This window comes from Amycolatopsis sp. NPDC031561 (assembly GCF_055580625.1).
The window spans coordinates 1-57,671 of sequence record NZ_JBVILA010000037.1 but is presented as its reverse complement, the minus strand read 5'-3'; the positions used below and the strand labels follow the sequence as shown (position 1 = coordinate 57,671).

The following is a 57,671-nucleotide window of genomic DNA, read 5'->3' as shown; positions in this document are numbered from 1 at the left end:
GCATCCCCGTGACGGTCTACGACCGCGACCCCCATCCCCACGCCCGTAACCAGGGCGGCACCGTCGACCTGCACGCGGACGACGGTCAGCTCGCCCTGCGCGAGGCGGGCCTGCTCGACGAGTTCTTCGCGCTAGCCCGGCCGGAAGGGCAGGAAATGCGCAAACTGGATCCCGCTGGGACGCTTTTGGAGCACCACGTCCCGGACGAAGGCGAACTCTTCCGCCCGGAGATCGACCGAGGACGGCTACGCGACCTCCTGCTCGACTCGCTCGAGCCGGGCACCGTGCGGTGGGGGCAGGCCCTGGACAAGGTCGACGGCTCGCGATTGTCCTTTGTGGACGGGACGACCGTCGAAACGGATCTGATCATCGGCGCCGACGGCGCATGGTCACGGGTCCGCCCGGCGGTGTCCTCGGCCGTCCCGGAGTACGCCGGGATCACCTTCCTGGAAGCCTGGTTCGACGACGTCGAGAACGCGCACCCCGAACTCTCCGCCCTCGTCGGTCAGGGCAGCGCCATGGCGGCCGACGGCGACCGCTGCCTGTTCGCCCAACGCAACGGCGGTGACCACATCCGGGTCTACATCGTCCAACGCCTGCCCGCGGACTGGGTCGGCGCCAGCGACACCCCGGAGCTCCGCACCCGGCTGCTCGACGCGTTTTCCGGCTGGGCGCCGAAGATGCTGCGGATGATCACCGACAACGACGGGCCGTACATCGATCGCCCGCTGTTCGTCCTCCCGGTCCCGCACACGTGGGAGCACTCGCCGATGGTGACTTTGCTGGGCGACGCCGCCCACCTGATGCCGCCGCTCGGCGTCGGCGCCAACCTGGCCATGCTCGACGCCTGCGAACTCGCCCTCGCGCTGGCCGGCTCCGCCACGATCGGCGATGCGGTCGCCGCTTACGAGAAGATCATGCTGCCCCGGTCGGTGAAAATCGCCCGGGATCTCGAGAACGGCGCCGAGGGTTTGCTCGATTTGGACTAGCGCTGAGGTTTCACGCCGCATTTCCGGAAATCGGCAAGGGCTTGGTGCTCCCGGTTTCCGGAAAGTGTCGGTGGCTGGTTGTAGGTTCGTCGGGTGGCTACTACTGAAGCCTTTATGGCTCCCTTGAAGGAAATTCCCGATCCTCTCACCTTGGGCGATGAGGAGTGTGTGGCGTTGGCGCGGGCTGTGTCGGCTGATATCGCGCGGTTGGAGGCGGTGCGGTTTCGGGCGGTCGCGCAGTTGTCTCGGCATCGGGATGGTGCGCGGAGTGTGGTGCAGGAGGTCGCTTTCGCGTTGTCTGTTGTGGACGGTCATGCGGGTTCGATGGTCGCCGCGGCGGAGGCGTTGACGTCTCGTCTGCCTCGGACGTTGGGGTTGATGGATCAAGGGAAGGTGAGTGGGTTCGGGGCGATGAAGGTCGCGGCGGCGACGGCGTGGCTGTCCGACGAGGATGCTCTCGCTGCCGATGCTCTGCTGGAGGATCGGTTGCCGGGGAAGAATTCTGGGCAGATTCGGAAGGCGGCGGGTCATGCGGCGATCACGGTGGATCGTGAGGGTGCGGGCAGGCGTGCTGAGCGGCATCGTGGCGGGCGTCGGTTGACGATGCGCCACGGTGAGACGGGGGTGGCGTCGATCGAGGTCGAGGACGGCCCGGTGGAGAAGGTGACCGCCGCGTATGTGCGGATCGATCGTGAGGCTCGGGCGTTGAAGACCGGTGGGGAGACCCGCACGCTGGACCAGCTCCGTGCCGACGTCGCGCTCGATCTGCTGTTGGGTGGTCAGGGCGGGAAGAGTGAACGGGCGGAAGTGTTTCTGTACATGGATTTGTTCACCTATCTGGGGTGAAGGATGATCCGGCGGAACTGGCGGGGCATGGTCACATCCCCGCCACGTTGGCCCGGGAGATCGCGACCGGGGCGGACACGGTGCTGCGCCGGATCATCACTGATCCGTTGTCCGGGCAAGTACTTGACCTTGGCCGCGACCGGTATCGCCCCACTGCGGGTCTCGACGAGTTCGTCCGGGTGCGGGATCGTGAGTGCCGAAGACCGGGCTGTCACCGTCCCGCTCGGGCCTGCGATCTCGACCATGCGGTGCCTTGGGAGTTCGGTGGCCATACCAATGCTGATGAGCTGATCGATTTCTGCCGTCGTGATCATCGGTTGAAGGACGAGCCTGGGTGGGTCTATCGGCTTGCGGCTGATGGCACTCTGACGATCACCACGCCTACTGGGCAGTCCTACGACAGCACGCCACCACCGCTGCACGAACCCCGCCCGGCTGACGAACCACCGCCGTTCTGAGCCGTCGCCGCAAAACGGCCACGGCACTAGCGCGGTGGTAGGAGTCGCCGTCACCACGCGCCGCAAGTCTGCGCCTCGTTGGCCGGAGAGCCGCCCTTTCCGCTTTGGTGATCGCCGACAAAGCCGTATACCGCTGAGAAGCACCAGTGCCGTGATCGTGAGCAGGGAAGCGATCCACGGGGCGGAGGTCTTGCCTACGAGAGTCGTGATCGGCACGGTCAGGAGCATGCCGCCGACCGAGAGGCCTTGAGCGAGCCTGGCGGCCACGAGGATCACGGGCGCGAGGATGCCGATCGACGCGTGGCCGACCGCGAACACGACGGCCGTGCATGGTCTAACCCAGGAAGTCGCTGACCAGATCGCTCGCCTCGGGACGGCATTCGTCGAAGTAGGCGTGCCGCGCCCCGGCGAAGAGACGCATCCGCGCGTCGGGAATCCGGCCGGCCAGCAGGGGTGCGTTCGCCGGCGGTGCGAGCAGGTCGTCGTCGCCGTGGAGGACCAGGGTCGGCGCCGTGATGTCCGGGAGCGCGGCCCAGGCGTCGTGGCTGTTGCTCGCGACGAGATGTCCGCGGACCGCGTGCGGCGGCATGCCGTGGGCGCCCAGCACCCGGTACGGGCCGGGGTGCGAGGCACGCCAAGCTGGCGTGTACATCAGGTTTTCCAACGTTTCCCGCGCTTCGGCCGAGGAGCGCCTGGCGAGGGCAAGCCGCACGTCGTTCGACCGCTCGACACCGTGCGTGCCGCCCGGCGAGGTGCAGCCGAGGACGAGCCGCCGTACCCGGTCCGGATACCGCGCGGCGACCCATTGCGCGACGCGGCCGCCCATCGAGGTTCCGTAGACGTCGGCCACTTCGACGCCGAGTTCGTCGAGGACCGCGATCACGTCGTCCGCGAAACCCGTTGTGGAGTAAGCGGAATCGGGTGCGTCGCTGGCACCGGTGCCGCGGTAGTCCATGGTGATCGTGCTCGGGAAGTCCCCGCGTGTGCGATCCCACCAGGTGTGGTCGTTCGCCTGCCCGGCCAGCAACACGAGCGGCCTGCCCGTGCCGTGCCACTGGTACGCCAGCCGGGTGCCGTCGGTGGCGACGGCGTGGCCGGTGCGGGGGAGCGTGGTCATCCTTCTCCTGTTCGGTCTTTCCAGAGCCGGGCCGAGAGCCACTCGTCCTCCCGCACGGTCTGGTGGATCTGCTGGACCAGCGCCCGCGCGACGGCGTCGACGGCGGGCGTGACCCGGCCGGTCTGGGGCATGCCGAGGACGACGGTGCGCCAGACCTCCGGTTCGGCGACCGGGGCCGCGCTCAGGGTGCCGTGGGCGACGTCCGCGGCGATGTCGATGCCGGGCAGGATCGTCCAGCCGTGCCCGCCCAGCACGAGGCGTTTCTGCAGTGTCATGGAGTTGGCCTGCACGGTGACCTCCCTCTCGGCGCCCGCCTCGCGGGCCGCGCCGTCGATGAGGGTCCGGAGCCTGTCATCAGGGCTCATGATAACCACATGACCGAAGAAGTGGCCGCGATCGTCGAACTGGTGGCGGAGTTCGTGGATCGCGAGGTCCGGCCCGTCGCACAGGAGCTCGACCACACCGTCGTCGCGAAACTCCTCGCCACGTACGGCATTCAGGAGCAGAAGGACGCCTACCTGCCGAAGATGGCGACCGGCGAGATCCGCGCGACGATGGCCCTCACCGAGCCCGGCGGCGTTCGGACCTGCAGGCCCTCCGCACCACGGCGCGGCATGAGGGTGACGAGTACGTCGTCAACGGCAGCAAGACGTGGATCACCAACGCGCGCTGGTCGCAGCTGGTCGCGCTGCTGTGCAAGACCGACCCGGCGGCCGAGCCGGCGCACAAGGGGATCTCCGTTCTGCTGGTGGAGAAAGGGCCGGGCTTCCAGGTCTCGCGGGACCTGCCAAAGATCGGCTACAAGGGCGTCGAGAGCTGCGAGCTCTCCTTCGACGACTTCCGCGCCCCTGTCACGGCGCTGCTTGGTGGCGAAGAGGGGCGCGGCTTCGCCCAGATGATGCGGTGCCTGGAGATCGGCCGGATCCAGGTCGCCTGCCGGGCGCTCGGAGTCGGACGGGCCGCGTTGGAGGATTCCCTGCGCTACGCCCAGGAACGCGCGGATCTGGAGGCGGGGATGGCGAAGCTGTTCGCTTCCGAGGCCGCACCGTCGTCGCGCTGGAGCAGGTCGTCGCCGCGCCGTTCGCCTCGCGCCAGCTAGCCGACCTGGGCGCGCGGGTCATCAAGATCGAACGCCGGGGCGTCGGAGACTTCGCCCGTGACTACGACCGGACCGTGCACGGCCAGTCGAGTTACTTCGTCTGGCTCAACCGGGGCAAGGAAAGCGTCGAACTCGACATCAAGGATCCGGCCGATCGGGCGCTGCTCGGCTCTATGATCAGCCAGGCTGACGTGTTCGTGCAGAACCTCGTCATCGGACGAAGAAAGCGTACGACCTGCTGGTGTAGTGCGAAACCGGGCTCGTGATGTCCACCGGGACCCCGGAGACCCCGGCCAAGGCAGGGATCTCGATCGCCGACATCGCCACCGGGTTGTACGCCTACACCGGCGTCCTCACCGCGCTTTACGACCGCGAGCGCACCGGCGAGGGCGCGAGCCTGCACGTCGCGATGATCGACTCACTCGGCGAATGGATGAGCCAGCCAGCCTATTTCTCCCGGTACGGAAGGGAATCGCCGCGGCGCACGGCGGCGTCACATCCGTCGATCTCGCTGTACGGCCCGTACGGCACCGGTGACGACAAGGTCTTCCTGAGTGTCCAAAGTGAACGGGAATGGGTCGTGCTCTGCCGGGATGTTCTCCACCAAGAGGACCTCATCGGCGATCCGCGCTTTCGGACCAACGACGACCGCGTCGCCCACGACGAAGAACTCACCGCGATCCTCGAACAGGCATTCAAGGGTTCGACAGTCGACGAGGTCGGCGAGTTGCTGGAGCAGGCCGGATCGCCAACGCCCGGCTGCGGACGCCCGAGCAGTTCACCCGGCATCCGCAGCTGACCGCGCGGAACCGCTGGCGTTCGGTGGAAACCCCGGCCGGTGCACTGGAGGCGTTGCTCCCGCCCGTCGAAGTGGCGGGCCGGGAAGCGGTGATGGGGCCGGTTCCCGCGCTGGGCGCGCACAACGAGTCGATCCGGGCCGAGTTCGGTCCCGGCGAGGAGGTTCGAGGGTGAAGGAAGTGGCCGAGGTTCCGCAGCCGGGCCCGGCGGAGGCATTGAGCTCGCTGCTCGACGTCGAGATGCCGGACCTGGAGCGCGACGGGCTGCCGTTGCTGTGGACGCTCGGGCCGTTGCGATGCGGGCTGCCCGCGAAACGGCGTACGGAAGTGCTTTCCGTGCAGGAGAAACAGGGACGCACCGGACGGCTGACCTTCGTCGTGACCGGGCACAAGATCGTCCAGGACGACCGCGACCACGTCCGTGACGTCGAAGGCTATCCGGGGCTGCTCACCTACGGGCCGTTGCAGGCGCTCGCGATGGCCGAGGCCGCGCGGAGGCAGGGGATGAACGATCTCCTCGCCAGTGCGAAGACCTTCCTGTTCGTGCCCGGTCACCGGCCGGACCGGTTCGCCAAGGCCGCGGCGAGCGGCGCGGACGCCGTGGTGCGACCCGCTTTCGGGAGCGTCGACCTGGCCGCCCAGCTCGGCGTCGACCACCTGTCGCACGAGGCGTTGCGGTACGCGCGATCCGCGCTGGTCGTCGCCGCGGCGGCCGCGGGGAAGGCGGCCCCGATCGACGGTGTCACCACGGCACTCGACGCCAGGTGGCCGTGGTGGACGGCCGGATGGTCGACCGGCCGGTCGAACTGCGCGCCAGGGCGATCCTCGACCGCGCGGGTGAGCCATTCCGACCAGTCTGATGACGCCGACTCGCCCTGGCAGCGCCCGCCGCTTGGCGGTAGCGTTCCGGAGGCGGATTTTTCGTTACGGTGAACGGAAAAGAGGCGTGGTCCGGTGCACGAACCGATTGTGACGGAATTCGCGACCACCGATCCGGAACAGGCGCGTGCCTTGATCGCGGAGGCTTACCGCGACAACCGGCTGCAGGTCCGGGGTACCGTCGAAAACTACCGTTTCGAGCACAACCGCTGTGATCTCGGGGACGTGCACTTCGACTTCCTGCACAACACGCTGACCACGGAGGTCGCCGTCCAGCCGTTGGGCAGGGTGGTGCTGCTGCGCGTGCTGGGCGGTGTGCTGGAGCTCGATGACGGCATCGGCCACCGTCGGCTCGGTCCCGGAGACGTGTTCGCGGGCCCGCACCCCGGTCACGACTATCGGACGGGCATGCACGGCGCGCGGCTGCAGGTCACCGGGATCGACCTGTCGCTGTTGACGGGGATCGATCCGGCGCAGGACGGCGGGACGGTCGAGCGCTTGTACTACGAGCCGGTGAGCCGGGTGAAGGCGCGGCGATGGCGCCAGACGGTCGAGTACGTCACGGGGCTGTTCTCCGAACCGGAAGTGGAGAACGGCCCGCTCGTGCTCGGGGCGGCCGGGCGGCTGATGGCCGCGGTGGCCCTGGACACCTTCACCGCGGGCACCGGCGACTCCAGTCCCGGTGACCGCCGGAACGCCGTCCCGGACACCGTGCGCCGCGGGATCGCTTTCCTGGAGGCGAATCCGGATCTCGACCTCGGCGTCGCCGACATCGCCCGCGCCTGCCGGGTCTCGGTGCGGGCCCTCCAGCTGGCGTTCCGCCGTCATCTGGACACCACCCCGATGGCCTATCTGCGCCGGGTCCGGCTGGATCGGGTCCGGGCGGAGCTCCGCGACGCGGAACCCTGCGGAGGCGCGACGGTCACCTGCATCGCGGCGAAATGGGGCTTCCCGGACGGCAGCCGGTTCAGCGCGCAGTACCGCGCGATCTACGGCGAGTCGCCAGGTCAGACGCTCCGCAAGCCCTGAGGTTCGTTTTCGTCGGGGAAAGTCTGCGTTTTCGCTGCTGGACGAGCGCGTCCGGGACCGGTTCCATGGAATCCGGCACCAGCAACGCCGAGCCCCCGCCTGCTGGTGTGTCGTAACCGGACCGGCCGGCCGGTTCCCTAGGGACGCGTCGCGATCCCGTCGTACATGACGCGGCGGACAGCCCTGCTCATCGACGCCTGCCCGTCCGGTGACGGGTCCCGCAGCCCGGAGAGCACCGACGCGAGGATCATCCCGTTGATCGCGCGCGCGGTGGCGTCGACGTCCAGGTCCTCGTGCAGATAACCGAGGTGGACGCCGTGGTGGAGGTAGCCCGCGGTCAGCTCGGCGGCGGTCTCGTAGAAGTCCAGCACACGCTCCCGCATTTCGGCGTCGATGCCCGCGGCCTCGAGCAGGAGGAACCGGGCCATCCTCGGGTCACTGCCGAAGATCTGGGCGAGCGCGTCGCCGATCCTCGCGCTCTGCTTGCGGTATTCGGCCAGGCTGTTGACCGCGTCGGGGGCGTTGTCCGCGGCCAGCGAGGCGACCACCTTCTCGACCAGGTCCGTGATCACGTGGTCGACGATGTCCCGCTTGTTCTGGAAGTAGCGGTAGAAGGTGCCGTGCCCGATGCCCAGCCGCGCGGCGATGTCGGCGATCCCCGTCGCGTGGTAGCCGCGTTCGGCGAAGCAGTCGAACGCGGTCTCCACGATCTCGCGCCGTAGTTCCTGCTTCTTCCGTGCGGCCCTGCTGACCGGGGTCTCCGTCGTCATCCCGCCAGCTTATTGCCCCGGGCGTTCAAATGACATACCGTTCCGGAAATGACACGTCATTCCGCAAGGGCGCTGGTGCTCGGATGCGGCGGGACCTTGGGCTTCGCCTGGACGGCGGCGGTCCTCGACGCGCTGCACACCCGGGCGGGTTGGGACCCGCGCGAGGCGGACATCCTGGTCGGGACCTCGGCCGGTGCCGAGGCGGTGGCGATGCTCGGGGCGGGGATCCCGGCGAAGGCGATCCTCGGCGCGCTGGCCGGCACACCGGATGGCGACGCCGTCGTGGCCGCCCACGTCCGGCGGGTGCCGAGGCGGTTCCCGCCGGTGCCGTACCCGCGCTGGCCCGCGGCGAAGCTGGCCCGGGCCGCGCTGCGCCGGGACGTGGACACGCTCGCCGGTCTCGCCGGACTGCTTCCCCGGGGCAGGGGAGACGCGGGCTGGCTCCGCGAACTCGGGGACGCGCTGGCGCCCGGAGGCTGGGTGCCGCATCCCGCGACCTGGCTGATCGCCACGGATCCGGCGGGCGGGCGGGTCGCGCTCGGCGCCGCGGGCGCGCCGTCCGCCCGGCTCGGTGAGGCGATCGCCGCGTCCTGGGCGATCCCTGGCTGGTTCCCTCCGTCCGTTGTGGACGGACGTCCGCTGCTCGACGGCGGGACCGTTTCGCCGACCTCGGCCGATCTCCTGCTGGGGCACGACGTCGGCGAGGTCGTGCTGATCGCGCCGATGAGCAGTGAAGGCGGGGCCCCGGCACGCGGTCCGGCGCGGCTGGAACGCCTGCTGCGGACGGCGATGACCAGGCGCGTCGACGACGAGGCGCGGCGGCTGCGCGCGGCGGGCGTCCGGGTGGTCCGGATCGAACCGGGACCGGCCGATCTCGCCGCCATGGGCGCCAACTTCATGGACGGACGGCGGCGGGAGCACGTGCTCGCCACGGCGTTGAGGACGGCGCCCGTCCTGGTCGCCGACGCCTTCGAACGAGAGGGAGTACGCGCATGAGCAAGTATCCGGACCTCGACCTCATTCGCGCGCACGTGGCGATCACCGGTGCGGGACAGGGCATCGGCCGCGCGACGGCGGAACGGATGGCCGCTCTCGGCGCGCGCGTGTCCATCGGTGACCTCGACTTCGAGGCCGCGAAACGCACCGCCGCCGACATCGGCGGGACGGCGCATCATCTCGACGTCGCCGATCCGGTCTCCTTCGCCGCGTTCTTCGGTGACGCCGAAGAGGCGAACGGGCCGCTCGCGGTGCTCGTCAACAACGCAGGGATCATGCCGAACGGTGGTTTCCTCGACCTGCCCGAGTCGTTGAACCGGGCGACCATGGAGGTCAACGTCTTCGGCGTCGTCCACGGCATGCGGCTGGCGCTGCCCGGCATGCTGGAGCGCGGCCGCGGGCACATCGTGAACGTCGCGTCGCTGGCCGGGAAGTTCCCCGTCAAGGGACTGGCGATCTACAACGCCAGCAAGTTCGCCGTCGTCGGGCTGACCGCGGCGACCCGGCTGGAGTACGCGCCGCACGGGGTGAGCGTCTCCGCCGTGCTGCCGTCGGCGGTGGACACCGCGCTCGCGTCAGGGCTCGACATGCGGCCGATCCCGAAGGTGAAACCGGGCCGGATCGCCGACGCCGTGGTGGATTCCGTCCGCACGCGCGCCGCGGAGATCGCCGTACCCGGCTACGTCGGCGTTCTCGCCGGTCTCGCCGGTGTGACACCGGAACCGGCGCTCAACGCCTTCCGCCGCCTGATGCGGGACGACCGGGCCCTGCGCCCCGATTCGCCGGAGCGGGACGGCTACCGCGCCCGCCTCCACCAGGACACCCACCGGGAGGAAAACGCATGAACGCGCAGTACGACGCCGTCGTCGTCGGGGCCGGTTTCGGCGGGATGGGCGCGGCGATCCAGCTCAACCGGCTCGGCTACGACAACCTGCTCATCCTCGAACGCGAGTCCGATCTCGGCGGCACCTGGCATGTGAACCGCTATCCGGGGCTGGCCGTCGACATCCCCTCGGCGACCTACTCGTACTCGTTCGAGCCGAACCCGCACTGGTCGCGTCTTTTCGCGCCGGGCGCGGAACTCAAGCGGTACGCCGAACACGTCGCGGACAAGTACCGGCTGCGGCGCTACATGCGCTTCGGCACTGTCGTCACCGGCGCGGTCTGGGACGAGGCGAACGCGCACTGGACGGTCTCGCGCGCCGACGCCGATCCGGTCACCGCCAAGTACCTCCTCACCGCGACCGGATTCCTTTCGCAGCCCAAGAAACCCGACATCCCCGGGATCGAGACCTTCGGCGGCAAGGTCATCCACACCACCGCCTGGGACGACGGCTACGACCTCGCGGGCAAACGGGTGGCGGTGATCGGCACCGGCGCGACCGCGGTCCAGCTGATCCCCGAGATCGCGAAGGTCGCGCGGGAACTGAGCGTGTACCAGCGGACCCCGATCTGGGTGAGCCCCAAGCTGGACTTCCCGGTGCCCAAGGCGGTCCGGCGTGCGTTCGCCGCGGTGCCGCTCACCCAGCGGGCCGCCCGGCTGACCGGGACCGCGCTGCTGGAACTGATGATGGTCTCCGGGGTGCTGCACTACAAGCAGCTGCCGATCGCGAACCGGCTCGGCAAGCTGTGGTGCCAGGCGCATCTCCGCCGCCAGGTGCGGGATCCGGGACTGCGCTCGGACCTGACGCCGCGCTATTCGTTCGGCTGCAAGCGCCCGACGTTCTCCAACGAGTACTACCCGGCCTTCACCAAGGACCACGTGCACCTGGAGACGAAGTCCATCGTGAAGATCGACGAGACCGGGATCGAGACCGCCGGCGGTGCGCGGCGGGACATCGACGTCCTCGTGCTGGCGACCGGCTTCGACCTGTGGGAGGCGAACTTCCCGGCGGTCGAGATCATCGGCCGCGGTGGCCGCGATCTCGGGAAGTGGTGGCGGGAGAACCGGTTCCAGGCCTACGAGGGGGTCGCGATCCCGAAGTTCCCCAACTTCATTTCGCTCAACAGCCCGTATTCCTACTCGGGACTGTCCTATTTCACCACCATCGAGACGCAGATGCGGCATATGGACCGGCTTTTCGGCGCGATGCGGCGGCGGGGCGCGACCGAGTTCGAGGTCACGCAGGAGGCCAACGACGCGTTCCTCGACCGGATGACCGAGCGCCTCGGCGACTCGATCTTCGCCCTCGGGAACTGCGCCCCGGCGAACAGCTACTACTTCAACCCGCACGGGGAGGCGACGTTGCTCCGGCCGTCGTCCACCCTCAACGCCATCAAGGAGGCGGGGAGTTTCCCCATCGAGGACTACACCTTCGCCTAGCTGAAGGGGCCTTTCCCCGCATGGCAAGCGGTGAAGGACGCGTTCCCCGCATCGCATGCGGGGAAAGCGTCCTTCAGCTCCCGACGCCTACTGCCGGCGGAGCCGGAGCGTGACGGCCGCGCCCGCCACGGCGAGGAAGACAGCACCGAGCGCGTACGGCCACCACGGCACGGAGGTGTCGCCGACCGGGGCGGCACCGTAACCGCCGGCGGCACCGGTGCGGTCGTAGGTCGAGCCGGGCAGCTTGTCGCCATAGCGGCTCTGCAGGGCCTCACGGTAGGCGGCGAGCGTCATCTTCTCGCCGGTCTTCGCCACCGAAGATCCATCGAGGACGGTCACCGTGTCCCCGTCGACCGAGTACCAGGCACCGGCCTGCGGTTCGCTCAGGAGGTAGCCCTTGCCGGTTCGCGCCGCGAGACGCTTTTCGACGTCACCCGAGGCGACGTTGTAGACCGACCAGCCCGCCCCTTCGCGCTGCGACCACACGGTCGCCGCGTCGCCGTTGCCGAGGGTGGCGGGAGTGGCGACGTAGGCCAGTTCCGCCGGCACGGCCGAGGTGCCGGCGATGAAGGCCGCGGTCGGCTGGTAGACCGCCACCGGGGTGCGCGGATCGGCCTTGGCGGTCCTGGCCGCGAGAGCCGTGTCCGCCTTGGCGGCGCCGGGGAACTGCGCCTTGGCGAGCCGCTGGGTGGTCGCGTCACTGGTGACCACTGTGGACACCGCGGCGAGGTCGGCCGCGGTGGGCACGCCGTTGGGGGCGTCGGCCGCGGAGGCCTGGCCGCCGAGTGCCAGTGACAGTCCGAGAGCGAGGATCGTGGCGCCGAGGAAGGTTCGCTTCATGGTTTCAGTCCTTGATCCCGTAGACGGTGTGGGTCCAGGTGAACGAGTTGTTGGACCGGTAGGCGTTGTAGCTCATCTGGTTGTATCGGGGGCTCGAACCCCACGGGTCGCCGTAGTAGACCGTCGTCGCGCCATTGGTGTTGTCGTAGCCGTAGAGCACGTGCATGTGGCCGCCGCCGTTGTTCCAGCCGATCCGGGTGCCGATCGGCTGCCGCGCGTCGACCTGGCTCTTGATCGAGGCGAAGCTCAGCGTCTGGCCCGAGGAGCTGTAGGTGCCGACGTTGCTGAACCCGAGCCACCGGAACACGCGCTGCTGATCGCTCAGGTAGCCCTGGTTGTTCGCACAGTCCGAACCGGACTCGTTGTGCGCGACCTGGCAGAACTTCGTCTGGGTGATCGAATGTCCCCACCAGGCGGCGATGGTGTTGCCGCTGGCGTCCCAGCACCAGTTGCTCTTCTGCTGGGCTTGCATGGTGATCGGGATCGTGGTGGCCGCCGTGATCGCGGGCGCCGCGGAGGCGGGCGCCTGGAGGGCGACCATCGCGGCGACACCGGCGCAGGCCGTGGCCAGCCCGCGCCTGAATGAGGTCTTCACCGTCGGAACACTCCTAACTGGATGGTCGAACGCGAAGCACGCGCGGTTGGCTACCCGGAGGGGACAGGTGAGGACTTCGGCTACCCGAATGGGTGGCCGACCGGCGCGGGCAGGGGACTTGCGCTGTGAGGATGTGACAGAGGGGCACTGCGAACAGACTGAGATTCACCCTCGGAGGGGACCCGTGGCAAGGTTCGCGGCAATACCTAAGGGTCCGTATTACCGATGCGGGGCTTCGGCGCCGCGCAGGTCGGCGTGGCCCGATCGAGTTAACGCCGTGACTCCGGTGGTGTGGACCAGCGGAAAGTGTGCGGCCCGTGGTCACTGTTCGTGTTCCCGCCTTTCGGCGGGTGTCCTATCGGTATGGTCCGAGCATGCCGACGCTCGGTGCGGCACCGGTGTTCGTGGCCCGCGACACCGAACTGGCCGAACTGGTGCGCGTCACCTCGAGCCCGCCGTCGGTCGCCGTCGTCGAGGGCGAACCGGGTGTGGGCCGGAGCCGTCTGCTCGAAGAACTGGCCGCCCAGCCCGGGATCGCGTCGCGCGTGGTCTGGTCCGCCCGCTGCGGTTCCTTCGCGCGGCCGTGCCGGTTGGCGCCCTTGGTCGACGCGCTGCTCGGGAAGGGCGAGGTGGCCGCCGCCCACGCGACGGGCTTCTCCCCGGTGACCGGCGTCCTGCGGCGGCTGATCCCCGAGTGGTCGCCGTGGCTGCCGCCGTTCCCGGAGAACGCGGACGCCGAGACCGTGCGGCAACAGGAACTCCGTGCCGTGCGCGAAGTCCTGACCGGCTGCGGTCCGGCGGTCCTGATGCTCGACGACGTCCACTCCGCCGACGACGACACGTGGGAGTTCCTGCGCGGTCTCGCGGCGTCCCCGGCGGTGGCGCTGAGCGTGGTGGTCAGTTCGGTGGCGTGCGGGCCGCGGCGATTCCCGCCGATGCGGGAGGCCGCCGCGCATCTGACGCTTCCGGCGTTCACCGCCGTCCAGGTGCGGACCCTGCTGGACGCGACGTTCGGCCGCTGCGCGCCGGATTTCGCCGAGGCGGCGCACCGGCGGACGTCCGGGATCGCCGTCGACCTGACCGCGTTGGTGCGGAGCGTCGGTGACACGGCGGAGTCGCTTTCGGCGGACAGGCTGGCGTCGGCGGCCGTGCCGCCGATCGTGCGCAGCCGGGTCGCCGGACTGATGACCGCGATCGGCCCGGCCGCGCGCGACGTCGTCCGCGCGGCCGCGGTGCTGGGATCGTCCGCCGGGGAAGCGGATCTGGGCGCGGTGGCGGCGTCGCCGCCCGGGGAGACCTCCGGTGCGGTCGCCGAAGCCGTCGAAGCGGGACTGCTGCGGGATCTCGGCCGCGGCCGGTACGTCTCGGGGAGCCCGCTGATCGCCGAAGCGGTCTACGCGTTGCTTCCCGGCCCTCAGCGGTGCGCGATGCACGGCCGCGCCGCCGCCCGGCTCGCCTCCGGGGCCGAACCCTTCGCGTCACTGATCGCCCGCCACGCGCGGCTGGCAGGCGATCTCGGCGCGTGGACACAGTGGACCGGGGTCGCCGTCGACAACGCCATCGAAGACGGCCGGACCGAGGAAGCGAGCCGTCTGCTCGAAGCGGCGTTGCGGGACGCGGACCTGCCGCGGACCGCGCGCGAGTCGTTCGCCGTCCGGCTCGGCAGGGAACTGCCGCGGAGCATCGCCCACGCCGGCACGGTCCGGCTGCTGCGGACGATCCTGCGCGAATGGCCGCTGAGCAAGGCCGCGCGCGGCGAGATCCGGGTCCACCTCGGTCAGGTGCTGATCAACCAGGTGGGCAAGGTCGACGCGGGCAGGCTCGAGATCGAGCTGGGCGCGGCCGACCTCGGCAGGCGGCAGGCGCTGCTCGCCAGGGGACTGGTCACCTTGGCGCTGCCGCATATCGGGACGGTTCCGGTGGAGGAGAACTTCCGCTGGCTCGACGAGGCCGAACGCGCGAGCAAGGGGGAACACGACGCCGGGGTGCTCGCCGCGATCGCCGCCAACCGGCTTTCGGCGCGGATGCAGGTCGCCGATCCCGAGGCCTGGCAAGACATCGCCGACCTGCCGCGGGCACCGGAGTCGGCCGAGGTCTGCCGTCAGGTGGCGCGCACCTACATCAACCTCGCCGACGCGGTGGCGTGGAACGGGCACTACCCGGTCGCGCGGGTCTATCTCGCGACCGCGCGGCGGCTGATCCGCGACGATCATCAGCCTTACCTCGACGCGCTGGCCGACGGCACGGAACTACGCCTGGATCTCGCGATGGGGGAGTGGTCGAGCGTCGCCGAGAAGGCGCGGGCGATGCTGACGCGGGTCGACAAGGACGGTTCACTGGCCGCGGAACCGCTGCTGGTGCTCGGCTGGTACGAGTACGGGCAGCACCGGCCGACGGCGGCGCTGCGCAGCTTCGACGCGGCGTTCGCGCTTTCCGCCGGCAGCGTCCCGATCCAGGCGTCGGCGTACGCGGGCCGCGTCGCGGTCCATCAGGCGGGCAAGGATCTGCAGGCCGCCCGGCGCCTCGCCGAATACGGCCTGGAGACCGTGCGGCGCAAGAACAACTGGGTCTGGGCGGCCGAACTGATGCCGTTCGCCGTGCGCACCATGCTCGGGCTGGGCCAGCACGTCGAGGCGAGGGAACTGCTCGCGGAGTACCGGCAGGGCATCGACGGCAAGGACACGCCGGTCGCCAACGCGGCGGCGTTGTTGTGCCGGGGCATGCTCACCCAAGCCCGCGGCGAGACGCTCGCCGCCGGTGATCTGCTGCTCGGTGCCGCGCAGGCCTATCACGCGCTGCCGTTCCCGTATTTCGCCGCCTACGCCGACGAACTCGCGGCCGGCTGCTTCATCGACGCAGGGGAGCGGGAGCGCGCCGTCGCTTCCTTAACCACAGCGGAGACGGCGTACGCGGGCCTCGGCGCCGCCGTGGACGCGCTGCGCTGCCGACGGTCACTGCGCCGCTGTGATCCGGAGATGCCCCGGCGCGGCCGCAAGGGGTACGGCGAAACGTTGTCGCCGAGGGAACTCGAGGTCGCCCGGCTCGCCGCCCAGAACCTCACCAACCGGGAGATCGGCGAGCGGCTCTTCCTGTCGCCGCGAACGGTCGAGATCCACGTCGGGCGCGCGCTGCGCAAACTGGGACTGCCTTCGCGCACGGTCCTGACCGAAGACCTGCTCCGCGACGCGACCGGTGAAGGTTCCAAAACGGCCTGACCTCGCTTAAGGCACGGAGAAGCCGGAGGTGAGGTCCGGTTTCTGAACCCACTGAGACTCGCTGGCGGGCGGGCCTGACGTGAAGGGGACTTTCCCCGCATGTGATGCGTGGAAAGCCTCCTTCACGTAGTTCAGGTGACCACCCGACACCCACCCTGACCGCTTCCGCCCACCTGACTGCTTCCGGCCACCCCCGAACTGTGTCTTGACTTCAACTAAGCCCACCCTTAGTTTCCCCCTATAACTTTCCATGCGAAGGGGTGAGATGCCGAAGATCGGGGGCCGTCCGGCCAGGATCGGGACGGACGACATCCTGCGGGCCGGGCGCGAGCTCGGGATGCGCGGGCTGAGTGTCAAGGCGGTCGCGGCCCGGCTGGGGGTGACCGCGACCGCCCTCTACCGGCACGTCGACGGGCGCTGGGGGCTCGAGCGGCTGGTCGGGGAGAGCATTCTGGCCGAGTTGCGGCTCCGGGACGATCCCCGGCACGGCCTCGAACAACACCTGCTGTCCTTCGCCCTGCAGATGCGGGCCTTCGTACTGGAGCATCCGGGCCTGGTCACCTACCTGCAGCTGCTGTTCCCGCGCGGTGACGGCGGCCAGCGCCTGCTGAACGACGAGGTCGACGCGCTCGTTCGCCGGGGCTACGAGCCCGGCGCGGCGATCGTGCTCAGTGGCGCCGTCGCGTCGCTGACCATCGCGATGACCGCGTCCGAGGAGCACAGCATGGCGGCCGAGCAGACCGACGGCGATGGGCTGGACCGTGAGCGCCAGGCGGTCCGCGACCGGTTGTCGCGCGACGACCGGCTCGCCGAGCCGTCCGCCGCGTTGCCGCAGGTCCCGAGGCCCGAGTACGTGCGGCTGGTGCTGACAGCGTCGATTCGCGGACTGATCGGGTCCTGTCCGCCGGGCAGGCCGGTCGTGGAGATGGTGGCCGATCTGGCGGCCACCGGGGAGGGTTTGTGATGGCGCGCGGGTTCCAAGGCGCGGTGATGCGGGGTTTCGGTGCGAGAGATCACGAAGCGACCGTCGTCGAGAGAGTGGAAATAGCGCCGAGGTTCGTGCGGATCCGGTTCGTCTCGCCGACGTTGTTCGAGGACGTCGTCGTGGAGCCGACGGCGTGGCTCCGGTTCTGGTTCCCGGACCCGGAAGGCGGGCCGACGGAGTTCCAGCGCGCGTACACGCTCACCGAAGCCGATCCGGAGTCCGGCACGTTCGCGGTCGACGTCGTCCTGCACGAGCCCGCCGGTCCCGCCTCGCGGTGGCTGGGTGAAGCACGGCCGGGAGCGACGGTTCCGGTGATGTCACTGGGTTCCACCTCCTTCGCGGTCCCCGCCGAACCTCCCGCCGGGTACCTGCTCATCGGCGACTCCGCTTCGATCCCCGCGATCAACGCGATCCTCGAAGTGGTCCCGGCCGACCTCCCGATCGAGCTGTACCTCGAGGAGCACGACGAGACCGACCGGCTGATCCCGCTGGGCGAGCACGCGCGGCTGGCCGTGCACTGGGTGCCGCGCGGGGACGCGACCTCGCTGGCCGCGGCGATCGAGACGCGCGACTGGTCGGACTGGCAGGCGTGGCTGGCGACCGAAGCCGGTTCGTTCAAACAACTCAAGACCCGTTTGCGGGAGACGTTCGGCTTCCCCAAGTCCGAGGTGCACGGCCGGGCGTACTGGTACTACGGCCGCGCCATGGGTGCTTTCCGTGGTGAGAAGGAAGAACCGGCCACCGAAAGCACCCCTGTGCCGAAGCCCGTCGAGAAGGCGCCTAAGGGGGCGTGGCGGGCGCAGGCCGCCGGACGGCTGCTCGCGCCGGTGCGGCGGACGCTGATCTTCGCCGGGGTCCTGCAGGCCGTCGTGACCCTGATCGGGCTCGCGCCGTTCGTGCTGCTGGTGGAACTGGTCCGGCGGCTGCTCGCGGGCGGCGGATCGCTGTGGGCGATCGGCGTCTCGGCGCTGGTGCTGCTCGGCGCGGGAATCTTGCTCGAATCGGCGGTCGTGCTCTGGCTGCACGCGGCCGACGCGCGGTTCGCCCGAGATCTGCGGCAGCGGTTGCTGGGCAAACTCGCGAGGCTGCCGCTGGGCTGGTTCACCGCCCGCGGTTCCGGCGCGGTCGCGAAACTCGTGCAGGGCGACACACTCTCGCTCCACTACCTGGTCACCCACGCCGTTCCCGACGCGGTGGCGGCCGTCGTGGCACCGGTCGCGGTGCTGGCCTACCTCTTCGCGGTGGACTGGCGGCTCGCCCTCGTCCTGCTCGTCCCGATCCTCGTCTACCTCGTCACCACCTCGATCATGGTCGTCCAATCGGGACCGAAGACCGGCCAGGCGATGCGCTGGGCGGAACGGATGGCCGGGGAGGCGGGCGCGTACCTGGAAGGGCAGCCGGTGATCCGGGTGTTCGGCGGTGCCGCGGCGTCGTCGTTCCGGCGGCGGCTCGACGAGTACATCGGCTTCCTCGGCGACTGGCAGCGGCCGTTCACCGGCAAGAAGACCACGCTCGACTTCGCCACCCGGCCAGCCACGTTCCTGCTCCTGATCACCGGCGCCGGAACGCTCATGGTGACCGGCGGTGGCCTGGAGCCGGTGACGCTGATCCCGTTCCTCCTGCTGGGCACCACTTTCGGCGCGCGGTTGCTGGGTATCGGCTACGGCCTCGGCGGCGTCCGCGAGGGAATGCTCGCCGCGCGCCGGATCCAGGTCGTCCTCGACGAACCGGAACTGTCCACAGTGGAGCTTAAAGACCGCGCCGGTGCCGAGCCGGGCACGGTGGAACTGGACAGGGTGGGCTTCGCGTACCGCACCGGCGTTCCCGTTCTGGAGGGCGTCTCCCTGACTTTGCGTCCCGGCACGGTGACCGCGCTGGTCGGCCCCTCGGGAGCGGGGAAGTCGACCCTCGCCGCCTTGGTCGCGAGGTTCCACGACGTGACCGAAGGGGCGATCCGCGTCGGTGGCCGGGACGTCCGCTCGTTCGCCGCCGACGAACTCTACGGCCGGGTGGGATTCGTGCTGCAGGATCCGCAACTCGTCCAGGGGACCGTGCGGGAGAACATCGCGCTCGCCGTCCCCGGCGCCACCGAAGACCAGGTCGTCGCTGCGGCCCGTGACGCGCAGATCCACGAGCGGATCCTGCGGCTGCCGCAGGGTTACGACACCGTCCTCGGCGCCGGTTCCCAGCTGTCCGGCGGGGAACGCCAGCGGGTCGCCATCGCCCGCGCGATCCTCGCCGACGCCCCCGTCCTCGTCCTCGACGAGGCGACCGCCTTCGCCGATCCCGAGTCGGAGTACCTCGTGCAACAAGCACTCGACCGGCTCACCGCGGGCCGGACCGTCCTGGTCATCGCCCATCGCCTGCACACCGTCACCGGCGCCGACCGGATCGTGGTCCTCGACCGCGGGGAGATCGCCGAAAGCGGGACCCACGACGAGCTGCTGGCTTCGGGCGGGCGCTACACCCGCCTGTGGCAGGCCGGAGCGGGCGCGGGGGTGACCGCGTGATCCGCACCCTGCTGGGCCTGATCCCCGGGACGAAACGCCGGACGTTCCGGCGCTACCTCGTGCTCGCCGTGTTCTCGGTGCTGCTGCGCGCCGTCGGTGTCGTCCTGCTCGTGCCGCTGGTGGGCACCCTGTTCGGCGCCGACGCCGCGGACGCACTGCCCTGGCTGGGCGCGCTCGCCGCCGTCACCGCGGCGGGCTGGGCGGTCGACGCCGTCGTGGGACGGCTCGGCTTCGAACTCGGTTTCGGCGTGCTGGACCACGCCCAGCACGACGTCGCCGAGCATCTGACGAACGTCCGGCTGTCCTGGTTGGACAGTGCCAACACCCAGACCGCCCGCCAGGCCATCGCCGCGACCGGACCCGACCTCGTCGGACTGGTCGGCTATCTGCTCACCCCGCTCATCGGCGCGGTCCTGCTGCCGATCGCGATCGCGCTGGCCCTGCTGGCGATCGCCTGGCCGCTCGGGGTCGCCGCGCTGGCCGGGGTCCCGGTGCTTTTGGGTGCGTTGTGGGCGACCGGCCGGATCACCCGCCGCGCCGACCGGGCGGCGGCCGAAGCGAACACCGTGCTGACCGAGCGGATCGTCGAGTTCGCCCGCACGCAGCAGACGTTGCGCGCCGCCCGTCGCGTGGAGCCCGCGCGCAGTCACGCCGGTGCCGCGCTCGCCGCGCACCACGGCGCGACCGTCCGGCTGCTGCGCCTGCAGATCCCGGGCCAGGTGCTGTTCGGCATCGCCGGTCAGCTGGCGCTGGTCCTGCTCGCCGGGACGACCGTTCTCCTTGCCACGCAAGGCGGTCTGAGCGTGCCCGAGGCGATCGCGCTGATCGTCGTGCTCGCCCGGTACCTGGAACCGTTCACCGCGCTCGGCGATCTCGCTCCCGGCATCGAGACCGCCACCACCACGCTCGGCCGCATCCGCACCGTGCTCACCGCGCCCGTGGCCCCGGCGGGCGAGGCCGTCGCGCCGGGGAAGGAGGCGCCGCGGATCCGGTTCGAGGACGTCGGTTTTCGCTATGCGTCAGGCACCGAAGACGTTCTGGAGAACTTCAGCCTCACCCTCGAACCGGGGACGACGACCGCGATCGTCGGGCCGTCCGGTTCGGGCAAGAGCACCGTCCTCGCGTTGCTCGCCGGCCTGCACCAGCCCACCGGCGGGCGGGTGCTCGTCGGCGGGACCGATCTCGCCGAACTGTCCGCGGCCGACCGGCGGGAGCTGGTCACCGTCGTCTTCCAGCAGCCGTACCTGTTCGACGGTTCGGTGCGCGACAACGTCCTCGCCGGGGATCCCTCGGCGACGGAGGAAAGAGTCGCCGGGGTCGTCGAGCTCGCCAGGATCGGCGAACTGCTGGCGCACACGGCCGTCGGCGAGGCGGGTGGCGCGCTCTCCGGCGGTGAGCGGCAACGGGTGTCCATCGCCCGCGCGCTGCTCAAACCGGCGCCCGTGCTGTTGGTCGACGAGGCCACCAGCGCGCTGGACACCGAGAACGAGGACGCCGTCGTCCGGTCCCTCAGCGCCGATCCCGTGCCGCGGACCCGGGTGATCGTCACCCATCGGATCGCCGGGATCCGGCACGCCGACAGGGTCCTTTTCCTGGAGGACGGCGAGATCACCGAGGACGGCACCGTCGAGGAACTCCTCGCGAGGCAAGGCCGGTTCGCCGAGTTCTGGCGGCGGCAGATCGACGCCACCGGCTGGAGGATCACCGCGCGATGAGCCACACCCAAGGCGAGCCGGAATGGGTCGTCACCCGTGACGGCAGACGGCTGCACGCGATGGTGCTGCCGGGGCCCGACGGCTTCACCGGGCCGACGGTCGTGTTCGAAGCCGGAGCGGCGGCCACCCGGTCGTCCTGGGCGGCGGTCCAGCCGGAGGTCGCCCGGTCCGCCCGCGCGATCGTCTACGACCGGTCCGGGCTCGGCCGCAGCGCCCCCGACCCCGGCGGCCGGACGCTGCGCCGGATGGCCGACGACCTCAACGACGTCCTCGACCACTTCGGCCCGGGACCGTACGTCCTCGCCGGGCACAGTGCCGGCGGGCCGATCGTGCGGCAGGCCGCCGCGCGCCTCCCGGAGCGGATCGCCGGTCTGGTGCTGGTCGATCCGACCGACGAGGCGGCGGACGTGCTCTTCGGCCGCGCCTTCCGGACCGGTGAACGCGTGATGATCGGGCTGGGTGCCGTGCTCGCGCGGCTGGGCCTGCTCAAGGTCGTCTTCCGCGGCCTGCTGCGGGACATCCCCGACGACGTCCGCCGCGACCTCGAACGTGAGGCGTTCACCGTTGCGGCGATGCGGACCCACCGGGAGCAGGCCCGCACCTTCCTCGACGAACTGGCGGTCTGGCGGCGCGATCCGCCGGTGCTCGCGGACATCCCGGTCACCGTCGTCTCCGGAGGGCGTGGCGGGGACGGGATGTCCGCCGGGGTGCGGGCTCGGGCGAACGCGTCCCACGCCCACCGGGTGGCCGCCTCGCCCGGCGGGCGGCACGTGATCGCCGAGCGGTCCGGTCACTACATCCCGAAGACCGAGCCCGAGGTGATCGCCCGCGAGATCGTCAGGATGCTGTGAGAGCCTGACGGAGTTCTTCGTAGGTCGGCGCGAGCGTCCGGAGCGTCTCGGTGGCGCGCACGTCGTCCTCGGTGACGAGGTCGTACTGCAGTGAGCCGACCAAACGCGCCTGTGTGGTGGCGACGGTGGCGGCCCCGTCGCGGCCGATCCGGCGCAGGCACGCCGAAGCGTCCGCCAGCCTGCGAGCGCCGACGCGGACCGCGAAGTGCATGAGGAGCCCGCGCAGGTCCGGGTCGCAGCCGGAGTCGATCCGGGCGGCCAGCGCGAGCGCCGCGTCGGCGTTGCCGAGACTGCCCGGCGGGAGTTCGCCGCCGGCCTCCCCGCCGAGCCGCTTGATCGCCCGGGGGAGCGCCGCGGCGATCGCGGCCTCTTCGCTGACGAGGGTGTCGCGGACGAAGCCCGTGCGCATCGTGTGCGGCTTGCCGTAGGCGACGCTCTCGGCCCGCCAAGCGGCGGCGAATTCCACCCGAGGGAGGCGGGCGTACGGATATCCCTGCGGATCGTGGACGGTGACGGATTCGTCGTCCGCGGCGAGGACGACCAGGAAATGGTCGGCGCCGATCGGGCCGGTCATCCCGGGCTGGTACCGCAGATGCCCCATCTCGACCGGTCCGGCCATGACCGGGCCGTCGGCCAGCTTTTCGGCGAGCCGGGCGAACGCGGCGTCCGGATCCGGCTCGCTCACGGTTTCCGCGTTCCAGCCGAGGACGTCGAGCGCCTCGCCGATGCCGAGGTCGGGATCCCAGCCGAAGGCGTCGAAGAACGGCAGCGTCCCGCCGACCAGTTGCATGCCGAAAGGACTGCCGGTCACGGTTTCGAGCACGGCTGTCGGTGGTGCCTCGGAGCCGAGCATCATCGCGAGCGAATTCGCGTAGCAATAGGGCCCGGAGCCACGATAAGGAAAGTCGATCACTTGTTCGACGATGGCAGATTTCGCGCTTAAACTCCACCTTCGAGGATTTCAGTCCGTTGTGGACGATTCGCCGGGATTCATCACCCGTCCGGGGGTTTCGAGGCCACTCAACGGGTTCTATCCAGGGGACACCGCCGATCCCGGTTGCCGTCGATGATCTTCGCGACACAGGATGACCTTCGATCGGGCTCGCTGTACCCATCCTCCTGACCTGGGTCGATGGAAGCGAGGGGTGAGGCGGAGGCGGCATGGCGGTACGGCGTGGGCGAAATCGGTGGCGCCGGGGCATGGCATTGCTCGCGGTGGTCGCCGTGGCCCTGCTGATGGGTGCCCCGCTACCCGCGAGTGCCCAGATACAGCCGCGCGGAGCGGGCACCGAGCGGCCGATCGGGCCGGAGCCGGTGTATTCCGGGCTGGCCCACGGTGGGGTCACGATGGCCGCCAACTCGGTGGTCCAATGCGGTATCGGCGTCGTTTGCGACGCCTCCGCGAGCAACGCGAGCCCGGTTTCGTGGATCAAGACGGATCCGGCCGCGCCCGGTAACACCGCCTCCGCGGCGAACCTGAGGGTCCCGGCCGGGGCGAAGGTGCTCAACGCCCGGTTGTACTGGCAGTTCAACCCGGTCGCTTCCAGCGGAACTTCCGGTGACGGCTCCAGGGGCAACCAGGTCTCGATGAAGACCCCGGGGACGAGCACCTACCAGCGGATCACCGCCGACACCTACGACTGGTTCCCCGCCCTCACGACGGGCGGCTTCCCGACGTTGTACGCCTACGGCGGCGCCGCCGACGTCACGAACCTCGTCACCAACGCCGGGGCGGGGCAGTACACGGTCGCCGACATCCAGGCCTGTCAGGGCCAGTCGGTCAGCAGTACGAACCTCGGCTGCTGGGGCGGCTGGTCGCTGGTGGTGGCCTACGAGCTGCCCAGCGAACCGCTGCGTTACCTGCAGGTGTGGGACGGCTTGCAGCGCGTCGCCGGCGGCACCACCCCGAGCTCGGCGACCATCGCGCTGGGCGGCATCAAGGCGCCCACCTCCCGCCAGCCCAACGTCGAACTCGGCATCGTCGCGGGTGACGGTGACGCGCCCATCGCCGGTGACTACCTCCAGGTCGGTCCGAACGCGTCCAGCCTCCAGACCATCTCCATGCCGTCGCCGTCCGGCGTGTCGACCGACAACGCGTTCAGCAGCCGGATCGACCGTGTCACGGCGAACGGCTCGGGCTCCAACGTCACCACGCGCGATCCGAATCCGGTGAACAACGTCGGGTACGACTCCCGCAGCGTCGACATCACCGGCAAGGTCCCCGCCGGGACCACCGCGCTCCAGGTGAAGATCGGCACCGTCGGCGACGCGCTGTACCCGCAGGTGGTCTGGCTGGTCACCGACGCGCTCGAACCGGATCTGCAGATCACCAAGGCCAACGACCCGGTCGGCAACACCAACGACAGTCCGCCCGGGTACGTCACCAAGGGCGGTGACGTCACCTACACCTTCGACGTCACCAACAAGCATGCCGACGGCAGCGTCACCGACCTCGACACCGCGACGAACATCGTCCTCACCGATACCTTGCCCAGTGGCGTCACGTTCGTGGCCGGGTCCAATCCGGATTGTTCGGCCACCGGGCAGGTGGTCACCTGCCGGGTGCGGAATCTGGCGGCCGGGCAGTCGCAGAAGGTCGCCTTCAAGGTCAAGGTCGGCGCCACGGTGCCGGACGGCACGAAGCTGGACAACACCGGCAAGCTGACCTTCCGCGGCGAGGACACCGGCCGCCCGCAGGAACGCACCTCGAACACGGTGCGGAACACGGTCGCCTCACCGGGGTACCAGCTCACGAAGTCGGTCGACCTCGCCGAGGCGATCCCGGGGGACACCCTGACCTACAAGGTGACCCTGCGGAACACCGGCGTGATCCCGGTGCCCGCGCTCACCGTGCGAGACGCGCTCCCGCCGGGCACGACCCACGTGTCGTCCGATCCCTCGAAGGGCACGGCGTCCGGTACGGGGCCGATCGACTGGTCCGTGAACGGCCTCGCGGTCGGGGAAACGGCCACGCTGACGGTGAGAGTGAAGGTCGACGAAGCCGCCATCGGCAAGGAGCTGGTGAACCGCGCGACCGTCCCGACCGGGCCGCCCCCGGTCGTCCCGCCCGACAACCGCTGCCCGGACGACCCGGCCGCGGCCTGCGCGAAGACCAAGGTGCCCCCGCCGTCGTACACGGTGACGAAGACCGTCGACAAGGAGTCCGCCAACCCCGGTGACACCGTGCGCTACACGGTCAACGTCGCCAACACCGGACGGGTGACCGCGGCGGGCCTCAAGGTCGTCGACGATCTGACCGGGTTGCTGGACGACGCGGTCTACCAGAACGACGCCACCGCGTCGCCCGGCTCGGTGTCCTATGCGGAGCCGAAGCTGACCTGGACCGGGACGCTCGCCGCGGGGACGAGCGCGGCGTTCACCTACACGGCGAAGGTGAAGAACCCGAACACCGGGGACAACCGGCTCAAGAACGTGGTGACGTCGGAGACTCCGGGCGGTAACTGTCCGCCGGGTTCGACGGATCCGAAGTGTGGGACGACGACGCCGGTTTCGGGCCTGCTCATCGAGAAGTCGGTCGACAAGCAGTCGGCGAACCCCGGTGACGTGGTCAAGTACACGGTGACCGTCCGGAACACCGGGCAGGCGAAGCTCACGGGTGCGACGTTCACCGACGATCTGACGCAGGTCCTCGACGATGCCGGCTACCAGAACGATGGCGCGGCGACGATCGGCACGGTTTCGTTCGCGTCGCCGAAGTTGACGTGGACGGGCGACCTCGGTGTCGGTGAAACCTCCACGGTGACATACACGGTGAAGGTCAAGAATCCGAACACCGGGGACAACCGGCTCAAGAACGTGGTGACGTCGGAGACTCCGGGCGGTAACTGTCCGCCGGGTTCGACGGATCCGAAGTGTGGGACGACGACGCCGGTTTCGGGCCTGCTCATCGAGAAGTCGGTCGACAAGCAGTCGGCGAACCCCGGTGACGTGGTCAAGTACACGGTGACCGTGCGGAACACCGGCCAGACCAAGGTTTCCGGCGCGACGTTCAGCGATGATCTGGCGCAGGTCCTCGACGACGCGGACTACCAGAATGACGGCGCGGCGACCATCGGCGCGGTGTCCTTCGCGTCGCCGAAGCTGACCTGGACCGGTGACCTGGACATCGGGCAGACGTCGACCGTCACCTACACGGTGAAGGTCAAGAACCCGAACCCAGGTGACAAGAAGCTGTCCAATGTGGTCACTTCCGACACGCCGGGCGGTAACTGTCCGCCGGGTTCGACGGATCCGAAGTGCGGCACGACGACTCCGGTGTCGGGGTTGAAGATCGAGAAGGCGGTCGACAAGCAGTCGGCGGACCCGGGCGATGTCGTGAAGTACACGGTCACCGTCACGAACACCGGCCAGACGAAGTTGACCGGTGCGACCTTTACGGACGACTTGACTCAGGTGCTCGACGATGCCGGGTATCAGAACGATGGTGCGGCGACGATCGGTGCGGTTTCCTTTGCTTCGCCGAAGTTGACGTGGACGGGCGATCTCGACATCGGCCAGGCGTCCACAGTTACCTACACGGTGAAGGTGAAGAGCCCCAACACTGGTGACAACCTTCTGAAGAACGTGGTGTCGTCGGAGACTCCGGGTGGGAACTGTCCGCCGGGTTCGACGGATCCGAAGTGTGGCACCACTACTCCGGTGTCGGGCTTCAAGATCGAGAAGGCTGTCGACAAGCAGTCGGCGAATCCCGGCGACGTCGTGAAGTACACCGTGATCGTCACGAACACCGGTCAGACGAAGCTGACCGGCGCGACGTTCACGGACGATCTGGCTCAGGTCCTCGACGACGCGGATTATCAGAACGACGGTGCCGCGACGATCGGTGCCGTGTCCTACGCGGCGCCCAAGCTGACCTGGACGGGCGACCTCGAAATAGGGGGTATCTCGACCGTCACTTACACCGTGAAGGTCAAGAGCCCGGACCCTGGCGACAAGAAGCTGTCCAATGTGGTCACTTCCGAAACGCCGGGTGGTAACTGTCCGCCGGGATCCACGGATCCGAAGTGCGGGACGACGACGCCGGTTTCCGGTTTGCTCATCGAGAAGTCGGTCGACAAGCAGTCGGCGAACCCTGGTGATGTCGTGAAGTACACGGTCACGGTCACCAACACTGGGCAGACGAAGCTGACCGGTGCGACGTTCACCGATGACCTGACCCAGGTGCTCGATGACGCGGATTACCAGAATGACGGTGCGGCGACGATCGGTGCGGTTTCCTTTGCCTCGCCGAAGTTGACGTGGACGGGCGATCTCGACATCGGCGGGACCTCGACGGTCACCTACACCGTCAAGGTCAAGAGTCCGAACACCGGTGACAACCTGCTCAAGAACGCGGTGTCGTCGGAGACGCCAGGCGGGAACTGTCCGCCGGGTTCGACGGATCCGAAGTGCGGCACCACCACTCCGGTGTCGGGCCTGCTCATCGAGAAGTCGGTCGACAAGGAGGCCGCGAACCCCGGTGACGTCGTGAAGTACACGGTCACCGTCACCAACACCGGCCAGACGAAGCTGACCGGTGCGACGTTCACCGATGATCTGGCCCAGGTGCTCGATGACGCGGACTACCAGAACGACGGTGCCGCGACCATCGGTGCCGTGTCCTACGCGGCACCGAAGCTGACCTGGACCGGCGACCTCGACATCGGTGAGACGTCCACGGTCACCTACACGGTCAAGGTCAAGAACCCGAACCCCGGTGACAAGCGTCTGTCCAATGTGGTCACCTCGGAGACGCCAGGCGGGAACTGTCCGCCCGGGTCCACGGATCCGAAGTGCGGGACGACGACGCCGGTTTCGGGTCTGCTCATCGAGAAGTCGGTCGACAAGCAGTCGGCGAACCCTGGTGACGTCGTGAAGTACACGGTCACGGTCACCAACGTCGGGCAGACCAAGCTCACAGGCGCGACCTTCACGGACGACCTGGCTCAGGTGCTCGATGACGCGGATTACCAGAATGACGGTGCGGCGACGATCGGTGCGGTGTCCTACGCGGCACCGAAGCTGACCTGGACCGGTGATCTCGACATCGGCCAGGCGTCCACGGTCACCTACACGGTCAAGGTCAAGAGCCCGAACACCGGCGACAACCTGCTGAAGAACGCGGTGTCGTCGGAGACGCCGGGTGGGAACTGCCCGCCGGGTTCGACGGATCCGAAGTGCGGTACGACCACTCCGGTGTCGGGCTTCAAGATCGAGAAGTCGGTCGACAAGCAGTCGGCGAATCCCGGCGATGTCGTCAAGTACACCGTCACGGTCACCAACACCGGCCAGACCAAGCTGACCGGTGCGACCTTCACCGACGATCTGGCCCAGGTGCTCGACGACGCGGACTACCAGAACGACGGAGCCGCGACGATCGGCGCGGTGACCTTCGCGTCGCCGAAGCTCACGTGGACCGGTGACCTCGACGTGGGCGAGGCGTCCACGGTGACCTACACGGTGAAGGTCAAGAGCCCGAACACCGGTGACAATCAGCTCAAGAACGCGGTGGCATCGGAGACGCCGGGCGGCAACTGTCCGCCGGGTTCGACGGATCCGAAGTGCGGCACCACCACTCCGGTGTCGGGCCTGCTCATCGAGAAGGCTGTCGACAAGCAGTCGGCGAACCCTGGTGACGTCGTGAAGTACACCGTGACCGTCCGGAACACCGGACAGACCAAGCTCACGGGTGCGACCTTCACGGACGATCTGGCTCAGGTCCTCGACGACGCGGACTACCAGAACGACGGTGCCGCGACCATCGGTGCCGTGTCGTTCGCGACGCCGAAGCTGACCTGGACCGGCGACCTCGAGATCGGCGAGACCTCGACGGTCACCTACACGGTCAAGGTCAAGAGCCCTGTCCCTGGCGACAAGAAGCTCATCAACACGGTCACTTCCGAGACTCCAGGCGGCAACTGCCCGCCGGGATCCACGGACCCGAAGTGTGGGACGACGACGCCGGTTTCCGGTTTGCTCATCGAGAAGGCTGTCGACAAGCAGTCGGCGAACCCTGGTGACGTCGTGAAGTACACGGTCACCGTCACGAACACCGGCCAGACGAAGCTGACCGGTGCGACCTTCACGGACGATCTGACCCAGGTCCTCGACGACGCGGACTACCAGAACGACGGAGCCGCGACCATCGGTGCCGTGTCCTATACGGCACCGAAGCTGACCTGGACCGGTGATCTCGGTGTCGGTGACACGGCCAAGGTGACTTACACTGTCAAGGTCAAGAACCCGAACACCGGCGACAACCGGCTCAAGAACGCGGTGTCGTCGGAGACTCCGGGCGGCAACTGCCCGCCGGGATCCACGGATCCGGCCTGTGGCACGGAGACGCCGGTTTCGGGGCTGGAGATCAAGAAGATCGTCGACAAGCAGTCGGCGAACCCGGGTGACGTCGTCAAGTACACGGTGACGGTCCGGAACACCGGGCAGACCAAGATCTCCGGCGCGACGTTCACCGACGACCTGACCAAGGTCCTCGACGACGCGGACTACCAGAACGACGATGCCGCGACGATCGGTGCGGTGTCCTACGCCGAGCCCGAATTGACGTGGACCGGCGATCTCGGTATCGGTGACACGGCCACGGTGACGTACTCGGTCAAGGTGAAGAACCCCGGTGATGGCGACAAGAAGCTCGTCAACGGCGTCACTTCGGACACGCCGGGCGGCAACTGCCCGCCGGGTTCGACCGATCCGAAGTGCGGCACCACCACGCCGATCTCCGGGCTGCTGATCAAGAAGACGGCCGACAAGAAGCAGGTCGATCCGGGTGACACGGTGAAGTACACGATCACCGTCACCAACACCGGACAGACCAAACAGGACGGTGCCACCTTCACCGACGACATGACCGAGGTCCTCGACGACGCCGACTACCAGAACGACGGCGCCGCGACCATCGGCGGCGTCTCTTACGCGGCACCGAAACTGACGTGGACCGGTTCGCTCGACATCGGGCAGACCTCGACCATCACCTACACGGTCAAGATCAAGAACCCGGACACCGGCGACAAGAAACTGTCCAATGTGGTCACTTCGGACACGCCGGGCAACAACTGCCCGCCGGGATCGAACGATCCGAACTGCGTCGCGGACGTGCCGTCCCGCGAACTGACGGTGAAGAAGACCTCGGACAAGCAGACCGCGAACCCGGGCGACGTCGTCACCTACACCGTCACGGTGGCCAACACCGGCAAGGTGGACCTGGTCGGCGAAGACGCCGCACGGGTCACGGACGACCTGTCCGAGGTGCTCGACGACGCCGACTACCGGAACGACGCCACGTCGGCGCCGGTCGCCGGGGTATTCACCTTCACCGCACCGAACCTGGTGTGGGCGGGTGATCTCCCGGTGGGGGCGTCGACCACGCTGAAATACTCGGTGAAGGTGAAGAACCCGGTCACGGGTGACCACGAACTGCGGAACACCGTCAGCACCAACACGCCGGGCACCTGCCCGCCGCAGTCCGACGACCCGGCCTGTTCGACCAGCACCCCGGTGCCCGGCATCTCACTGGAGAAGAAGGCGGACAAGGCCACGGCGAACCCGGGCGACGTCGTCAAGTACACGGTGACGGTGCGCAACACCGGCAAGACGAAGCTGACCGGCGTGACGTTCACCGACGATCTGACGCAGGTCCTCGACGACGCCGTGTTCCAAAAGGACGGTGCGGCGACGATCGGTTCGGTGACCTACGAGGAACCGAAGCTGACCTGGACCGGTGATCTGGAGATCGGTCAGACGGCGACGGTCACCTACAGCGTCAAGGTGACCAAGACCGGCGGCGACGGCAAGCTGACCAACGTCATCGTGACCGACACCCCCGGTGGCAACTGCCCGCCGGGCAGCAAGGATCCGAAGTGTGGCACGACGACACCGTTGTCCAGCTTGAAGATCAAGAAGACGGTCGACAAGACGGAGGCGAAGCCGGGCGAGGTCGTCACGTACACCGTCACGGTGGAGAACACCGGACAGGCCACAGTGGACGACGCGAAGTTCACCGACGACCTGACCCAGGTGCTCGACGACGCCACCTTCGACGGCACCGCGAAGGCCAGTACGGGAACGGTGACCTATTCCGCGCCGAAGCTCAGCTGGAAGGGCGAGCTGAAGCCGGGGGAGAAGGCGACGGTCACCTACGCCGTCACCCTGCGGAAGCCGGAGACCGGTGACCACCGGCTCCGCAACGTGGTCACGTCCGACACCCCGGGCGGCAACTGCCCGCCGGGCTCGGCGAACCCCGACTGCGGTACCGACACCCGGGTGCCGCCGACCCCGCAGCCGCCGGACAAGCCGACCCCGCAGCCGCCGAACCGGCCGCCGGGCCTCGCGGTCACCGGTTCCCCGGTGAAGACGATGTCGATCCTGGCGCTGGGCATGCTCGCCGTCGGCGCGCTGCTGCTCCTCGCCGGGCGGAGGCGCAGGGAGTCCTGATCGGGCTCGGCGCGGTAGGGGGTGGCGACCCCGCTTCCTACCGCGCCGGTACCGCGATCAGCGCTTCGACCTCGACGACGAGCTCCGGGCGGGCCAGCGCCGCCACGACGATCAGAGACTGGGCGGGCCAGTCCGCCTCCGGGTACCAGCGGGTGAAGGTCTCGCGCGTCGCCGTGCGGAAACCCGCGAGGTGCTCGGTACCGGACAGCATGCTGAACACCTTGACCAGGTGTTCCGGTCCGGCGCCCGCGGCTTCGAGCAGCCGTTCGAGGTTGACGAGCAACGCGCGGGTCTGGGATTCGGCGTCCGGCCCGGCGAGCTCGCCGTCGGGCAGGACACCGATCTGACCGGACACGACGACGAGTTCGTGATCGGCCGGGACGCGCACCAGATGGCTGTACGGGCCGATCGGCGCGGCCACGGTCTCCGGATTCCAGCGCTGGATCATCGGTCCCCATCTCTCGGTGCTCGGCGGAGTTCGCCTTCCGAGTATCGATGACCGATGATTCCGGGCAACGGAGGGACTTCGGATGGTGAATTCAGGACCGAAGGCGCGCGCTCGCGCCAAGACCGTCTGGCCGCTGATCCACACCGAGCGGGCGGCGCTGGCGGACGACCTCGGAGGGCTCTCCGAAGAGCGGTGGGAGACGGAATCGCTCTGCGCCGGGCTCACCGTGCGCGAGGTGCTCGCGCATCTCACCTCGGCCGCGAACCTCACACCGGTGCGATGGATGGCCGGTGTGATCCGCTGCCGGTTCGATTTCGACGCGCAGGTCGCGATGCGGCTGGCCGAACATCTGGGCGCGAACGGTGCCGAGACGCTGGAGCGGTTCCGCCGCGTCGTCACCAGCACGACGAAACCGCCGGTGCCCGCCATCGCGACGCTCGGCGAGGTGATCGTGCACGGCGAGGACATCCGGCGCCCGCTGGGTCTCCGCCGGGACCATCCGATCGCCGTCCTCACCTCGCTGGCCGGTTACTACCAGGGCTCCGACCTCGTGGTGATGGCGAAGGGGCGCATCGGCGGGCTGCGGCTGGCAGCGACCGATGGCCCCTTCGCCGTCGGATCCGGGCCGCTCGTCTCGGGTACGACGCTCGCGCTGATCATGGCCATGACCGGACGGGCGCCCTACCTGGCCGAACTCCACGGCGACGGGGTGCCGGTCCTGCGCCGGCGCGTCCCGTCGTAGGGAGGCTCAGCCCTGTTCGAGGGGCAGGCCCGCGCCGGCCCAGTCCTCGATGCCCTCCCGGTACTTGCGGACGTCGGTGTAGCCGAGGGCGGTGAGCCGGTCGGCGACCTGCCCGCTGTTGGGGCACGCGGGGTTGGAGCAGTAGGTGACGATCGCGGCGCCGCGATCGGGCAGCACCGCGGCCGCCCGCCCGTCGACTTCCGCGAGAACGAGCGGAACGGCGCCGGGCAGATGCTGCTTGGCGTAGTACTCGCCACCCAGCGCGTCGACGACCGTCACGGCCTTCGCGTCGATCGCGGCCTTCAGGTCGTCACGGGTGATGAGTGCGGTCATGTCGCTACCTCCCAGTTAATCGGACTATAGTCCGTATGTGCCCCACGACCATAACGGACTGCAGTCCGCTTCTGCAACCTCACTGGAACTCCTGCGGACGCCGCCGCCCAAGGAACGCGCGGACGCCGCCCGCAACCGCGCCGCCATCCTGGACGCGGCCGCGTCGCTGTTCGCCGAGCACGGCGTCGACGCGGTGTCCATGGATCAGGTCGCGGCGGCCGCGGGGGTGGGCAAGGGGACGCTCTTCCGCCGCTTCGGCGACAAGGCCGGACTGGCCGTCGCGCTGCTGGACGCGCGGGAACAGGCACTCCAGGAGGAGATCCTGCACGGGCCGCCGCCGCTGGGGCCCGGGGCTCCGCCGGGGGAACGGCTGGTGGCTTTCGCCGGCGCCTACGTCGACTACGTGCTCAAGCATCTGCCCCTGGTGCGGATGTCGGAGACCGCCGCGCCGGGGGCGCGCTACCGGATCGGCGCCTACCGGTTCTGGCACCGGCACGTGGCGATCCTGCTCGACGGCGCCCCCGACCCCGAACACGCCGCGCACGCGCTGCTCGCCCCGCTGGCGGCCGAACACGTGACCGCCTTGCTGCCGGAACTGGGGGAGGACCGCCTTCGCGCCGGCATCGCGCGACTCGCCGAACGACTCGCGCCCGGCAAGTAAGGTGTCGGGGAGAACCCCGGGAGTGTGTCGATGACGGTGGAGCGCCGGACGTACCGGCCTGCCAGGCAGGCCGTACTCGTGCTGCTCGCCGCCGTGCTGACCGCGCTCGGCCTGTTCCTCGCGCTCCACTCCGGTGATTCCGCTTCGGCCGACGAGTCGCGCGGGGCGAACGCGACCGTCGACTCCTCGGTCTCCAAGGCCGTGGCGCCGGTGCGCGCCGTCGGCAGGCTCGCCGCCGAACCTTCGCTCCTGGGTGTGCACGGTCACGGTGACCTGCCTCTCTTCGGGACCGTCCCGCACGGGCCCGCGTCGACGACGCTGCTCCGCCTCAGCGAACTCCACGCCGACGTCACCCCTCCCTCGCGCGCGGCGCACCGCCTCGCGCTGGGGGATCGAGCTCCTCCTTTCCCGGTAGCCGTCTGAAGCTCACGGGCACGTCTTCCGCGTGCCCGGACCGGGAATCCGCGCGCCTTCTGCCGCGCGCGGAGGAATTCATCGAGGAGAAACCGTCGTGCCGCGCGAAACCGCGCGGCGAAGCATGACCGGGCGAGCCGTCGTCTCGCTGGTCATCCTCGCCGCGACCGTGTACTTGTTGCTGACCACCGCCCCGCGCCTGGGGCTCGATCTGCGTGGTGGCACGCAGATCGTGCTGGAGACCAAGGATTCGCCCACCATCACCGCCGACGCGGAGACCACCGACCGGACGCTCGAGGTGCTGCGCCGCCGGGTCGACGCGCTGGGCGTCGCCGAGCCCATGCTGGCCCGCTCCGGCGACAAGCGGATCATCGTCGAACTGCCCGGCGTGCGGGATCCGCGCGAGGCCGTCGAAGTGATCGGCCGCACCGCGCAACTGTCCTTCCACCCGGTGCTCGGAGCCTCCACCGACGCGGCGCAGGGAAGCCGCGTGCTGCCCGACGAGAGCGGCCAGCCGATCACGCTGGGACCCGCGGCGCTGACCGGTGAAGGCGTCGACAAGGCGCTCTCGACGATCGATTCCCAGGGCGGCGGTCATCTCGTTTCCGTTGACTTCAAAGGGGATTCCGGCCGCGCCTGGGAGCGGCTGACCGGCCAGGCGGCCTGTTCGCCGCCCGGTGATCCGACCCGCCGGGTGGCGATCGCGCTCGACGACAAGGTGATCTCGTCGCCCCAGGTGAGCCCGCAGGTCGCCTGCGGGGTCGGGATCGTCGGCGGGAGCACGCAGATCACCGGGCGGTTCTCCCCGGCCGAGGCGAAGGACCTGGCGTTGCTGATCAACGCCGGCGCGCTGCCGACGCCGGTCGAGATCATCGAGCAGCGCACCGTCGGCCCCACCCTCGGTGCCGCCGCGATCGACGCCAGCGCCCGCGCGGCCGTCATCGGCCTGGGACTGACCGCGCTCTTCCTGCTCGCGGTGTATCGCCTGGCCGGACTCATCGCCGTCGGCGCCCTGGTGGCCTACGCGGTGGTGTCCTACGGCGCGTTGCTCGCCATCGGAGCGACACTGACCTTGCCCGGTCTCGCGGGCTTCGTGCTGGCCATCGGCATGGCCGTCGACGCCACCGTGCTCGTCTTCGAGCGGGCGAGAGAAGAACATTCGGTCAAACGGGGAGGCTCGCTGTCCCGGTCGGTCAGCCGCGGGTTCAGCGGGGCGCTGTCGGCGATCGTCGATTCGAACGTGACCACCCTGCTCGCCGCGGGGCTGCTGTTCTGGCTGGCGTCCGGCCCGGTGCGCGGGTTCGGGGTGACGCTGTCCATCGGGGTGGTCGTGGCCCTGTTCATCTCGCTCGTGCTCACCCGACTGCTGCTGCACCTCACGATGCGGGGTGTGGTCGCGCGCAAACCGCGGCTTTCCGGGCTCACGCACGAAGGCCGGGTCCGGAAGTGGGTGAACCGGCGCGATCCGGCCTTCCTCGGCAAGCCTCGACGCTGGCTGATGGTGGCGGGTGCGATCGTGATCGCCGCGATCGCGGGATTGTTCGTGGCCGGACCGAATCTCGGCGTCGAGTTCACCGGCGGCCGGGTGATCGAATACAGCACCTCGGCGCCCGCCGACGTCGAACAGGTCCGGGACGCGGTGTCCGACGCAGGATTCCCCCGCGCCGTCGTGCAAACGTCCGGTGAGAAGGACATCTCGGTGCGCACCGAGCCCATCGACGAGGCCGCCACCGAGCGGATCCGGACCGCGGTCTCCGGGGTGGCGGGCGACGCCACCGAGATCCGCGACGAGCAGATCGGCCCGAGCCTCGGCGCCGAACTGCGCACCAAGGCGGTCGTCGCGCTCCTCCTCGCGGTGCTGGCGCAGCTGATCTACCTCGCGGTGCGGTTCGACTGGCGGCTCGGCCTGGCCACGGTGGCGGCGCTCGCCCAGGACGTCCTGATCATCGTCGGGATCTTCGCCTGGCTGGGCAAGTCCATGGACGGCGTCTTCCTCGCCGCGCTGCTGACGGTGATCGGCTATTCGGTCAACGACTCGGTGGTGGTCTTCGACCGGGTCCGGGAGGTGCGGGGGCAGCGCCGCAAGGAGCCGTTCGCCCGCGTCGTCGGCACGGCGGTCCTGCAGACGCTGCCCCGGACGATCAACACCGGGATCGGGGTGCTGTTCGTCCTCGGGGCGCTGCTGTTCCTCGGGGACGGCTCGCTGGCCGACTTCGCCCTCGCGCTCCTGCTCGGCCTCATCGCGGGCACGGTGTCCACTGTGGCCACCGCGGGTCCCGTCGCGATCCTGCTCGACAAGCGCTGGCCAGGGGCCGGGCGTCCGGTCAGGAAACCGTCGCGGGCACGGGAGCGGGACGACAACGGCGCGGTGGTGTGATCGGCGTTCCTTTGTGGACGGCCTCTATGCTCGTTCCCGGTGGCAGGGGAGTCCACCGGGAACGAGGAGCGGGTAGATGATCCAGAGCGTGCTCGTCGGTGCGGTCGTCGTGCTGGCCTGGACGATGACGGCGGCACGGCTGGAACGGTGGCAGATCACCGCGCCGATGGCGATGGTCGCGGCGGGGCTGGCGATCGGGTTCAGCACCCGCAACGATCTCGGCAACGGGCTCAACACCGAGATCGCCCTCAACGCCGCGGAACTGATTCTCGCCCTGCTGCTGTTCGTGGACGCCACCGCGGTCAAGGGCGGCTACCTCGGTCATGACGCCAAGACCGCGGTGCGACTGCTGCTGATCGCGCTGCCGCTGACGATCCTGATCGTCATGGGGGTCGGCCTGCTGGTGCTGCCGGGGCTCGGGTGGACGGTGGTGCTGCTGATCGCCTGCATCATCGCCCCCACGGACTTCGCGCCCGCGACGTCGGTGGTGCACGACGTCCGGGTGCCCGAACGCGTGCGGCATCTGCTGAACGTCGAAAGCGGCTACAACGACGGCGTCGTCGCCCCGGTGTTCATCTTCGCGCTCACCCTCGCCGGGAGCCACCATCAGGCGAACACGCCGGGCGAGGCGCTGCAGACCGCGATCCCGGCGGCGTTGCTGGCCGTGCTGGCTGGCTCCGTGATCGGCGCGGTCGCCGCGGTGGCGATGAACGTGACGGGCAAGCACGGCTGGTCGACGCGGCATTCGGCACGGGTCGCGGCCGTCGCGCTTCCTCTGCTGACCTACACCGCCGCCGTCGCCATCGGCGGCAACGGTTTCGTCGCCGCGTTCATCTGCGGGATCGCCTACAAGACCGCGCGGCATCCGAGCGAGGACGAACTCGGGCTGGCCGAGGATGTCAGTTCGCTGTGCGGGTTGCTGATGTGGTTCGTCTTCGGCAGCACCGCCGTGCTGGTGCTGTCCTTCGGCCTCACCTGGGGCGTCGTGATCGTCAGCGTCGTCGCGCTGACCGTCGCCCGGCTCATCCCGGTGCTGCTCACCCTGCTGCGGACCGATTTCCGGTGGCGGGACCGGATGACCATCGGCTTCCTGGCGCCACGCGGCGCGGCGTCGATCGTGTTCGGCCTGCTGGCCTACAACTCACTCGACGGGGACGCGGCGGACATCGCGTTGAGCGTGATGGCGGTGACGGTGCTGGCGAGCGTCGCCGCGCACGGTGTCGGGGCGTCGGCGTTCCTGAACCGCAAGTCGAAGACCTCCTGAGCCGGGCACCTCGTGAGTGGTAAGGGCGGTTCTATTGAGAGGTGAGTCAAAGGTGGCGTGTTCGTGGGGTGGGCCGGTGACGGGATGAAGGCGCCCTTTGCCGCGCCCGATGCCGAGTGGCCGTGTCGCGAAAGCCACTTTCGCGACGTCTGATGTCCCGAAAGCCTCGTTCCCAACCTTCACTGTTGCGAACGAGGCCTTCACAACACCCGCCCCACAACCGACACCGAAAACGGCACGAGCACGCCCCGTTTGCCCTTCCCCTCAATAGAACCGGCATTGCCACTCACGAGGCGCGTTGGGGGCCGCGCGTAACGGCGGGCACCGGGCGGCCGACATCCGGTGGCGGCACCACGAAACCGCCCGCCCGGCCGGAGGTAGGAGATTGCCCGAGATCCTCAAGGTCCGGGTTCCCGTGTCGGCCGGGCTGGACGTGGTGTTCCTGCACGGGCTGGACGGGGACGCGCGGAAGACGTGGGAGGGCGGGGCGCCGTCGTCGTTCTGGCCGGAGTGGCTCGCCGAGGATTTCGACCGCGTCGCGGTGTGGTCGGTGGGCTACGAGGCATGGTCGTCGGGCTGGCGGGGCAAGGCGATGCCCATGCAGGACCGGGCGATCAACCTGATGGCGTCGCTGCAGAACCTCGGCATCGGCGAGCGGCCGTTGTGTTTCGTCACCCACAGCATGGGCGGCCTTCTGGCCAAGGAGATCCTGCTGCACGCGGCCGAGGGCCGGACCGGCTTCGCGGCGTTCGCGACGGCCGCGCGCGGGGTGGTCTTCCTGGGTACCCCGCACACCGGCTCGGGGCTGGCGGCGGTCGTCAAGGCGCTCGGACTGGTCTATCGGTCCACCGCGGCGGTCAAGGACCTCAAACGCAACGCCGCCCACCTGCGGCACCTCAACGACCGTTACCGCGATTGGGCCGACGAGTCCGGGATCCGGAACCTGGTGTTCTTCGAGGCGTACCCGACCAGAGGGATCCGGGTGGTCGACGAGGGCTCGGCCAACCCCGGCCTGCCCCGGGTCCGTCCGATCCCCGTCGACGCCGACCACGTCGGCATCTGCAAACCGGACGGCCGCGATTCCCTTGTGTACGGCCAGATTTCGAAATTCATCGACGGCATTCTCGCGGAGACCGACGTTCCGCCGCCCCGGCACGCGGCGTGGAAACTGCCCCTGAGCGGCAGGGTCTTCGTCGGGCGCGCGGCCGAGCTGGACAGGCTGGAGAAGACGGCGAAGGCCGCGGGCCGGGTCGCGGTCGTCGCGGTGCACGGGCTCGGCGGTGTCGGCAAGAGCAGCTTGGCCGCCAGGTTCGCCGAACTGCGCTCGGCCGACTATTCGGCCGTGTGGTGGGTGACGGCGGACTCGGCTTCGGCGATCGACGACGGGTTGGCGGAGCTGGCCGTGGCGCTGTCCCCGGAGGCCGCGGGGCTGCCGTGGGAACAGCGGACCGAACAGGCCGTCGGCTGGCTCGCCGGACATACCGGCTGGCTGCTGATCCTCGACAACCTGACCGATCTCGCGCACGCCGCCGGACTGCTGGACCGGGTGCGGACCGGCACGATCCTCATCACCAGCAGACGGGGCACCGGCTGGCGTGACGTCGGCACCGTGTCACTGGACGTGCTGGAACCGGACGAGGCGGCCGAGTTGCTCGCCCGGACGGTCCGGGCGGAGTGGCCGGAGGCGGAGCTGGCGGGCGCCGGCGAGCTCTGCGCCGAGCTCGGCTGGCTGCCCTTGGCGGTGGAACAGGCCGGGGCGTACCTCGCGCAGAACCGGATGACGCCCGCCCGCTATCTAGGCCTGCTCGCCAGGTCTCCGGCGAAGATGTTCGCCTGGACCGCGGAGGCCGAGGACGCGGAGCGCGCCGTGGCCCGGGTCTGGCACGTCACCCTCGACCGGCTCGCGGACACCCCGCTCGCCGCGAAGTTGTTGCGACGGCTGGCCTGGCACGCTCCCGAACGCATCCCGCGAGCACTGCTGGAAGGCGACGGCGAGGAACCGGAGCTGTCGGAGGCGCTGGGGCGGCTGGCCGCCTACAGCATGATCACCCTCAACGCCGAGACGATCGACGTGCACCGCCTCGTGCAGGCCGTGACCCGCACCCCCGACCCGGCCGACCCCTACCGTGGTCCCGAGGACATCGACCACGCTCGTGAGGCCACCGCCGCCGCGCTCGCCCAGGCGCTCGACCCGGTGGATCCCCGGCTGCCCGCCGACTGGCCCGCCTTCCAAGCCGTGCTGCCGCACGGGCGGGCGCTGCTCGGCCACACCGAGAGTGACACCGGTCCGCTCTGCCACCTGGCCAACAGCCTCAGCCTCTACGTCCTCGGTCAGGGCGATGCTGCGGCGGCCATCGCGTTCGCGGACCGGGCCGTCGGCGCCGGTGAACGCCTTTTCGGCTTCGACCATCCGATCACCCTGCGCGCCCGGAACACTTCGGCGTCCGCGTACCAGACGGCCGGTGATCTGGGGCGCGCGATCTCGCTCCTCGAGGCGGCGCTGGCGGACTGCGAGCGGGTGCTGGGGCCGCCCCATCCGGACACGATGAGCTGCCGTAACAACCTGGCGGCCGCCTGCCACGCCGCCGGTGACGTGAGGCGGGCGATCTCGCTGTTCGAGGAAACGCTGGAACGACGTGAGCGCGTGCTGGGAAAGGAACACCCGGACACGCTGGTCTCCCGGAACAACCTGGCCATGGCGTACGAAATGGCGGGTGACGCCGAACGGGCGATCCCGCTCCACGAAGTCACGCTCACGGATCGTGAGCGGGTGCTCGGAGCCGACCATCCGGAGACCTTGCTCTACCGGAACAATCTGGCTTATCTCCACTGGTCGATGGGTGACTCGAAGCGCGCGGTCACGTTGTTCGAGGCGACGTTGGAAGATCGTGAACGGGTGCTGGGACCGGACCATCCCAACACGCTGGTTTCGCGGGGCAATCTCGCGGGAGCGTGCGAGTCGGCGGGCGATCTCGCCCGCGCGGTCGAACTACAGGAACGGACCCTGGCCGATCGCGAGCGCGTGCTGGGTCCCGATCACCCCGACACCTTGAGATCGTGGAACAACCTGGCAGGCGCGTACGAATCCTCGGGTGACCTGACCAGGGCGATCGAACTGTACGAGCGCACGCTCTCCGCCAGGGAGCGGGTGTTCGGGCACGACCACCAGGACACGTTGAATTCACGGAACGATCTGGCCTACGCCCGCGGAGTCGCGGGGGACCTGCCACTCGCCATCCGGATGTTCGAAGAAGCGCGGTCGGACGCCGAGCGGGCGCTCGGTCCGGACCATCGCCTGACCAGAAGGATCCGGGAGAACCTCGAGACGGCGATCCGGCTGCGCGACCGGTCTTGACCGGTCGCCCTTCGGTTCCACTGTGAACACCGGCCCCACGATGCCCTTCCGGAATGCTGACATCGATGGCAATCCAAGAAAAGGGCGATACGAAGCCATTTGGCTCAAGCGTTTGTCTGGTCCAGTCCAGTTACGTCTACTAACGTAGAGGGATGGAGCTGGAACTGCGCCACTTGCGCATCATGTGCGCGATCGCCGAACTCGGGAGTATCACCAAGGCGGCGAACACGCTCGGAATGGCGCAGCCCGCTTTGACCGCACAGTTGAAGCGCATCGAACGGACCCTCGGCGGGAAGCTCTTCCTGCGCGATCACACGGGGACCCGGCCGACGGCACTCGGTCTCCTCGTCCTCGACCGGGCGAAGATGGTGCTCCCCGCCGTATCGTCCCTGCACGACGAGGCGGCGCGCCTCGCCCAGCACGCCGGTACCGGCGAGCCGGTGACCTTGCGGCTCGGTTCGGCGACGGGGCCGATGCTCGGCGCGCTCCTGCAGCGTCTCGGCACCACCCATCCCGACATCCACGTCGCCACCCATACGTCGTGGTCGTCCAACAAACTCGCGGACATGACCGCCGAGGGCGCGCTGGACTTCTCCTTCGTCGGCGTCTGCGGTGACGCCGCGCCGCCGCCCGAGCCCGGCGTCCGGTGGCGGACCCTCGCGCATCATCCGGTGTTCGTGCTGATGTCGGCGCGTGACGAGCGCGCTCAGCACGACGAGGTGGAACTCAGCGCGCTGGCGGAAGAACGATGGTGTGCGACGCCGGGAGACGGCTGTTTCGGCGACTGTTTCGCCTCCGCGTGCGCCCGGGCGGGGTTCACGCCGCGTTCGCTGTACGAGACCGATGTGCTGACCTGCATCGAAATGGTCGAATCGGGACACGCGGTGGTGTTGTGTCAGCCGCTTTTCCACGAGATCCCGGGCATCGTCGCCGTCCCGATCGCGGGGAATCCGCTGAGCTGGCGGAATCTCGTCGGCTGGTCGGAGCGAGGGGAGATGGGCCCCTTCGCCGCGGAGATGATCGCCCTGTCCCGCGCGGTGTACGGCGAACTGATCGACCGTCGGCCGACCTACTCGAAGTACCTCGAGTTGAACCCGGGTTACGGTGTCGACTACACGGACGCAGGGGTGCGCTGACCTGCGCCGAGGTCGGCAATAGGTCCAGTCCACTGGGGTGGATATGACCTAAATGGTATGTACCTTTTGCATCAGGCGCCTCGTACGGTCGGGGACACGAGATCCCCCTTCCGGTACGTCTTGAGGAAGCGCCTGAAATGAACCGAAAGATCGTAGCGGCCGCCGCGGCGGCCATCACCGGCGCCGGCCTGGTCACGGCCGTCGCGCTGACACCGAGCGCGAGCGCCGGCCAGACCGTCCCGGCGGCCGATCAGGTCCAGTCGGAGATCGTCGCGGCCCTGTCGCGCGACCTGAAGATCAGCCCCGATCAGGCCAGGACCCGTCTCGCCGGTGAGCAGACGGCGGCACGCACCGACAGCGCCCTCAAGACCCGGCTCGGCCCGTCCTACGCCGGATCGTGGCTGGACGCGGCGGGGACCACGCTGACCGTCGCCGTCACCGACGCGGCGCTGGAGGGCACGGTCCGCGCGGCCGGCGCGACCCCGAAGACCGTCACGCGGAGCGCCGCTCAGCTCGACGCCGCGAAGCTGTCTTTGGACACCAAGGGAACCAGCGCGCCGAAGAGCGTGCCCGGCTGGTACGTCGACGCCACCACCAACTCGATCGTCGTGCTGGCCAACGCCGGCACCGAGGCCGCCGCGAAGTCGTGGGCGACCGCGTCCGGGGTGCGTGCCGACGCGGTGCGGGTCGAGACCAGCACCGAGAGCCCGGTCCCGCTGATCGACGTCATCGGCGGCAACGCCTACACGTTCGGCTCGGGCCGCTGCTCGATCGGTTTCTCGGTCGAGGGCGGCTTCGTGACCGCGGGGCACTGTGGCACCACCGGAACGCGCACCTCGAACCCGAGCGGGACCGTCGGGGGCTCCAGCTTCCCCGGCAACGACTACGCGTGGGTCCGCGTGGACGCGGGCAACACCCCGCGGGGGCTCGTGAACCGCTACCCGGGCACCGTGCCGGTGGCGGGTTCGCAGGAGGCCGCGATCGGCGCCTCGGTCTGCCGTTCCGGGTCCACGACGGGCTGGCACTGCGGCACCATCCAGCAGAAGAACGCTTCGGTGAACTACCCGCAGGGCACCGTTTCCGGCCTCACCCGGACCAACGCCTGCGCCGAACCGGGTGACTCCGGCGGCTCGTGGCTCGCGGGCGACCAGGCGCAGGGCGTCACCTCCGGTGGCTCCGGCAACTGCAGCTCGGGCGGCACGTTCTACTTCCAGCCGATCTCGGAGATCCTGAGCGTGTACAGCCTGCGCCTGGTGACCTCGGGCTCGAACCCGCCGTCCAGCACCACCACGACGCCGACCGGCCCGACGACGTCGAACCCGCCCTCCGGCACTTGGGCGGCCGGTACCACCTACGCCGCGGGTGCGACGGTCACCTACAACGGTGCTTCGTACCGGGCGCTGCAGGGTCACACCGCTCAGGCCGGCTGGGAGCCGCCGAACGTCCCCGCCCTTTGGGCGCGCTCCTGACCGCCTAGCCGTCCGGGCCACACGCAGGGGTGCGCCCGGACCCGACCGCCCCCGACGTCGTCCGTGCGTCGGGGGCGGTCCCTCTTTCCGGCTCAATGCAGGACTTTCAGCCCCACCACGCAGGCGACGATCCCCACGATCAGCAGGATTTTGGCCAGTGACGCGGTTTCCGCGCCCGACACCATGCCGTAGCCGACGGTGAGCGACGCTCCGATCCCGACCCAGACCGCGTAGGCGGTCCCGACGGGGAGATCTCTCATCGCGTAGGCGAGGCCGGCCATGCTCGCCACCAGCGTCACACCGAAGATCACCGACGGTGTCAGCCGGGAGAATCCTTCGGACCTGCCGAGGGCGGTGGCCCACACGGCTTCCAGAACACCCGAAACGATCAGCACAAGCCAGGACATGACGCGCTCCCAGAGCGCCGTCTTGTCGCTGGCCGGGTACGGCACCCACTCGTCCGGGGACCTCGATCACGAGGTTCCTGGACCAGGATCGCACACCGCCGGTGTGGGGCGCCCGCGGGTTTGACGAGGATCACCCACGCGGACGCGCCACTGTGGACGGTCGGTCACTTCTTGGCGCCCGCCAGCACCTTGGGTGCCGACCAGGCGAGCAAACCCAGTTCCAGCACCGAAAATCCGATCAGTGCCCACGCGCTCGGCAGCCAGATCAGGGAGATGCCGACGAGGAGGATGGGCAGGACCAGTCCCGCGTAGGCGGCCAGGAACAACGCCGCGAGGACTTCGCCGCGCATCGGCGGCTCGGCCAGTGCGGCGACGGTGGCCACGGAGGCGCGGAAGCCCAACCCGACCCCGGCGCCCGCCGCGATCCCGCCCACGAGGAAGAGCCACAGCTGGGACGTCGTCACCGCGACCGGCAGCGCCACCAGCCCGGCCGTCATCAGTGCGAGGCCGAGCCGCAGCTGGGTCCGCCTGGCCAGACCGGCGAAGACCACCTGCGCCGCGGCGGCGGCGAGGAACACGGAGAACGACGCGAGACCGGCCAGCATCCGCGAACTTTCGTGCAAACCCTGTGCCAGCAACGTCGGCGTCAGTGCCATGAACAGTCCCGTGATCGCGAAGGCCGCTAACGCGCCGATCGCCGCGCCGAAGAAGGCGGGCCGTGCGCTCGACGGGAGTGAGACGCGCTGTGGCCGGTACGCGGGCAGTTCCTCGGCGCGCTCCACCGTTTCCGGGACGAGCGCGACGGCGATGGCCGCGGCCAGCAGCAGGACCAGGAAGAACAGGAACGGCGTGGTGAGCGGCTCGGCCGAGTAGCTCGCGAACACACCGCCGAACAGCGGCCCGAGAGCCAGCCCGCCCATGTTGACCACGGTGGCGATCAGACCGGCACGCCCGTGGTCCTCGCTCGGCCTGGCGACGGCGCGCAGTTCGGACAGATGCGCGGTGGCGGTCGCGGTCAGCGCGCCGATCCCCGCGCCGCCGACGAGCCTGGCCAGGATCAGCCCGGGGACGTCCGGCCAGGTCAGGAAGAGCGTCGCGGACAGGGCCTGAACCAGGGTCGCGGCGAGGATCACCCGCCGCCGTCCCAGCCAGTCGCTGACATGCCCGGCGAGGTACAGGCTGCCCATCACGCCGACCGCGTACGCCGCGAACACGATGGTCACGACGTAGGTGGGGAAGCCGTCACGTTGCTGGTAGAGCACGTAGAGCGGGGTGGGGACGGTGGAGAAGGCCAGCGAGACGGCGTAAGCGGCCGCGATGACCCAGAAGCCACGACCGTGGCTGATCCGCCGGAGCGCGGGACGGGGAAGGGTGACGGTGTTCAGCATGCCTCCACTGTGGATCCCCGGATCATCCAAGTCCAACGAACAATGCTGGTCACAGTTATCCGGAACTGCGATAATTACCCCTCGTGGAGACCCGTCAGCTCGAATGCTTCGTCGCCGTCGCCGAGGAACTCAGTTTCACCCGTGCCGCTCGACGGCTGTTCGCGGTGCAGTCCACCGTGTCGGCCACGATCCAGGCGCTCGAAGGCGAGCTCGGCGTGAAGCTGTTCGACCGGTCGACGCGGCGGGTCGAACTGTCCCCGGCGGGCAAGGTCTTCCTGCCCGAGGCCAAAGCCGCGCTGGAGGCTGTCGACAGGGCGCGCGAGGTGGTCGCCGATGCCTCCGCCGGCCTGCGCGGCAGCCTCCGCATCGGCACCTTGACCAGCGTCGGGGGCCTCGACCTGCCTGATCTGCTCGGCGCGTTCCACCGCCGGTACCCGCTGGTGGACCTGCACGTCACGGTGTCGATCACCGGATCGACCGGACTGGCCGAAGACCTGCGCCAGGGCAGGCTCGACGTCGCCCTGCTCGGCCTGCCCGAGTCCGACCTCGCCGGGCTCCGCACCAAACCGCTCGGTTCGGCGCCGTTCGTCGTCGTGCTGCCCGACGGTCATCGGCTGGGGGACCGGCGGTCGCTGACCCTGGCGGACCTCATCGGCGAGTCGTTCGTGGACAACCCGCGCGGCTTCGGCAACCGTGTCGCCCTGGACCGCGCGTTCGAGGCGATCGGGGCCCCGCGGCGGGTCATCGTCGAGGTCGCCGACCTGCGTTTGGTGCCCGCCTACGTCGCGGCGGGGCTCGGCATCGCCGTGGTACCCGATCTCCAACTGCTGACCGGGGTCCGGACGATCCCGCTCGACGCGCCCGGCCTGGTCTGGCCGCTGACCATCGCCACCAGGGGCGAGCGGCTGCCCGGTCCGGCGGCCCGCCTCCTGCTCGACCTGATCGACGGCGGTGGGTACTCCATCGCGGTGCCGGTCCGGACCTGAGCTCAGCCCGACAGCAGCGTGCGGGTGGTCTTGGCCACCAGGTCCACGGTGCGCGGCGGTGGCGCCTCGCCGCGGTCGAGATGTCTCCTCACCGCGGCGTAGGGGAGGTCCACGAGGGCCAGCATCAGTTCGTCGGTGCTCCGGCCGGTCAGCGGGCGCAGCCGTCGCACGACCTTGGTGATCGCCGTGTCGAGCCGGCTGTTGGCGTCTTCGGCGCGGGCGCGGTCTTCGGTGTCCCAGTCTTCGACGCCGAGCGCGCGGTTGCCCGCGTAGAGCAGTTTCCCCTCGGCGGGATGGGCGCGGCACCATCGGATGACCTGCGCGGCGGCCTCGACGGCGGCCTCCAGTGCCGGTTCCTGTTCGAGCGCTTCGAGGTAGTCCCGCTGGAAACGGGTCACGGTGCGGAGCCAGACGGCCGCGAGCAGGGCGGGGCGCCCGGGGAAGCGGTGGTAGATCGACCCGCTCGGCGCGCCGACTTCGCGGGCGACGGCCGACATGGTCACCCCTGCCGCTCCTTCGGCGGCGAAGAGCCGTACGGCGGCGTCGAGGAAGTCGTCGGCGGTGTGCCGCGGTGGCCGTCCCATTTTCAGAGACTATCCTCTACTATGGTTTTAGGGGAAGGTCTCTAGAACCAGGAGGCACGATGCGAGTGTGGAACAGGCATTCCCGGATTGTCGCGGTGTCATCGGAGCGTGTGGGCGCGCTGATCGACACGCTGTCCGCCGACGGCGATCGGTTGTGGCCCGTCGACGCGTGGCCGCCGCTGCGGTTCGACCGGCCACTCGGCGTGGGGGCCGTGGGCGGGCACGGACCGGTGCGGTACTCCGTCGAGTCCTACGAACCGGGGAAGTCGGTGCGATTCCGGTTCACCGCACCCCGCGGTTTCGACGGCTTCCACGAATTCACCCTGCGCGCGAGGGGAACGGAGGAGACCGAGCTCGAGCACCTCATGGTGCTGCGGCTGCGGCATCCCGCCTGGTTCACCTACCCGCTGCTGTGGCGGCCGATGCACGACGCCTTGCTGGAGGACGGGCTGGACCGTGCCGAGCGTGATCTCACCGGCACGGTCCGCGCGCCCGCGCGGTGGAGCCGTTACGTCCGGCTCTTGCGGAACCTGATCTCCGGCAACAGGTCTTTGCGCTTCAAGAAGAACAAGGTCCCGCCGATGAGCGCGACGGCGATCAGGTAACCCAGTGCCAAGGACACGGCGCCGCCGTTCGCCGGCGGGAGCAGAACGCCGAACACCGCGCTGATCCCGGCGAGGATCCAGCGGCCCCGGTCGGTCGTGAGGCTGACGGCGAGCAACGCGACCGTCCACAGGAGATACCACGGCTGCACGACCGGCCCGAGGACCAGCATCGCGGCGAAGGTCAGCCCGGCGCCGTAGAGCGGGTGCAGCTTCTCCCGGTAGGTGAGCCACAACAGCCTGGCCCCGACGGCGAGGCCGAGGATCGCGCCGATGAGCGAGAACACCTTGATCGCGCCGTCGGTCAGGTCGGCGCCGAAGATCTTGCCCACCCCGCCGATGAGGAAACCGAGTTCGTTGGTGGGCGCCATCCAGCTGTGGACCTGACCGGAAACCCCGGAGAGGACGCGGACCCAGCCGAAACCGAGCCCGCTGCCGAGCGAGATCGCCGCGGTGACCGCGGCGAATCCGGCGGGCAGCCCGAGCGCGACGGCCACGCGTCCCGCGGGGGTCGCGCGGCGGAACAGGTCGACGCCGACGAACAGCAGGCCCGCGACGGCCACGATCTTGATGTTCGCGGCCGCGCTCACCGCGATCACGCCCGCCGCGATCAGCGCGGGCCGCGCCGCGCCGGTCTTCGCCGCGCCCATCAGGACGAGTTCGAGCCCGGCGACCATCAGCCCGACCATGAGCCCGTCGTTGTGCACGCCCGCCACGACGTGCCACAGCACCAGCGGGTTGAGCAGGGCAAGCCACAACGCGATCGACGGCGAAACCCCGGCCCGGCGGGCGAGGCGGGGGAGCGCCCACGCCATGAGCGCGATCCCCGCCAGCCCCAGCAGCCGGTGCAGCAGCAGTGTCGGGACGAAGTCGTCCCCGGCGATGTGGGCGACCGAGCGCGCCAGCGCGACGAACGCCGGCCCGTACGGCGCGGGCGTGTCCCGCCAGTAGTGGCTGACCGCGAGCGTCACCGGTGAATCGGCGCCGAGCGCCTCCGCCGGTCCCACGAGATAGGTGTCGAACCCCTTGGCCGCGATGAGTCCCTGAGCCAGGTAGCTGTTGATGTCACCGCTGAACAGCGGGCGCGCGACCAGCAGCGGCGCGCACCACGACACCGCGATCCAGTACAGCCGCCGCTCGGGGAGCCCGGCGGCGAGGCGTCCGATGCCCAGCCAGGACAGCACCAGGGTGGCCATCCCGGTCACCCCCAGCGCCACCACCAGCACCGAAGGCAGGCCGATGCCCGACGTGACCAGCACGAGCACGGCGATCCCGAGGAAACCCGCCCAGTGCAACGCCGAGATGTTCAGCCCGGTCTTCTCCGGCGCGGGCAAGACGTTCTGCATGCGGCCAAACTACTCCAAGTGCGAGATCCGGTTCCGCCGATCGTCGGTGAAACCGGCCAGGACGCTTCAGGACCGCGTCCGCCGGGTACCCCCGCGCTGGAGAGGCGGTGGTGGGCGTGAAGAAACGTTGGGTGCGCCTTGGGGCGTTCGCCCTGGTCGGACTTCTGATCGTCGGTGCGGCACTGCAGTTCACCGGGCTGCTGTCGAAGTTCGACCCGTTCGGAACGTCCACTGTGGACCGTTCGCAGCCCGCGGTGCTCCAGGCGGTCCGTGATCTGAGCCAGTACCACGCAGCCGTCGGCGACTACCAGGTCATCGTCGACATCGAGAAGGACGTCAAGTGGGTGCCCGAAGCCATCGCCGGGGAACGGACCCTGTTCGTGGCCGCGGGCTCTGTCGACGCGTACGTCGATTTCGGGCCGTTGGTGGAGAATTCGCTCACCGTCTCCGAAGACCGGCAGTCGGTCGAGGTCCGGCTGCCCGAAGCCCATCTGGCGAAACCCAATCTGGACAACGAGCGCAGCTACGTCTTCGGCCAGGAGCGCGGCCTGATCGACCGGCTCGGGGCGTTGGTGTCCGTGCAGAACCAGCAGCAGTTCTACGTCGCCGCGGAGAAACGGATCGCCGAGGCGGCGCAGCGCTCCGGCCTGCTCGAACGCGCCAGGGCCAACACCAAGGCGATGCTGACCCAGCTGCTGCAGGCGCTGGGCTTCCGCGTGACCTTCCCGGCCGAACCGACCACCTGACCTCGGCCGGGAGATGCGCGAACGTGCTGTGCTGCCTTGGCGGTCTTGACCGTGCCCGCTCGTACTGATGGGCTGACAGGGTCGACTGGGAGGCGCGATGGCGACGAAGCCGAAGGACACCCTGACCTACACCGAACCGATCGCGACCGGCGAAGTCACGATCGACGCCTTGCCCGAGCGGGTGTACCGGCTCGTCAGCGACCCGGTCGCGATGTCGGAGTGCACCGAGGAACTGCGCAAGGCCCGCTGGATCCGCGGCGCCACCGAGGCGGCCGTCGGGAACTGGTTCGCCGGCAGCAACCGCAACGGACGGCGGCGCTGGGTGACCCACGCCGAGATCGTCGAAGCCGAGCCGGGACGCCGGTTCGCCTACCGGGTGCGCACGCCGTTCCTGGTGCCGATTTCCCGCTGGGAGTTCGACATCGAGTCCAAGGGTGACGGTTGCCGGCTCACCGTGCGGAACTGGCTGCGGGTGCCGCCGTGGTTCGTCCCGATCGCCATCTTCATCACCGGCGAGCCCGACCGCGCCGGGACCAACCGCGCCAACATCGCGACCACCCTGGGGCGGGTGAAGGCGCGGGTCGAAGGCCGGGAGTGGCAGCGGACGGGCTGACGCGGCGGCGTCTGGTGCCCCCAATGTGGCATTGGGGACGCCCAGTGCCCCCAATGCCGCATTGGGGGCACTGACCTCGCGACGCCCCGGGCGCTTGTCACCTCGGGAGCGCTGTCCTGAAGGCCACCTTTGGGACGGTCAAGGTCTCAAAGGTGGCCTTCAGGTCAAGGGGAACGGGTTGCGGCTGAGTGTCCCCAATGCGTCATTGGCGACACTCAGCGTCTCGAATGAGGCATTGGGGACACCGCGCGCTCGGAGTCGGGAGTCGAGGCGGTCTCCCGATCACGCCCAGGTGGCTCACCCGGTCTCGAAGTTCTGCATGCCCCGGCCCTCCAGTTTGCGCATCACCGGGCCGGACAGGAGACCGTGCACGAGGACCGACACCGCGATCGTGAGCGCCGTGACGCGCCAGAGCGAGTCGGCCATCGGGAAGTCGCCGTGCCCCAGCGCGTAGGACAGGTAGTAGAGACTGCCGATCCCGCGGATGCCGAAGAACGCGATCGCCGTCGCCGCCGGACGCGTGATGCCGCCGCGGAACAGGGCCAGCCCGCCGAACAGCGGGCGCACGACGACCACCGCGGCCACCGCCACCAGGACTTCGGCGACCTGAAGGTCCGCCAGGAGCCCGTCACCCAGGATGAAGCCGAGACCGAGCAGGGCCAGCGCGACGAAGAGCCGTTCGAGCTGATCGCCGAATTCGTGCAGCACACCGTGGTAGTCGTGCGAGCGTTCGCTGGCGCGGATCGTCGCGGCGGCGGTGAACACCGCGACGAAGCCGATCCCGCCCAGCCACTCGCACAGCGCGAAGGGGAGGAACGCGATGGCCAGCACGACCAGCCCGTCGGAGTACTCGCCGAGGCGCAGCCGCTCGTGCCGCACCCGGAACATCAGCCAGGACAGCAACCAACCGCAGACGAGACCGACCACCACGGCGATCGCGAGCGGGACGACGACCTCGGTGAGCAGCCATGGCACGGGAGAAGTGCTCACCGTTCCGGCCAGGACGACGGCCAGCAACACGAACGGCATCGCCAGGCCGTCGTTCAGCCCGGCCTCCGACGTCAGCGTGAACCGGATCTCGTTGTCCGAGCCTCGCCCGTCCTCGGTGTGCGGCGCGGGCACCTGGACGTCGCTCGCCAGCACCGGATCGGTCGGCGCCAGGACGGCTCCCAGCAGGAGGGCGGCGGCGGGGGAGAGGGCGAGCGCCCACCAGCCGAGCAGGGCCACCGCGCCGATCGACAGCGGCAACGTGATCGCCAGCAGCCGCCAGGTCGAGCTCCACGATCGCCAGCCGATCAGGCGGTCCGACTTCAGCCCCGCGCCCACCAGCGACACCAGGACGCCGAGTTCGGTGATCACTTCGACGGCGCCCACGTGGGGCCGCGGGTCGAGCACACCTTCGCCGTAGGGGTGTCCGAAGGGGAGCAGTCCGAAGATCAGCCCGCCCACCAGCAGGATCAGCGGCATCGACAGCGCGCGTTCGTGCAGCAGGTTCGGCAGCACCGCGGCGCACAACGCCAGAACGCCGGCCCCGGCGAGCAGGATCTCCATGGTCGCGGAGTACCCGGCCCGCACCCCGCGCAACCGGAAGTGGCTCAACCGCCGACTTCGAGTCCTTTATGGACTGTCAGGCCGACGCCAGAGGCGAGCCGGTACGGGCGAGTGTCCACAATGGCTCCGAGCAGCCGCCGCAGCCGGGAGACCTCGGCGCGGACGGTGACGAGGTGTTCGGCGTCACCGTGGAGCGCCCGGCTCAGCGCTTCGGCCGAGAGCCCGGACGGGCCCGCCGCGTGTAGGTGCACGAGGATCTCCGCGTGCCGGGGTGTCACGGTGCGGACCCACCCGACGTCGCCCGACCGCATCCGCAGCATCGGCGCGTGGCCGAGTTCGAGATCCAGCCGGACCCGGCGTGCGGTGTCGGCGGGGCGCACGAGCCAGCCCTCGGCCAGGCGTTCGGGCAGACAGGCGCCGAGGCCGGGGACGGCGAGGATCCGGCCCTCCTCGGGGGCGGCGATCCGCTCGCCGGGGGCGATCCCGGCGGCGTGGGCCACCCAGCCGTCGTCGTCCACCAGCAGCGCCGGGCCTCCCACACCTGCCACCACCGGTTCGGCGGTTCTCCTCAGTTTGTCCAAGCCTTGCTGGTGGTGGCGCCAGAGTTCGGATTCGGCCAGTCGCCGTCCGGTCTCCACCAGCGCCGCGATCGCCGGGTGCAGGGTCAGGGCGGGTCCGCTGACGTCGATCACGCCGAGCAGTTCGCCGGTGCGCGGGTCGTGCACCGGCGACGCGGTGCAGTACCAGGGATGCTGGCCCTGCTCGAAATGCTCCCCGGCCAGCAGTTCCACAGGCGCGGCCTCGGTGAGCGCGGTGCCGATCGCGTTGGTGCCGACCCTCGACTCGGTCCACTCGGCACCTTCGGTGAAGCCCAGGGTGTCGGCGCGGCGCTTGACGGCGGGGGAGCCCGCGCGCCAGAGGATGATCCCGTCGGCGTCGGTCACCACCAGGAGCATGTTCGCGGTGTCGGACGTCGCGCCGAGTACCTGTCCGAGGCTCTCGACGACGTGCCGCAACGGGGAGGCGCGGCGACGGCGGGCGACCTCGTCGAGCGGGACGGAATCCCGGGCGTTCACCCCGTCGGCGGCGAGCCCCAGGCTCAGCGCACGCGACCACGATCGCGACACCAGCGGCCGCGGCCGGACGCGCGGACGGCCGCCGCCGATCACGGCTTCGTGCATGCGGACCAGGTCGCGGGCGTGCATCGGCAGGTCGGCGCCGGGCGGGACCGAGCTGAACACGCTCACGGGTCACCTCCGCACCATCGCGTCGACCGATCAGCATAGGTCGGCGTGCCGGGATGCGCCAAGGAGTCGCGCTGCAACACGCTGCAACCCTTGTCGCCGCCCCTGCCCGCGGCGTGTGATCGGGGTAACAGCCGAACGCCGAGGTTTGGGAGTGGCCATGACACAGACGGTGGACCGGATCGAGGCGACGGGCTCGCCGCAGGCTCGGGTCGACGCCTGGCTGAGCCGGTTCGAAGCTGCCCTCGCGACCCGCGACGTCGAAGCCGCCGCGGCGCTCTTCGCCGTCGACAGTTACTGGCGCGACCTGGTCGCCTTCACCTGGACGATCAAGACCGTCGAAGGCCGCGACGGCGTGGCGGGCCTGCTCGGCGCCTGCCTCGAAAGGATCGAACCGTCCGGGTTCCGTACCACCGAGACGCCGACCGAAGCCGACGGAGTGACCGAAGCGTGGTTGGAGTTCGAAACCGCGACCGGCCGCGCGAAGGGGCACTTGCGGCTGAAGGACGAAGGCGCCTGGACGTTGCTGACGAGCCTGCGTGAGCTCAAGGGGTTCGAGGAGCGGCGCAACGATCAGCGGCCGAAGGGGGTCGAGCACGGCGTCGTCCGCGGCCGGAAGTCGTGGGCGGAGAAGCGCGAGGAGGAGCAGACGCGGCTCGGCCACGACGAGCAGCCGTACGTCGTCGTCATCGGCGGTGGGCAGGGCGGGATCGCGCTCGGTGCCCGGCTGCGCCAGCTCGACGTGCCCGCGCTCGTCCTCGAACGCAACGAACGTCCCGGCGATTCGTGGCGGAAGCGCTACAAGAATCTCTGCCTGCACGACCCGGTCTGGTACGACCACCTGCCTTACCTGCCGTTCCCGGACAACTGGCCGGTGTTCGCGCCCAAGGACAAGATCGCCGACTGGCTGGAGATGTACACGCGGCTCATGGAGGTGCCGTACTGGGCCGGCACCGAAGTGACTTCCGCTTCCTGGGACGAGGACAAGCGGCAGTGGCTCGTGACCGTCGTGCGCGAGGGCGAGGAACTGGTGCTCACGCCGCGGCACGTCGTGTTCGCGACCGGGATGTCCGGCAAGCCGAATCTCCCGTCGTTCCCGGGAATGGAGTCGTTCGAAGGCGATCAGCACCACTCGTCGGCGCATCCCGGCCCGGACTCCTACGCGGGCAAGAAGGCCGTCGTCGTCGGGTCCAACAACTCCGCGCACGACATCTGCGCGGCGCTGTGGGAACACGGCGCCGACGTCACCATGGTGCAGCGGTCCTCGACGCATATCGTCAAGTCGGATTCCCTGATGGACCTGGGACTCGGTGACCTGTATTCGGAGCGGGCGGTGCAGGCGGGGATCACCACCGACAAGGCGGACATGATCTTCGCGTCGATCCCGTACCGGATCATGCCGCAGTTCCAGATCCCGGTGTACGACGCGATCCGCGAGCGGGACAAGGACTTCTACGCGCGGCTGGAGGCGGCCGGGTTCCGGCACGACTGGGGCGACGACGGATCCGGCCTGTTCCTCAAGTACCTGCGGCGCGGCTCCGGCTACTACATCGACGTCGGCGCGTCGGAACTGGTGGCCGACGGGAAGATCAAGCTGGCACACGGCCAGGTCGACCATCTGACCCGCGACACGGTGGTGCTGTCCGACGGCACGGAACTGCGGGCGGACCTCGTCGTGTACGCCACCGGCTACGGCTCGATGAACGGCTGGGTCGCCGACCTGGTCGGGCAGGAGACCGCGGACCGCGTCGGCAAGTGCTGGGGCCTCGGCTCGGACACGACGAAGGACCCCGGGCCGTGGGAGGGCGAGCAGCGCAACATGTGGAAGCCCACGCGGCAAGAGGGCCTGTGGTTCCATGGCGGGAACCTGCACCAGTCACGGCACTACTCCCTATACCTCGCGCTGCAACTGAAGGCGCGCTACGAGGGGATCCCGACGCCGGTGTTCGGGCCGCCGGAGGTGCACCACAAGTCGTGAGGGCTCACGGCACGATCGAGTCGACGTAGCCGCCGTCGACGCGGACGGCGGCTCCTGTCGTGGCCGAGGAGAGCGGGGAAGCCAGGTACACCACCAGGTTGGCGATCTCCTCGGGTTCGATGAGCCGCTGCAGCAGCGATTGCGGCCGGTGCAGGCGCATGAATTCGCGCTGTGCCTCGTCCCACGGGAGATCCTTGTCGACCAGTTCGTAGACGAAGTCCTCGACGCCGCCGGTGTGGGTCGGGCCCGCGATCACCGAGTTGACCGTGACGCCCGTCCCCGCCGCGGCTTTGGCGAACCCCCTGGAGACGCCGAGCAAAGCGGTCTTCGACACTCCATAGTGGATCATCTCGGCGGGGATGACGATCGCGGAATCGCTGGCGATGTACTGGATCCGTCCCCAGCCGCGGCCCGTCATCCCCGGCAGGTACGCCCGGGTCAGCCGCACCGCGGCGAGGACGTTGACCTCGAAGTACCGCCGCCACTCGTCGTCGGTGATGTCCAAAGGGGACTGTGTCCCGAAGATGCCGAGATTGTTGACCAGGACGTCGATGTCGGACACCGCCGCCAGTACCCGGGCGGTGCCGTCGTCCGTCGACACGTCACCCGCCGCCGCGACGACGTCGGCGTCCGGAACTTCGGCGCGCAGGCGGTCGATCGCGGACGTGACACCGGCTTCGCCCCGGCCGTTGAGCGCGACCCGGGCACCGGCCCTGGCCAGCCCCGTGGCGATGGCGAAACCGATGCCCTGCGTCGATCCGGTGACGAGGGCCGTCTTCCCGCTCAGGTCCAGTCGCATGGCCCCAGTCTGGCGCAGAAGATCACCGGGCGCATTCAGAGGACTAAACGCGGGCGGCCTTCGCGTAGCGGCGGGCCAAGGCGGCGAAGGCCTCTTTCAGTTCAGCAGGCCCGACGACCTCGACGTCCGCGTCGAAGCGGCCGATGCTCGCCGCCAGCCCGGCCCACGACCAGGACCCCAGCACCAGGCGGCACCGATCCGGCCCGGCCTCCTCGACGACGCCGTCCCGGACGTAGTGAGCCACGGTCGTGGCGGGGAGGTCGAGGAGCACCTCACCGCGGCAGGGCCACTCGCCCGAGTCCACTTCGGACGACCCCCGGAACCGGCTCGCGACGAAGGTGGCGACATCGGGGGAGGGCAGCTCGCGTGGGGTGAACCGGGGCCCGGCCGGGGTACGCGGGGTGATCCGGTCGGCCCGGAAGGTGCGCCAGTCCTCGCGGTCGAGGTCCCAGGCGACGAGGTACCAGCGGCCGTGCCAGGTGACGAGATGGTGCGGTTCCGCCCGGCGAGGCAGAGCGGTTCCCTCGTAGTCGAACCGCAGGACTTCGCGCGCGTGGACGGCAGAGCCGAGGGCAAGCAGGACGTCGCCGTCGACGCGGGGATCCGACCGGCTCGCGGGCGGTTCGACGGCGGTGACCCGCAACGTGTCTATCCGGCGCCGAAGCCGCGACGGCATCACCTGCCGCACGGTGTGCAGCGCCCGCATCGCCGCATCCTCGATACCCGCGCCGCTCGTGGTGGCGATCTGGAGCGCGACCGCCAGCGCGACCGCCTGGTCGTCGTCGAAAAGCAGCGGCGGCAGTTCGGACCCGGCGTCGAGCCGGTACCCGCCGTCGGGGCCCTTGACGGTCGCGATGGGGTAGCCGAGTTCGCGAAGCCTGTCGACGTCGCGCCGCACGGTGCGCGGGCTGATGTCCAGCCGCTCGGCCAGCAGCGCTCCCGGCCAGTCGCGGCGGGCCTGCAGCAACGAGAGCATCGAGAGCAGTCGCGCGGAGGTTTTCGGCATGTTTCCCATGATGCCTCAAGTAGAGGCCACTTCCTGTCCTCTATCCCTGCGAGAGTCGGTCTCGTGCCAGAAAACGACTACCCGGAGGGCCTGATGAACGCCACCATCCTCGACGCCGAACGCGCCGACCTGCTCGGAGCCCTCGACACCGTCCGCGCCGCGCTGACCACCACCGTCCAGGGGCTCACGGACGAGCAGCTCGGAGCGACCCCGACGGTCAGCGCGCTGTGCCTCGGCGGCCTGATCAAGCACGTCGCCTCGGTCGAAGCCATGTGGCTGCGGTTCGTGGTCGGCGGCCCGGACGCGGTGCGGTACGACCTGCCCGAAGGCGTCACCTGGGCCGACCTCGGCGCCGGGACCGCCCGCGAGTTCCCACAGTGGGCGATCGACCACCAGAACGAATTCAGGATGCTGCCCGGCGACACCCTCGCGGGGGTCCTCGAGCGGTACGAGGAGGTGGCCGCGCGAACGAAGGAGGTCATCTCTTCGATTCCCGACCTGGCCGCGACGCATCCGCTGCCGGAGGCGCCGTGGAACGCGCCGGGCGCGGTGCGCAGCGTGCGCGGGGTGCTGGCGCACGTCATCGCCGAGACCGCGCAGCACGCCGGCCACGCCGACATCCTGCGCGAGAGCATCGACGGCCAGAAGTCGACCTGACCCCGGCATCCTCGTGAGTGGTAAGGACGGTTATTGAGAGGTGAGTCAAAGGTGGCGTGTTCGTGGGGTGGGCCGGTGACGGGATGAAGGCGCCCTGTGTCGCG

42 protein-coding genes, 3 pseudogenes and 1 riboswitch (1 of these 46 running past the window's edge) are annotated in these 57,671 nt (G+C 69.6%); of the genes and pseudogenes, 29 read left to right on the top strand and 16 right to left on the bottom strand.

Annotation, left to right across the window (positions count from 1 at the left end; all coding sequences use genetic code 11):
* Both ACZ5IK_RS41620 and ACZ5IK_RS41615 read left to right on the top strand, forming a co-directional pair.
* On the top strand, window positions 1-989 hold the 3' portion of the coding sequence (locus ACZ5IK_RS41620; RefSeq protein ID WP_465492743.1) for an FAD-dependent oxidoreductase. It extends 67 nt beyond the left edge of the window; only the last 989 of its 1,056 coding nucleotides appear in the window; the start codon falls outside the window, past its left edge; the stop codon is at window positions 987-989.
* Between the two features lie 114 nt (window positions 990-1,103).
* Window positions 1,104-2,293: pseudogene (locus ACZ5IK_RS41615) on the top strand (HNH endonuclease signature motif containing protein).
* Between the two features lie 334 nt (window positions 2,294-2,627).
* Here the strand turns inward: ACZ5IK_RS41615 and ACZ5IK_RS41610 are convergent.
* Window positions 2,628-3,410 (bottom strand): alpha/beta fold hydrolase, encoded by a 783-nt coding sequence (locus ACZ5IK_RS41610; RefSeq protein WP_465492742.1) that lies wholly within the window; start codon window positions 3,408-3,410, stop codon window positions 2,628-2,630.
* A complete protein-coding gene (locus tag ACZ5IK_RS41605; protein WP_465492741.1) occupies window positions 3,407-3,775 on the bottom strand; it encodes a LysR substrate-binding domain-containing protein in 369 nt (122 codons plus the stop codon). The genes ACZ5IK_RS41610 and ACZ5IK_RS41605 overlap by 4 nt, the downstream gene beginning before the upstream one ends.
* Window positions 3,776-3,784: 9 nt before the next feature.
* Between ACZ5IK_RS41605 and ACZ5IK_RS41600 the strand changes: the two are divergent.
* The 4 genes and pseudogenes from ACZ5IK_RS41600 to ACZ5IK_RS41585 form a co-directional block, all read left to right on the top strand.
* Window positions 3,785-4,455 (top strand): annotated as a pseudogene (locus ACZ5IK_RS41600) (acyl-CoA dehydrogenase family protein); the annotation flags it as partial.
* Window positions 4,456-4,466: 11 nt separating this feature from the next.
* Window positions 4,467-5,481: pseudogene (locus ACZ5IK_RS41595) on the top strand (CaiB/BaiF CoA transferase family protein).
* Window positions 5,478-6,239: an HTD2 family dehydratase gene (locus ACZ5IK_RS41590; protein ID WP_465492740.1), complete on the top strand. Its 762-nt coding sequence runs from the start codon at window positions 5,478-5,480 to the stop codon at window positions 6,237-6,239. The pseudogene ACZ5IK_RS41595 and the gene ACZ5IK_RS41590 overlap by 4 nt, the downstream one beginning before the upstream one ends.
* 21 nt (window positions 6,240-6,260) lie before the next feature.
* On the top strand, window positions 6,261-7,214 hold the full coding sequence (locus ACZ5IK_RS41585; RefSeq protein ID WP_465492739.1) for a helix-turn-helix transcriptional regulator: 954 nt from the start codon (window positions 6,261-6,263) through the stop codon (window positions 7,212-7,214).
* Between the two features lie 137 nt (window positions 7,215-7,351).
* Here the strand turns inward: ACZ5IK_RS41585 and ACZ5IK_RS41580 are convergent, their stop codons facing one another.
* The gene (locus tag ACZ5IK_RS41580) at window positions 7,352-7,984 is read right to left on the bottom strand and encodes a TetR/AcrR family transcriptional regulator (protein ID WP_465492738.1); all 633 of its coding nucleotides are present in this window, start codon (window positions 7,982-7,984) and stop codon (window positions 7,352-7,354) included.
* 48 nt (window positions 7,985-8,032) lie between these two features.
* Between ACZ5IK_RS41580 and ACZ5IK_RS41575 the strand changes: the two genes are divergently transcribed.
* From ACZ5IK_RS41575 to ACZ5IK_RS41565, 3 genes are read left to right on the top strand one after another with little or no spacing between them, the layout of a single operon-like run.
* Window positions 8,033-8,980, top strand: a complete 948-nt coding sequence (locus ACZ5IK_RS41575; protein WP_465492737.1) for a patatin-like phospholipase family protein — start codon at window positions 8,033-8,035, stop codon at window positions 8,978-8,980.
* The gene (locus tag ACZ5IK_RS41570; protein WP_465492736.1) at window positions 8,977-9,825 is read left to right on the top strand and encodes an SDR family oxidoreductase; all 849 of its coding nucleotides are present in this window, start codon (window positions 8,977-8,979) and stop codon (window positions 9,823-9,825) included. The genes ACZ5IK_RS41575 and ACZ5IK_RS41570 overlap by 4 nt, the downstream gene beginning before the upstream one ends.
* Window positions 9,822-11,303 carry a flavin-containing monooxygenase gene (locus ACZ5IK_RS41565; protein ID WP_465492735.1) on the top strand — a complete coding sequence of 494 codons (1,482 nt, stop codon included), beginning with the start codon at window positions 9,822-9,824 and terminating at the stop codon, window positions 11,301-11,303. Before ACZ5IK_RS41570 ends, ACZ5IK_RS41565 begins: the two co-directional genes overlap by 4 nt.
* 87 nt (window positions 11,304-11,390) lie before the next feature.
* On the opposite strand, the gene ACZ5IK_RS41560 is transcribed toward ACZ5IK_RS41565, so the two are convergent.
* Both ACZ5IK_RS41560 and ACZ5IK_RS41555 read right to left on the bottom strand, forming a co-directional pair.
* Complete coding sequence (locus ACZ5IK_RS41560) at window positions 11,391-12,143, bottom strand: hypothetical protein (protein ID WP_465492734.1); 753 nt, start codon at window positions 12,141-12,143, stop codon at window positions 11,391-11,393.
* A 4-nt stretch (window positions 12,144-12,147) separates the two neighbouring features.
* Entirely contained in the window at window positions 12,148-12,738 is a 591-nt protein-coding gene (locus ACZ5IK_RS41555; protein WP_101608626.1) for a papain-like cysteine protease family protein, read from the bottom strand.
* Between the two features lie 374 nt (window positions 12,739-13,112).
* On the opposite strand from ACZ5IK_RS41555, the gene ACZ5IK_RS41550 reads away from it, so the two are divergent.
* The 5 genes from ACZ5IK_RS41550 to ACZ5IK_RS41530 all read left to right on the top strand — a co-directional run bounded on the left by ACZ5IK_RS41550 (window position 13,113) and on the right by ACZ5IK_RS41530 (window position 22,014).
* On the top strand, window positions 13,113-15,953 hold the full coding sequence (locus ACZ5IK_RS41550) for a LuxR C-terminal-related transcriptional regulator (protein ID WP_465492733.1): 2,841 nt from the start codon (window positions 13,113-13,115) through the stop codon (window positions 15,951-15,953).
* 265 nt (window positions 15,954-16,218) lie between these two features.
* Complete coding sequence (locus ACZ5IK_RS41545; protein ID WP_465492732.1) at window positions 16,219-16,917, top strand: TetR/AcrR family transcriptional regulator; 699 nt, start codon at window positions 16,219-16,221, stop codon at window positions 16,915-16,917.
* Window positions 16,917-19,448, top strand: coding sequence for an ABC transporter ATP-binding protein/permease (locus tag ACZ5IK_RS41540; RefSeq protein ID WP_465492731.1), 2,532 nt, complete (start codon window positions 16,917-16,919; stop codon window positions 19,446-19,448). The genes ACZ5IK_RS41545 and ACZ5IK_RS41540 overlap by 1 nt, the downstream gene beginning before the upstream one ends.
* Window positions 19,445-21,163, top strand: coding sequence for an ABC transporter ATP-binding protein (locus tag ACZ5IK_RS41535; RefSeq protein ID WP_465492730.1), 1,719 nt, complete (start codon window positions 19,445-19,447; stop codon window positions 21,161-21,163). Before ACZ5IK_RS41540 ends, ACZ5IK_RS41535 begins: the two co-directional genes overlap by 4 nt.
* On the top strand, window positions 21,160-22,014 hold the full coding sequence (locus ACZ5IK_RS41530; RefSeq protein ID WP_465492729.1) for an alpha/beta fold hydrolase: 855 nt from the start codon (window positions 21,160-21,162) through the stop codon (window positions 22,012-22,014). The genes ACZ5IK_RS41535 and ACZ5IK_RS41530 overlap by 4 nt, the downstream gene beginning before the upstream one ends.
* Here the strand turns inward: ACZ5IK_RS41530 and ACZ5IK_RS41525 are convergent.
* A complete protein-coding gene (locus tag ACZ5IK_RS41525) occupies window positions 22,001-22,927 on the bottom strand; it encodes a hypothetical protein (RefSeq protein WP_465492728.1) in 927 nt (308 codons plus the stop codon). The two genes, ACZ5IK_RS41530 and ACZ5IK_RS41525, sit on opposite strands and share 14 nt — an antisense overlap.
* A 248-nt stretch (window positions 22,928-23,175) precedes the next feature.
* Between ACZ5IK_RS41525 and ACZ5IK_RS41520 the strand changes: the two genes are divergently transcribed.
* Window positions 23,176-31,461, top strand: coding sequence for a DUF7927 domain-containing protein (locus ACZ5IK_RS41520; RefSeq protein WP_465492727.1), 8,286 nt, complete (start codon window positions 23,176-23,178; stop codon window positions 31,459-31,461).
* 37 nt (window positions 31,462-31,498) lie between these two features.
* Here the strand turns inward: ACZ5IK_RS41520 and ACZ5IK_RS41515 are convergent, their stop codons facing one another.
* Complete coding sequence (locus tag ACZ5IK_RS41515) at window positions 31,499-31,909, bottom strand: RidA family protein (RefSeq protein WP_465492726.1); 411 nt, start codon at window positions 31,907-31,909, stop codon at window positions 31,499-31,501.
* A gap of 82 nt (window positions 31,910-31,991) precedes the next feature.
* Here ACZ5IK_RS41515 and ACZ5IK_RS41510 point away from each other — a divergent pair, with 82 nt between their 5' ends.
* Window positions 31,992-32,651 carry a maleylpyruvate isomerase family mycothiol-dependent enzyme gene (locus ACZ5IK_RS41510; RefSeq protein WP_465492725.1) on the top strand — a complete coding sequence of 220 codons (660 nt, stop codon included), beginning with the start codon at window positions 31,992-31,994 and terminating at the stop codon, window positions 32,649-32,651.
* A gap of 6 nt (window positions 32,652-32,657) precedes the next feature.
* Here ACZ5IK_RS41510 and ACZ5IK_RS41505 read toward each other — a convergent pair whose 3' ends face one another.
* Window positions 32,658-32,984 (bottom strand): rhodanese-like domain-containing protein, encoded by a 327-nt coding sequence (locus tag ACZ5IK_RS41505; protein ID WP_465492724.1) that lies wholly within the window; start codon window positions 32,982-32,984, stop codon window positions 32,658-32,660.
* Between the two features lie 82 nt (window positions 32,985-33,066).
* On the opposite strand from ACZ5IK_RS41505, the gene ACZ5IK_RS41500 reads away from it, so the two are divergent.
* The 7 genes from ACZ5IK_RS41500 to ACZ5IK_RS41470 all read left to right on the top strand — a co-directional run bounded on the left by ACZ5IK_RS41500 (window position 33,067) and on the right by ACZ5IK_RS41470 (window position 43,660).
* Window positions 33,067-33,645: a TetR/AcrR family transcriptional regulator gene (locus tag ACZ5IK_RS41500; RefSeq protein WP_465492760.1), complete on the top strand. Its 579-nt coding sequence runs from the start codon at window positions 33,067-33,069 to the stop codon at window positions 33,643-33,645.
* A 30-nt stretch (window positions 33,646-33,675) separates the two neighbouring features.
* Entirely contained in the window at window positions 33,676-34,068 is a 393-nt protein-coding gene (locus ACZ5IK_RS41495; RefSeq protein WP_233224206.1) for a hypothetical protein, read from the top strand.
* Between the two features lie 88 nt (window positions 34,069-34,156).
* Window positions 34,157-36,436, top strand: coding sequence for a protein translocase subunit SecD (gene secD / locus ACZ5IK_RS41490; RefSeq protein WP_465492723.1), 2,280 nt, complete (start codon window positions 34,157-34,159; stop codon window positions 36,434-36,436).
* A gap of 76 nt (window positions 36,437-36,512) precedes the next feature.
* Entirely contained in the window at window positions 36,513-37,700 is a 1,188-nt protein-coding gene (locus tag ACZ5IK_RS41485) for a cation:proton antiporter (protein ID WP_465492722.1), read from the top strand.
* Between the two features lie 298 nt (window positions 37,701-37,998).
* Window positions 37,999-41,055, top strand: coding sequence for an FxSxx-COOH system tetratricopeptide repeat protein (gene fxsT / locus ACZ5IK_RS41480; protein WP_465492721.1), 3,057 nt, complete (start codon window positions 37,999-38,001; stop codon window positions 41,053-41,055).
* A 152-nt stretch (window positions 41,056-41,207) separates the two neighbouring features.
* On the top strand, window positions 41,208-42,191 hold the full coding sequence (locus ACZ5IK_RS41475; protein ID WP_465492720.1) for a LysR family transcriptional regulator: 984 nt from the start codon (window positions 41,208-41,210) through the stop codon (window positions 42,189-42,191).
* A gap of 137 nt (window positions 42,192-42,328) precedes the next feature.
* Entirely contained in the window at window positions 42,329-43,660 is a 1,332-nt protein-coding gene (locus tag ACZ5IK_RS41470; RefSeq protein ID WP_465492719.1) for a carbohydrate-binding protein, read from the top strand.
* A 92-nt stretch (window positions 43,661-43,752) separates the two neighbouring features.
* On the opposite strand, the gene ACZ5IK_RS41465 is transcribed toward ACZ5IK_RS41470, so the two are convergent.
* Both ACZ5IK_RS41465 and ACZ5IK_RS41460 read right to left on the bottom strand, forming a co-directional pair.
* Window positions 43,753-44,067, bottom strand: coding sequence for a DMT family transporter (locus ACZ5IK_RS41465; protein ID WP_101613271.1), 315 nt, complete (start codon window positions 44,065-44,067; stop codon window positions 43,753-43,755).
* Between the two features lie 11 nt (window positions 44,068-44,078).
* A riboswitch (guanidine-III (ykkC-III) riboswitch) is annotated at window positions 44,079-44,147 on the bottom strand.
* Between the two features lie 84 nt (window positions 44,148-44,231).
* Window positions 44,232-45,455: an MFS transporter gene (locus tag ACZ5IK_RS41460; protein WP_465492718.1), complete on the bottom strand. Its 1,224-nt coding sequence runs from the start codon at window positions 45,453-45,455 to the stop codon at window positions 44,232-44,234.
* 83 nt (window positions 45,456-45,538) lie between these two features.
* Here ACZ5IK_RS41460 and ACZ5IK_RS41455 point away from each other — a divergent pair, with 83 nt between their 5' ends.
* On the top strand, window positions 45,539-46,441 hold the full coding sequence (locus ACZ5IK_RS41455) for a LysR family transcriptional regulator (protein WP_465492717.1): 903 nt from the start codon (window positions 45,539-45,541) through the stop codon (window positions 46,439-46,441).
* A 2-nt stretch (window positions 46,442-46,443) separates the two neighbouring features.
* Here ACZ5IK_RS41455 and ACZ5IK_RS41450 read toward each other — a convergent pair whose 3' ends face one another.
* A complete protein-coding gene (locus ACZ5IK_RS41450; RefSeq protein WP_465492716.1) occupies window positions 46,444-47,025 on the bottom strand; it encodes a TetR/AcrR family transcriptional regulator in 582 nt (193 codons plus the stop codon).
* Window positions 47,026-47,120: 95 nt separating this feature from the next.
* Between ACZ5IK_RS41450 and ACZ5IK_RS41445 the strand changes: the two genes are divergently transcribed.
* Complete coding sequence (locus tag ACZ5IK_RS41445) at window positions 47,121-47,630, top strand: SRPBCC family protein (protein WP_465492715.1); 510 nt, start codon at window positions 47,121-47,123, stop codon at window positions 47,628-47,630.
* Here the strand turns inward: ACZ5IK_RS41445 and mptB are convergent.
* Entirely contained in the window at window positions 47,534-48,973 is a 1,440-nt protein-coding gene (mptB, locus tag ACZ5IK_RS41440; RefSeq protein ID WP_465492714.1) for a polyprenol phosphomannose-dependent alpha 1,6 mannosyltransferase MptB, read from the bottom strand. The genes ACZ5IK_RS41445 and mptB overlap by 97 nt on opposite strands.
* A gap of 110 nt (window positions 48,974-49,083) precedes the next feature.
* Here mptB and ACZ5IK_RS41435 point away from each other — a divergent pair, with 110 nt between their 5' ends.
* Together ACZ5IK_RS41435 and ACZ5IK_RS41430 are read left to right on the top strand one after the other, a co-directional pair.
* On the top strand, window positions 49,084-49,719 hold the full coding sequence (locus ACZ5IK_RS41435) for a DUF4230 domain-containing protein (RefSeq protein WP_465492713.1): 636 nt from the start codon (window positions 49,084-49,086) through the stop codon (window positions 49,717-49,719).
* A gap of 97 nt (window positions 49,720-49,816) precedes the next feature.
* On the top strand, window positions 49,817-50,332 hold the full coding sequence (locus tag ACZ5IK_RS41430) for an SRPBCC family protein (RefSeq protein ID WP_465492712.1): 516 nt from the start codon (window positions 49,817-49,819) through the stop codon (window positions 50,330-50,332).
* A gap of 297 nt (window positions 50,333-50,629) precedes the next feature.
* On the opposite strand, the gene ACZ5IK_RS41425 is transcribed toward ACZ5IK_RS41430, so the two are convergent.
* A complete protein-coding gene (locus ACZ5IK_RS41425; RefSeq protein ID WP_465492711.1) occupies window positions 50,630-51,931 on the bottom strand; it encodes a cation:proton antiporter in 1,302 nt (433 codons plus the stop codon).
* Window positions 51,928-53,130, bottom strand: coding sequence for a sigma-54-dependent transcriptional regulator family protein (locus ACZ5IK_RS41420; protein WP_465492710.1), 1,203 nt, complete (start codon window positions 53,128-53,130; stop codon window positions 51,928-51,930). Before ACZ5IK_RS41420 ends, ACZ5IK_RS41425 begins: the two co-directional genes overlap by 4 nt.
* A 157-nt stretch (window positions 53,131-53,287) precedes the next feature.
* Here ACZ5IK_RS41420 and ACZ5IK_RS41415 point away from each other — a divergent pair, with 157 nt between their 5' ends.
* On the top strand, window positions 53,288-55,105 hold the full coding sequence (locus tag ACZ5IK_RS41415) for an NAD(P)-binding domain-containing protein (protein WP_465492709.1): 1,818 nt from the start codon (window positions 53,288-53,290) through the stop codon (window positions 55,103-55,105).
* A gap of 4 nt (window positions 55,106-55,109) precedes the next feature.
* Here the strand turns inward: ACZ5IK_RS41415 and ACZ5IK_RS41410 are convergent, their stop codons facing one another.
* Window positions 55,110-55,904: an SDR family NAD(P)-dependent oxidoreductase gene (locus ACZ5IK_RS41410; protein ID WP_465492708.1), complete on the bottom strand. Its 795-nt coding sequence runs from the start codon at window positions 55,902-55,904 to the stop codon at window positions 55,110-55,112.
* Window positions 55,905-55,947: 43 nt separating this feature from the next.
* Entirely contained in the window at window positions 55,948-56,910 is a 963-nt protein-coding gene (locus tag ACZ5IK_RS41405) for a helix-turn-helix transcriptional regulator (RefSeq protein ID WP_465492707.1), read from the bottom strand.
* Window positions 56,911-57,003: 93 nt separating this feature from the next.
* Between ACZ5IK_RS41405 and ACZ5IK_RS41400 the strand changes: the two genes are divergently transcribed.
* Entirely contained in the window at window positions 57,004-57,567 is a 564-nt protein-coding gene (locus ACZ5IK_RS41400) for a DinB family protein (protein ID WP_465492759.1), read from the top strand.
* Window positions 57,568-57,671 lie beyond the last annotated feature (104 nt).

Bases quoted from the DNA above. Each gene is read 5' to 3' on its own strand.
- ACZ5IK_RS41405 (WP_465492707.1), bottom strand. From the start codon at position 56,910: ATGCCGAAAACCTCCGCGCGACTGCTCTCGATGCTCTCGTTGCTGCAG.
- ACZ5IK_RS41475 (WP_465492720.1), top strand. From the start codon at position 41,208: ATGGAGCTGGAACTGCGCCACTTGCGCATCATGTGCGCGATCGCCGAA.
- ACZ5IK_RS41465 (WP_101613271.1), bottom strand. From the start codon at position 44,067: ATGTCCTGGCTTGTGCTGATCGTTTCGGGTGTTCTGGAAGCCGTGTGG.
- ACZ5IK_RS41545 (WP_465492732.1), top strand. From the start codon at position 16,219: ATGCCGAAGATCGGGGGCCGTCCGGCCAGGATCGGGACGGACGACATC.
- ACZ5IK_RS41530 (WP_465492729.1), top strand. From the start codon at position 21,160: ATGAGCCACACCCAAGGCGAGCCGGAATGGGTCGTCACCCGTGACGGC.
- ACZ5IK_RS41520 (WP_465492727.1), top strand. From the start codon at position 23,176: ATGGCGGTACGGCGTGGGCGAAATCGGTGGCGCCGGGGCATGGCATTG.
- ACZ5IK_RS41610 (WP_465492742.1), bottom strand. From the start codon at position 3,410: ATGACCACGCTCCCCCGCACCGGCCACGCCGTCGCCACCGACGGCACC.
- ACZ5IK_RS41460 (WP_465492718.1), bottom strand. From the start codon at position 45,455: ATGCTGAACACCGTCACCCTTCCCCGTCCCGCGCTCCGGCGGATCAGC.
- ACZ5IK_RS41575 (WP_465492737.1), top strand. From the start codon at position 8,033: ATGACACGTCATTCCGCAAGGGCGCTGGTGCTCGGATGCGGCGGGACC.
- ACZ5IK_RS41510 (WP_465492725.1), top strand. From the start codon at position 31,992: ATGGTGAATTCAGGACCGAAGGCGCGCGCTCGCGCCAAGACCGTCTGG.
- ACZ5IK_RS41400 (WP_465492759.1), top strand. From the start codon at position 57,004: ATGAACGCCACCATCCTCGACGCCGAACGCGCCGACCTGCTCGGAGCC.
- ACZ5IK_RS41515 (WP_465492726.1), bottom strand. From the start codon at position 31,909: ATGATCCAGCGCTGGAATCCGGAGACCGTGGCCGCGCCGATCGGCCCG.
- ACZ5IK_RS41605 (WP_465492741.1), bottom strand. From the start codon at position 3,775: ATGAGCCCTGATGACAGGCTCCGGACCCTCATCGACGGCGCGGCCCGC.
- ACZ5IK_RS41565 (WP_465492735.1), top strand. From the start codon at position 9,822: ATGAACGCGCAGTACGACGCCGTCGTCGTCGGGGCCGGTTTCGGCGGG.
- ACZ5IK_RS41570 (WP_465492736.1), top strand. From the start codon at position 8,977: ATGAGCAAGTATCCGGACCTCGACCTCATTCGCGCGCACGTGGCGATC.
- ACZ5IK_RS41505 (WP_465492724.1), bottom strand. From the start codon at position 32,984: ATGACCGCACTCATCACCCGTGACGACCTGAAGGCCGCGATCGACGCG.
- ACZ5IK_RS41415 (WP_465492709.1), top strand. From the start codon at position 53,288: ATGACACAGACGGTGGACCGGATCGAGGCGACGGGCTCGCCGCAGGCT.
- ACZ5IK_RS41495 (WP_233224206.1), top strand. From the start codon at position 33,676: ATGACGGTGGAGCGCCGGACGTACCGGCCTGCCAGGCAGGCCGTACTC.
- ACZ5IK_RS41470 (WP_465492719.1), top strand. From the start codon at position 42,329: ATGAACCGAAAGATCGTAGCGGCCGCCGCGGCGGCCATCACCGGCGCC.
- ACZ5IK_RS41410 (WP_465492708.1), bottom strand. From the start codon at position 55,904: ATGCGACTGGACCTGAGCGGGAAGACGGCCCTCGTCACCGGATCGACG.
- ACZ5IK_RS41580 (WP_465492738.1), bottom strand. From the start codon at position 7,984: ATGACGACGGAGACCCCGGTCAGCAGGGCCGCACGGAAGAAGCAGGAA.
- ACZ5IK_RS41485 (WP_465492722.1), top strand. From the start codon at position 36,513: ATGATCCAGAGCGTGCTCGTCGGTGCGGTCGTCGTGCTGGCCTGGACG.
- ACZ5IK_RS41450 (WP_465492716.1), bottom strand. From the start codon at position 47,025: ATGGGACGGCCACCGCGGCACACCGCCGACGACTTCCTCGACGCCGCC.
- mptB (WP_465492714.1), bottom strand. From the start codon at position 48,973: ATGCAGAACGTCTTGCCCGCGCCGGAGAAGACCGGGCTGAACATCTCG.
- ACZ5IK_RS41550 (WP_465492733.1), top strand. From the start codon at position 13,113: ATGCCGACGCTCGGTGCGGCACCGGTGTTCGTGGCCCGCGACACCGAA.
- ACZ5IK_RS41560 (WP_465492734.1), bottom strand. From the start codon at position 12,143: ATGAAGCGAACCTTCCTCGGCGCCACGATCCTCGCTCTCGGACTGTCA.
- ACZ5IK_RS41430 (WP_465492712.1), top strand. From the start codon at position 49,817: ATGGCGACGAAGCCGAAGGACACCCTGACCTACACCGAACCGATCGCG.
- ACZ5IK_RS41540 (WP_465492731.1), top strand. From the start codon at position 16,917: ATGGCGCGCGGGTTCCAAGGCGCGGTGATGCGGGGTTTCGGTGCGAGA.